Origin of the sequence: Pseudomonas bananamidigenes (assembly GCF_001679645.1) — a bacterium.
GTDB lineage: Bacteria > Pseudomonadota > Gammaproteobacteria > Pseudomonadales > Pseudomonadaceae > Aquipseudomonas > Aquipseudomonas bananamidigenes.
Genome location: NZ_LRUN01000048.1, coordinates 1 through 46370, shown reverse-complemented (window position 1 = coordinate 46370; position 46370 = coordinate 1). Strand labels below are relative to the sequence as shown.

Here is a 46370-nt window from a genome sequence, read left to right as displayed (position 1 = left end):
TGGCTGATCTGCCGCATTCGCGAGCAGGCTCGCTCCCACAGGGGAACGCGGTCGAATGTGGGAGCGAGCCTGCTCGCGAATAGCCGCCCGCCCACCATTCTCGAGCCGTCAGATGTTCTGGCGATCACCCTTCGGATCGAAGAACACCGAAGAAACGATTTCCGCCTCGATCACGCTGCCATCCGCCAGCGGCGCGAACACCCGCTCGCCCATGCGCTTGAGACCGCCCTTGACCACGCCCAGGGCAAACGAATAGCCGAGGGAGTTGTGCGCGTAGCTGGAGGTCACGTGGCCGACCATGGTCATCGGGATCGTCTGCTTGGTGTTGAACACCAGTTGCGCACCTTCCGGCAGCCATTTGGTCGGATCGATCGGCTTCAGGCCCACCAGTTGCTTGCGCTGGTCACGCACGCAGTCTTCACGGTTCATGCCGCGCTGGCCGATCCACGAGAACGGTTTGGTGCGGCCGACGCACCAGCCCATGTTCAGGTCGTCCGGGGTCATCGAGCCGTCGGTGTCCTGGCCGACGATGATGAAACCCTTCTCGGCCCGCAGCACGTGCATGGTTTCGGTGCCGTACGGGGTCAGGTTGTACTGCTTGCCGGCTTCGACGATTTTTTCCAGCACGCCCATCGCGTAGTCGGCCTGGACGTTGACTTCGTACGACAGCTCGCCGGTGAACGAGATACGGAACACCCGCGCCGGCACACCGCCGACCAGACCTTCTTTCCAGGTCATGAACGGGAACGCTTCGTTGCCCAGGTCGATGTCGGTCACGGCGCTGAGCAGCTTGCGGCTGTTCGGGCCGGACAGGGTCATGGTCGCCCAGTGGTCGGTGACGGAGGTGAAGTACACCTTCAGTTCCGGCCATTCGGTCTGGTGATACAGCTCCAGCCATTGCAGTACGCGAGCCGCGCCGCCGGTGGTGGTGGTCATGACGAAATGGTTGTCCGCCAGACACGCCGTCACACCGTCGTCGAAGACCATGCCGTCTTCCTTGCACATCAGGCCGTAACGGGCCTTGCCCACATCGAGCTTGGTCCAGGCGTTGGTGTACACGCGGTTGAGGAACTCGCGAGCGTCCGGGCCCTGGATGTCGATCTTGCCCAGGGTCGAAGCGTCCAGCAGACCGACGCTGTCGCGCACGGCCTTGCACTCGCGCTTGACCGCGGCATGCATGTCTTCACCGTTTTTCGGGAAGTACCACGGACGTTTCCACTGGCCGACGTCTTCGAACTCGGCGCCGTTTTTCAGGTGCCACTGATGCAGCGCGGTGTAACGCACAGGCTCGAAGATGTGCCCACAGTGACGGCCCGCTACCGCACCGAACGTTACCGGCGTGTAGTTCGGACGGAACATCGTGGTGCCCATCTGCGGGATGGTCACGTTCAGCGAACGGGCGGCAATCGCCAGGCCGTTGACGTTGCCGAGCTTGCCCTGATCGGTGCCGAAGCCCAGCGCGGTGTAGCGTTTGACGTGCTCGACCGATTCGAAACCTTCGCGGGTCGCCAGCTCGATGGCGGCGGCGGTCACGTCGTTCTGCAGGTCGACGAATTGCTTCGGCGCCCGGGAAGTACCCTTCTCATGCGGCACCTGGAACAGCGCCAGCGTCGGTTCTTCGTGGCGGCTCAGGGCTTTCGGCAGCACACCTTCCACGGTCTGGAAACCGGCTTCTGCTGCGGCGCGTACGCCACCTTCAAAACCGTCGGCCAGGGAGTCGCCGAGACCGTAGACACCGTTGACGCCACCGACGCACACGCGTTTCTGCGGTGCTTCACCCGGTACGAAACCGAGGATGTCTTCGCGCCAGATCGGCTTGCCGCCCAGGTGCGAAGCCAGGTGCACCACCGGGCTGTAGCCGCCGGAGCTGGCGATCACGTCGCAGTCCAGCCACTCGCCCGGACTGGTCACGGCATGGCCTTTCACATCGATGGCCGCCACCCGGGCAGCGGTCACGCGCTTGCTGCCACGGGCCTCGATCACGGCGCTGCCGGTGAGGATGCGAATGCCTTTGGCGCGGGCTTCTTCAACCAATGCGCCACGCGGATTGCTGCGGGCATCAGCGATGGCCACCACTTGCAGGCTGGCGTCGAGCCAGTCCAGCGCAACGCGGTAGGCGTGATCGTTATTGGTGGTCAGCACCAGTTTTTTACCCGGTGCCACGCCGTAACGGCGCACGTAGGTCGACACCGCACCGGCCAGCATGTTGCCCGGCACATCGTTGTTGCCGTAGACCAGCGGACGCTCGTGGGCACCGGTCGCCAGCACCACACGCTTGGCGCGGACGCGGTGGATGCGCTGACGTACCTGGCCGATCGGCGCGCGGTCGCCGAGGTGATCGGTGAGGCGCTCATGAATGGTCAGGAAGTTGTGGTCGTGGTAACCGTTGACCGTGGCACGCGGCAACAGCAGCACGTCCGGAGTGTTCTTCAGCTCGGCCACCACACTGGCGACCCACTCCACGGCAGGCTTGCCGTCGAGGCTTTCGCGGGAGTCGAGCAGGCTGCCGCCGAACTCTTCCTGTTCATCGGCAATGATCACCCGCGCGCCGCTGCGCGCAGCGGCGAGGGCAGCGGCCAGACCGGCCGGGCCGGCGCCGACGATCAGCACGTCGCAGTGCTGGTTCATGTAGTCGTAGGTGTCCGGATCGACTTCGGTCGGCGAACGGCCCAGACCGGCAGCCTTGCGAATGTACTTCTCGTACGTCATCCAGAACGATTGCGGGTACATGAAGGTTTTGTAGTAGAAACCCGGCGGCATCAGCTTGCCGCCGACCTTGCCGAGAATCCCCATCATGTCGTTGTTGACGCTCGGCCAGCCGTTGGTACTGGTGGCGACCAGGCCCTGATACAGCGCCTGTTGCGTGGCGCGCACGTTAGGGATCTGGGTGGCTTCGGTGGCACCGATCTGCAGCACCGCGTTCGGTTCTTCGGCACCGGCGGCGAAGATGCCGCGAGGGCGGGAATACTTGAAGCTGCGGCCAATGATGTCGACGCCGTTGGCGATCAGCGCCGAGGCCAGCGAGTCGCCCTCGAAGCCTTTGTAGCTTTGACCGTTGAAGGTGAAGCTCAGCACTTTGTTGCGGTCGATCCGTCCACCGTTGGACAGGCGATTGGTCTGGCTCATACCTTCTCTCCCAGCGCCGGCGCGGCTGTTTTCGCAGGGTCAGCCTTGTCGGTGAATTGCGGCTTGGTGCCGATCTTGTAGGTTTCGAGAATCTCGTAGGTCACGGTGTCGCGGGTGACGTTGAAGTACTGGCGGCAACCGGCGACGTGATCCCACAACTCGTGGTGCAGACCGCGAGGGTTGTCGCGGAAGAACATGTAGTCGCCCCACTCCTCGTCGGTGCAGCTGTTCGGATCCAGCGGACGCGGGATGTGCGCCTGGCCGGAGGCGTGGAATTCCTCTTCGGAGCGCAGTTCGCCGCAGTGAGGACAGAAGATATGCAACATGGGAAATTTCTCCTGTTAGTGGGCGACAGCCGCAGCGCCGTGTTCGTCGATCAACGCACCGCTGTGGAAGCGGTCGATGGAAAAAGGAGCGGCCAGCGGGTGCATTTCACCCTTGGCCAGGCTCGCGGCAAACACGTTGCCCGAGCCCGGTGTGGCCTTGAAGCCGCCGGTGCCCCAGCCGCAGTTGAAGAACATGTTCGGTACCGGAGTTTTCGAAATGATCGGGCAGGCGTCCGGCGTGGTGTCGACGATGCCGCCCCACTGACGGTTCATGCGCACCCGCGACAGCACCGGGAACATCTCGACGATGGCCTGGATGGTGTGCTCGATCACCGGGTACGAACCGCGCTGGCCGTAGCCGTTGTAGCCGTCGATACCGGCGCCGATCACCAGGTCGCCCTTGTCGGACTGACTGATGTATCCGTGCACGGCGTTGGACATGATCACGCTGTCGATGATCGGCTTGATCGGCTCGGATACCAGCGCTTGCAGCGGGTGGGATTCGATCGGCAGACGGAAACCGGCGAGCCTGGCCATGTGCCCGGAGTTGCCGGCGGTGACCACACCGACGCGCTTGGCGCCGATGAAGCCCTTGTTGGTTTCGACACCGATGCATACGCCGTTTTCCTTGCGGAAACCGATCACTTCGGTCTGCTGGATCAGGTCGACGCCGAGGGCGTCGGCGGCACGGGCAAAGCCCCACGCCACGGCATCGTGACGGGCCACGCCGCCGCGACGCTGGACGGTGGCGCCCATCACCGGGTAACGGGTGTTTTTCGAGCAGTCGAGGTACGGGATTTCGTCCGCGACCTGCTTGGCATTGAGCAGTTCGCCATCGACGCCGTTGAGGCGGTTGGCGCTGACCCGACGCTCGGAATCACGGATGTCCTGCAGGGTGTGGCACAGGTTGTAGACGCCGCGCTGAGAGAACATCACGTTGTAGTTCAGGTCCTGAGACAGGCCTTCCCACAGTTTCATCGCGTGTTCGTACAGGTGCGCCGACTCGTCCCACAGATAGTTGGAGCGAACGATGGTGGTGTTGCGCGCGGTGTTGCCACCGCCCAGCCAGCCCTTCTCGACCACGGCCACGTTGGTGATGCCGTGTTCCTTGGCCAGATAGTAGGCCGTCGCCAGACCGTGCCCGCCGCCGCCGACGATGACCACGTCGTAGACCTTTTTCGGGGTCGGCGTGCGCCACATGCGCTGCCAGTTTTCGTGGTGGCTGAGGGAGTGCTTGAAGAGGCCGAAGCCCGAATAGCGTTGCATAGTCATTTACTCCAGAACGCTCAGCGATAAACCGGGAAGTCTGCGCACAGGGCCGCAACCTGCTGGGCGACATTGGCCTCGACATCGGCATCGCCGAGGTTGTCGAGGATGTCGCAGATCCAGCCGGCCAGCGTCACGCACTGCGCCACCTTGAAGCCGCGCGTGGTCACCGCCGGGGTGCCGATGCGCAGGCCGGAAGTGACGAACGGCGACTGCGGGTCGTTCGGTACGGCGTTCTTGTTGACGGTGATGTGAGCGCGACCGAGAGCGGCGTCCGCGTCTTTACCGGTGAGGCCCTGACGGATCAGGCTGACCAGGAACAGGTGGTTGTCGGTGCCGCCGGACACTACATCGTAGCCACGTTTGATAAAGACGCTCGCCATCGCCTGGGCGTTGTCGATCACTTGTCGCTGATAGGCCTTGAAGCCTGGCTCCAGCGCTTCCTTGAAGCACACGGCCTTGGCGGCGATTACGTGCATCAGCGGGCCGCCCTGGGCGCCGGGGAATACCGCCGCGTTGAGCTTCTTCTCGATTTCTTCGTTGGCCTTGGCCAGGATCAGGCCGCCACGGGGACCGCGCAGGGTCTTGTGGGTAGTGGTGGTGACCACGTCGGCGTACGGCAGCGGGTTCGGGTACAGACCGGCGGCCACCAGACCGGCGACATGGGCCATGTCGACGAACAGCAGCGCACCGACCTTGTCGGCGATCTGACGGAAGCGCGGGAAGTCGAGGGTTTTCGAGTAGGCCGAGAAACCGGCGACGATCATCTTCGGTTTGTGCTCGACGGCCAGACGCTCGACTTCGTCGTAATCGATCAGACCGGTATTGGTGTCGATACCGTACTGCACGGCGTTGTACAGCTTGCCCGAGGACGACACCTTGGCGCCGTGGGTCAGGTGACCGCCGTGGGCCAGGCTCATGCCGAGAATGGTGTCGCCCGCCTGCAGCAGGGCCAGGTACACGGCACTGTTGGCCGAGGAGCCGGAGTGCGGCTGGACGTTGGCGTAATCGGCGCCGAACAGTTGCTTGGCGCGCTCGATGGCCAGCGCTTCAACCTTGTCGACGTGCTCGCAGCCACCGTAATAACGCTTGCCCGGATAACCTTCGGCGTACTTGTTGGTCAGGCCGCTGCCCTGCGCTTCCATCACGCGTTTGCTGGTGTAGTTTTCCGACGCGATCAGCTCGATGTGATCTTCCTGACGTTGCTCCTCGGCATTCATCGCCGCCAGCAGTGCATCGTCGTAACCCTGGATCCGGTCTTGCTTGCTGAACATCGCGTCTCTCCCAGCGGCATCTGTGCGCCATTCGTCTCGGTAAGGCACTGGCAATGATGGCAGTGCCCTTTGATGCCGATGGTATGGCCGGCGCAGGCAGCTCAAATGCCTACGGACGCCACGCAAAGGTGCGTTTACGACATGGCGTGAAATGCCCTCTTTCGAATCGGCGCAGATCCCTGCGGGAGCGAGCCTGCTCGCGAAGACGCAGGCACATCCGACATTGAAGTGGCCTGACAGACCGCTTTCGCGAGCAGGCTCGCTCCCACAGGGTTATGTGTATGCCGCGCGGAGAGCGAACAGCACAAGGAAATGCGCGGGATAGAGCGCATACGCCCAGCGACGTAGGGGGGGCGCGCGGAGGAAAGCGGCATGTCGCAACAGGAACATTCCGCACAGCGGCGCGATCAGGCAGGCCACAATGCCGAAGGCCGCCACACGGTTGCCGAACTGCGCGGATTCGAAGAGCACCTGCCACTGATTCGCCGCCAGACACACCAGCCCCGGCAGCAGGCCAAAGGCCCAGTGCCGACGAAACACCAGCAGCAGCGCCAGCGGCAACAGAACACCGAACAGACCGAACATCAGCCACTGCGGGAAGAAACCCGCCACCAGCAAGGCGCCGACGCCCAGCAGCCGTGAAAGCGGCGCCCGATCCTGCCAGCCCCGCGCTACCAGCAGGCCCAGCGCCAACGTGGGCATCACGTTCAAGGTGTCGGGATCGGGGACGTACAAACGGTAGGGAATCTCGCTGAGCAGACTGAACAGCAGCAAGCGGCACAGATAGCGCCATTCGGTCCTGACGGGGCCGACACGGGCCAGGTTCGCCGCCATCGCCAGGCAGAACCACGGAAACGCCAGCCGCCCCGGTACATACAGCCAATCGGCGCTGATCCCGACATATCGCAGGTGATCGAGCAGCATGCTCAGCAGTGCCAGCCACTTGAGCAGATCGAGTGCGCCGTCGCGCCGGCTCAGGTGCATAATCGGCTCGCATCCTTGTAAAGTTCTGACAGCGACATCCCGTGTGCTCCCCGGATGATCTTCGGTAAAGTGCGCACCATCATTGACCAACGAAGCGCCACAAGCGCCTCGATCACGGAAGCCGGCCATGACCGACAAGAGCCAACAATTCGCCAGCGACAACTACTCCGGTATCTGCCCTGAAGCCTGGGCTGCCATGGAACAGGCCAACCACGGCCACCAGCGCGCCTATGGCGACGATGAATGGACAGCACGCGCCTCCGATTATTTCCGCAAGCTGTTCGAGACCGACTGCGAAGTGTTCTTCGCCTTCAACGGCACCGCCGCCAACTCCCTGGCCCTGTCGTCGCTGTGCCAGAGTTACCACAGCGTGATCTGCTCGGAAACCGCCCACGTCGAAACCGACGAATGCGGCGCGCCGGAGTTCTTCTCCAACGGCTCGAAACTGCTGATCGCCGGTACCGAGAACGGCAAGATCACCCCGGCCTCGATCCGCGAAGTCGCCCTCAAGCGTCAGGACATCCACTACCCCAAACCCCGCGTCGTGACCCTGACCCAGGCCACCGAAGTCGGCAGCGTCTACACCCCGGAAGAAGTCCGCGCCATCAGCGACACCTGCAAGGAACTGGGCCTGAACCTGCACATGGACGGCGCGCGTTTCTCCAACGCCTGTGCATTTCTCGGCTGCTCGCCGGCGGACCTGACCTGGAAGGCCGGCGTCGATGTGCTGTGCTTTGGCGGCACGAAAAACGGCATGGCGGTGGGTGAGGCGATCCTGTTCTTCAACCACAAACTGGCGGAAGACTTCGACTACCGCTGCAAACAGGCCGGGCAACTGGCGTCGAAGATGCGCTTCCTGTCGGCCCCGTGGGTAGGCATCCTGGAAAACGACGCCTGGCTCAAATACGCCCGCCACGCCAACCACTGCGCGCAACTGCTGGCGGAACTGGTCAGCGACATTCCGGGCGTCGAGCTGATGTTCCCGGTCCAGGCCAACGGCGTGTTCCTGCAACTCTCGGAACCGGCCATCGCCGCCCTGACCGCACGCGGCTGGCGCTTCTACACCTTCATCGGCAAGGGCGGCGCACGCTTCATGTGCTCGTGGGACACCGAAGAAGAACGCGTACGCGAGCTGGCTCGCGACATTCGCGAAGTCATGTCGGCCTGATCGCCTCCCTTCTCCTGATCGTTCCCACGCTCCGCGTGGGAATGCCTCCCGGGACGCTCCGCGTTCCTGCCGCACCGCCGATGTAACGCCTGCCACCGTCATGACGCGGAGCGTCAAAGGCTGCATTCCCACGCGGAGCGTGGGAACGATCAGGTCAGGGACGGGCTGCTTGCGCTCCATCGTCTACATTGTTTATCGAGCCTTCGCTCACATAACAACAAGCAGGAGCTTGCGCATGTCGCTAAAAGGCAAAACCTTGTTCATCACTGGCGCCAGCCGTGGCATCGGGCGCGAGATTGCGCTGCGGGCTGCGCGGGACGGGGCCAACATCGTGATCGCCGCCAAGAGCGCCGAACCCCACGCCAAGCTGCCCGGCACCATTCATAGCGTCGCTGCGGAAGTTGAAGCGGCCGGTGGCAAGGCGCTTGCGCTGCAACTGGATGTTCGCGATGAAGAGGCGGTGCGCCAGGCACTGGCCCAGGCCAACGAGCATTTCGGCGGGATCGATGCACTGGTGAACAACGCCGGGGCGATCAAGCTGACCGGTGTGCAGCACATCGAACTCAAGCGTTTCGATCTGATGCACCAGATCAACACCCGCGCCGTGTTGCTGTGCAGCCAGGCGGCCCTGCCCTACCTGAAGAAATCTTCGGGGCACATTCTCAACCTGTCGCCGCCGTTGAACATGGCCAGCAAATGGTTCGCCCAGTACAGCCCCTACACCGTGACCAAGTACGGCATGAGCATGCTGACGGTCGGCATGAGCGAGGAGTTCGCCAACTACGGGATCAGTGTGAACTCGCTCTGGCCGCAAACCATGATCGCCACTGCTGCCATCGAATTTCAGCTGGGCAACCGGGAGTCGTTCAAGCATGCGCGTACCCCGCAGATCATGGCGGATGCGGCGCACGTGATTCTGGGCAGCAGCGGGCGACGGATTACCGGGCGGTTGTTGATTGATGAGGAGATCTTGCGGGAGAGCGGCGTGAGCGAATTCGACCATTACCGCTTCGAGCCTGGGAGTGATGCGAAGTTGATGACAGACCTGTTTATCGACTGAGCATTTTCAGAAACGACCTACGCCAGGTCCTACATCACTCAAACAAACCTCGCCATAGACTGCCGACTCCATTTTTCGAGGCGTACAGACTATGGCGAACCCAGCCTATATGACCATCACCGGCAAGATCCAGGGCCTTATTTCAGCCGGATGTTCGACGCCGGAATCGATCGGCAACAAATACCAGACGGCCCATACCGATGAAATCATGGTGTTCGCCCTGAGCCATGAAATGCGCCGCGACGCCAATCTCGGCAAGGCTGTCCACCGTCCAGTCATCATCACCAAAGCCGTCGACAAATCCTCCCCACTGCTGGCTCAGGCCCACTCGAACTGCGAAGAACTGGACTGTACGATCAGTCTCTACCGCACTTCGCCCCAGGGGCAGCAGGAAAAATTCTATTCGATCACCCTCGACGGGGCGGTTCTCGCTGAACTGTCGCAGGATGTGCCCCATGTCATTCTGCAAAACGATGCCCAGCCTCAAGAACAACTGGCCATTCGTTACCGCGGCATCAGTTGGGTACATCACATTGCAGGCACCACTGGCTATACCTCGTGGGGTGAAGCGGGTTGAGTTCACGACAGCATGATCTGTGCGATGTGCAGGACGTCGCCGGCAACCTGCTTGGACAGGCTCTGACCATCGGAAACCGTCATCTGGCGTATGGCATTGCACGTGTGCAATTCCATCAACAAGTCGCGTACTTCGCCAAGCGAATTACCGAGCAGGTAGCGGACGGACGCCTGACTGCGCAGCAAGGAATCGACGCGCTTGCGCAGGAACAACGAAACCTGTTGAACCAGTCTCGTGCCCTGCAGCAAAACAGACACGGCGCGCTCACCGACACGGCCAGGACACGACGCTTGTCGATGCTTCCACATGCCGCAGCGAATCCGGATCCGCAACGTTTACTGCGGGCCGTTCACCAGCAGAATCTGAAAGTGACGCGCCTGAACTCAGCCCCGCTCTCTTCTGCGCATCCAGTCAACGACTTGCGATTTTTCCCCCGCGAACACTGGCCCCAGGAATTGCCGGCACCGGAGGAGCCAGGGTTCTACATCGTGCCCAAAAGCATGCCCGCCGAGAAACTGCAGGCGCGACTGTTTCCGTCGCCCAACCCGAATGTCATCGCCAGATTCAAAAGCCTCAATCCGCTGGAAGCCATGGTGAAAGCCGGAACGCTGATTGTCCTGAGCGACCCGGACAATCAGCAATGCACCTATGAAGAATCACTGCTGATGGAAACGGCGCACATCGTCAGCATGGCGCTGGCGCCGTTGACGGTGGAAGAGGCGGACTTTTTTGCGCAGCACTATGAGGTCATCAGAAGGACGCTTTCAGATGGGTCGAAAGTTATCGGGGTTGGGACGGCCATGGCGGCTAATCATCTGGATGGCATAAAAGCCGCTTTGAAAGACATTGAGGCATTGCATATCAGCACTATCGAGACCAATGGAAGCCTGAACTCAAAGGCATTCAAAAAGCGGCGTGCCGAATTACTTAAACGGCTGGACGGACAACTCACCGGATTGACGAAGAAAGTCATTGGCCTCCCTGATTACCCAAATCTCAAGATTGCTCTAGGGATCGAGCATCCGCACCTGGTGCACCGCTGGAGGAAGGCTGGCGGCATCGGCCAGGCACCCGGATATGCCAGTCACATTCAAGGCGTGGTGAAAGCCTCGCAATACGTGAAATATGGAGGATGGATTGGTACAGCCGTGGGTGGCGGAGCTTCGGCAATGAAGGTTCGGGATGTCTGTACAAACGGGAGCGCCGAGGCGTGCGAAAAGATTAAATTCACCGAAACCGGAAGTTTTCTGGGAGGAACTGTCGGTTCTGCAGTAGGTGCAAGCACGGCCTCCACCATTTGCGTAGCACTCGGGGTATCGACCGCAGGAATCGCCGGGGTACTGTGTGGAGTACTGGTTGCGGGAGCCGGATCCTTTACGGTCGGCTATATGGGCGAAAAAGGCGGTGAAATCGCCGGTGAATTGATTTACGAGAAAACCCGATGAGTTATGAAACTGCAAGAGATGCTTTTATCATTCTAAACATCATAAACTTCGCCGCACTCATAATAATTAACTGCATCGTTTTATATATCGCAAAAACAAAAATAGAACTAATAATGAACAGCCTTCAAAACAGTTCGATCGCCGGAGGCCTTATGATGCTATGGCATGGAGGTGTGCGGGGGCGGATCTACATGATGGGGGAAATTTTTAGCTTCCTGAAACGCCCAGAAATCTACCTTTATCAAGGGAAACTGAGCGCAAAAGATATTAAAAATTTTCCGCCAGACTTCAAACGCACGCTACTTACACTATATAAATATCAGAGAATTTCCGGCTTGATTTTTTTGCTCTTTGGACTTCTCGCCGCATTAGAGTTTATTTAAAAACAGCAACTGATGACTTCATACGATCTCCCCTACGAGAGACCGCCCCCAAAGCCTGCATACTGAATTCAATATTCGATACGAACATCCCCCTTCGGCACACTGCAGCAAGAAAGAATGTACCCCTCAGCCTCGTCGTCCTCGGTGATCCCGCCGTTGTGATCCATCTCCACTTCGCCGCCGAGCTTGAGCACCTTGCACGTCCCGCAGATCCCCATGCCGCAGGCTTTCGGGATCATCAGGCCGACCTTGGCCGCCGCCGCATGCACGGTCTCGCCCGGGGCCACGCGGATGCTCTTGTCCGATGAGGTGAACTCCACCAGGTGCAGATCCGCCGCCGGGATTTCCGGTGCTTCGGCAGCCTGTTCGGCCTGTTCCACCGCGTCGGCGCGGGCTTCCGGTGGCGTGGCGCCGAAGGATTCCTCGTGGTAGCGCTTCATGTCGTAGCCGGCGTTTTCCAGCAAGCGTTTGACCGCGTTCATGTAAGGCGTCGGGCCGCAGCAGAACACTTCGCGTTCAAGGAAGTCCGGCACCATCAGTTCCAGCATTTTGTGATTCAGGTAGCCGCGATACCCGGCCCACGGTTCGCCCAGGCCATGCTTCTCGCAGATCAGGTGCAGGCTGAAGTTGTCGATCCGCGACGCCATGTGTTCCAGCTCGCGGTGGTAAATGATGTCTTTGGGCGAGCGGGCGCTGTGGATGAACGTCATGTCGACGTTGCCGTTGGTGTCGTAGAACCAGCGCGCCATGGACATCACCGGAGTGATGCCGACGCCACCGCTGAGGTACAGCACTTTCGGGCTCGGGAAATCGATGGCGTTGAACAGCCCGACCGGGCCGTGCACCGCCAGTTCCTGGCCTTCGTGCAACGTGTCGTGCAGCCAGTTGGACACCTTGCCTCCCGGCACCCGCTTGATGGTGACCGAAAAGCTGTAGGGCACCGACGGCGAACTGGAGATGGTGTACGAGCGCATGATCGGCTGGCCTTCGATTTCCAGCTCCAGGGTGACGAACTGCCCGGGCTTGAAAAAGAACAGGATCGGCTGGTCGGCCATGAAGCAGAAGGTGCGCACATCCCAGGTTTCCTGGATGACTTTGACGCAACGGACGATGTGTCGGCCATTGGCCCAGGTCTGGGTGGTGACCGGATTCAGGAAGCTGTTCGACATGCTGTTCTCCACGGCCGACTGTCGGCCTTCATGTGGCGATTCTGCGTATAGCTTGAACGCCCCGTTTACCTATCCGCGACATTCACATACTTATCGCGACCAGCCTTCAGGCACCGGGGGTTGCGCGTCGGGAACAGATTGCACCATGTCGCCCATGGATAAGGTTCTCGCCTGCGCCGGCCCCACACTCGCCCCAACACAAACGGTTTCTTTACACCTTGCGCTGCAACCCTGATCAGCCACTTTCGCGGCCACGCAGATGGCCTTGAGGAATTCATCGATGGACACCGCAAAAATCAGCCTGGGCGACCCGCTGGAACCCGCACGCAAGGCCACCGCACAAATGCTGCAGGAGCGCGAACGCACCTTCTCGCTGCCGCAACCGTTCTACAGTGACGAGCGCCTGTTCGATATCGACATGCAGGAGATCTTCCAGAAGGAATGGTTGATCGCCGGCATGACCTGCGAAATCCCGGCCAAGGGCAACTACCTGACCCTGCAGATCGGCAAGAACCCGATCATCGTCATTCGCGGCGCCGAAGGCGTGGTGCATGCATTCCACAACGTCTGCCGCCACCGTGGCTCGCGCCTGTGCACCAGCGACAAGGGCAAGGTCGCCAAACTGGTCTGCCACTACCACCAGTGGACCTACGAACTGGACGGTCGCCTGCTGTTCGCCGGTACCGAGATGGGCGCCGATTTCGACATGAATCAGTACGGCCTCAAACCGGTGAACGTGAAGACCGCCGGCGGCTACATCTTCGTCAGCCTGGCCGAAAACCCGCCAGCCATCGATGACTTCCTGTCGACCCTGAACCACTACATGGAACCCTACGACATGGAGAACACCAAGGTGGCGGTGCAAACCACCTTGATGGAAAAGGCCAACTGGAAACTGGTGCTGGAAAACAACCGCGAGTGCTACCACTGCAACGGTTCGCACCCGGAGTTGCTGAAAACCCTGCTGGAGTGGGACGACGTCACCGACCCGCGCGCCGACCAGGCGTTCAAGGATCATGTCGCCGCTTCTGCTGCCGCGTGGGAAGCCGAAAAGATCCCTTACGCCCACGCCAGCTTCGGTCTGCGCAACCGCATCGTGCGCATGCCGCTGCTCAAGGGCACCGTGTCGATGACCATGGACGGCAAGCAGGGCTGCGCCAAACTCATGGGCCGGATCAAGAACCCGGACCTGGGCTCGATGCGCATCCTGCACCTGCCTCACTCGTGGAACCACTGCATGGGCGACCACATCATCGTGTTCACCGTGTGGCCGATCAGTGCCCAGGAAACCATGGTCACCACCAAGTGGATCGTGCACAAGGATGCCGTGGAAGGCGTGGATTACGACGTCGAGCGCATGCGCAAGGTGTGGGACGCCACCAACGACCAGGACCGTCGCCTGGCCGAAGAGAACCAGCGCGGCATCAACTCCACCGCGTACCAGCCAGGGCCTTACTCCAAGACCTATGAGTTTGGCGTGGTCAACTTCGTCGACTGGTACAGCGAGCGGATGCTGAGCAACCTGGGGGCCGAGCCTGCGCCGTACCTCAAAGGCGTGCCGGTCCAAGGCTGATCGCACCTGACAGATCGTTCCCACGCTCTGCGTGGGAACGATCACACAATCACCGCATCATTGGGATGACCACCTCACCGATCCATCCTCCCCGATAAACTCCTCGAAAATCTCCTCCCCCACCAACCTGATCCTGGCGTACCCGTTCAACACCCGCAGCGGATAGTCCGGATCCTTCGCATCCTGCGTCTCGGAAAACAGTATCCGCGAATGCCCGTTCAGCTCGCTGGTGGTGCCATAGGGAATTGCGCCGTGTCCGGCGCAGCGCGCATGCAACCCGCCCTGGGTGGCATAGACGATGCCGTTGTGCAGATGCCCCCAGTACCAGTAATCCGGCTCGCGCCCCAGTGCATCGCACACCGGCTGATACAACGCGGTCTTGTTGTGCCCGGTAATGTCGAAGCCCTGATGGTGGCTGAGCACCATGAGTTTCTTGCGTTTGGGCAAGCCCTTCATCCAGGCGATCTGCGGCTCGTTCAGCGTGCCGTCCATGTACAGGTTCATCACGTCCGAGGCGTACGCCGTGTCCAGCCCGACGATCAGCCAGTCGTCGTTGATCAGGGCAAAGTAGCTGGTGCCCTGCTGCCCCGGGAAACGCGCGGCCAGTTCCTTGAAATAACCGTGGGCGCCGCTGTACATCTCGTGGTTGGAGTTGAGGGTGAACGAGCCGTGGGTGCCCATCGGCCAGCCGGACATGTCGGTGTCTTCCTGGGAATGGGTACCGGCGTAATAGACATCCCCCAGGTGAATGGTGAAGTCGGCGTTGGCCAGTTGCATCTGGTTGGCGACTGAAACCGCTGGCGCATGGCTGTTGAACGGCCCGGTGCCCCAGTCGCCGGCAATCGCCAGCGTCACTTCACGTCCCATGGTCACCATGGCCGGATCGGTGCCGAAGGTGGCGTGGTGCCGCAGGTTTTCGATCCATTTGAGCAGCGCTTCGCTCCACAACAGATCCAGCAACTCCCATTTGCGACAGCCCAGCAGCGTGCCGTCCTTGAGCACCCGGGTCTGCAGTTGATCGGGCGATTGCGGCAACGGCGTCGCATTGCCGATACGCAGAATCGACAAACCGTGGGACAACTCCCAGGGCACCGCTGGCTCGTCGGCCGGCAACTCGCCGTTTTTCAGCACGTACTGCGCCTGATCGTGACCGCGCTGCAGCAGCTTGATGATGGCCTGGAACTCTTCGGGTTCCAGTTCGCTGATGAGTTTCATCCAGGCCATTTCGATCCGCGTGAGCAAACCGTGCAGGCGAACCTTGACTTTGTCGTACTCGTGTTTCAGATGACCGACCGCTGACATGGCGTAATCCTCTATCCGTAGGGGTTCACAGGGTTTTCATGAATTCGATCAGCGCACGTTTGTCGTCGTCCGACAGCGTCGTGCCATACAGGTGACCGCTGTTGTGATTGCCCTCCAGGCGGGTGTCGTACTTGAAGTCCGCCGAGGCTTTCGCCTGGGCGCCGCTGGTGACGAAACCGACGTTGACCGGGTCGTAGATGTCGGAGCCGGTGATGAACACCTGCGGACGTTTTTCCGGTGGTTGCAGCAGGTCCCACAGGGTCGGCACCGAACCGTTGTGCAGATACGGCGCGCGCAGCCAGATGCCGTCGGTGGGCGTGTTGCTGTAGCTCTGGGTCTTGCGGTAGGCGCCGAAATCGAACGGCGGTTTCTTGAAGGTGTGGAACGCCGCCACCAGCCCGGTGGTGAACGAATCCAGACGATGCGGATCGGTGCCGAGCTGGTCGATGTTGGTGGTGACCTGCCCGGTGTCGGCACGCCCGAAGTCGTGGCAACCGGCGCAATTGGCTTCCCAGATCGGTTTGCCCCGGGCGACTTTGGCCTGATCCAGTGCCCACGGCCAGGCCGGAGCCTTGTGCCCGAGCAGCCAGTTGGTCACGCGGTTGAAGCTCGGCGGCAGCACCGATTCCGGCGTCGCTCCCACCGCCATGGCGGCGGCGTAGTTGCGCTCGTGAATCTTGTTGTTATTGCCGTCCCAGTGCAGGTACATCGATTCCCGGGGTTTCTGGTTCCACACTTGCGGCAGGTCGACGGTGCCGATGGTCGAGTCATCCGGGAAGCCGAACACCACCATTTTCGTCGGGTTGAACGTGTCGGTACGCCCCGGCCCCTGCGGCGGGCGCAGTTTCTGCCACGCATAGGCCTGCTTCTGTTTGAGCAGCGCAGTCTTGGCCATCGGGATGATCAGGTAGCGGTTGTAGAGCCGCTCGAAAAAACCGAGCTGGAACTTGCCGTTGATCGCCGCCATCACCGCGTCGGTGGTGAATTTCGGGTCGCTGGCGCAATCGTAGGCGAACCACTGGAAGGCTTGCAGTTGCAGGGTATTGGCCGGTGCGCTCGGCACATTGACCGCCACGTCGCCGGCATTGGCCCGATACGAGCCGGTGTGGCACAGCGCGCAGTTCGGCTCCACCGTCGGGTAACCGATCTGCCGCTTGGCCATGCCGATCGGCAGGTCCTTGCCGTTCTCGAACAGGAAGCCGAAGACTTCCCAGCCGCCAGGTTTCGGCAGTTTTTCCGGGCACATCTGCGGCAGCACGGAAAACAGGTAATACGGGATTCGTGCTTCGATGCCGAGGCCGATCGCGGCGTACTTGTAGTGATCTTCGTCAGAGGCATATTCCTGCTCCGGCACCACCCGCAGCATCTGATACCAGGTCTGGTAGCCGATGAATGCCAGCAGCGCGACCACCACCAGCGTGCCGACCCTGAATGCATGACTCTGCCAGTGCCGCGCCCACGCCGCCCGCCATTCACGCCAGCCGTCACAGAGCAGCGCCAGGGGTCGATTCTCAGGAGTGGTGCCGAGGTACAGCAGAATCCCGAGGATCAGGAAAAAGCTCAGGTCACCCATCAACATCGGCACGAACAGCGAGCCCTGGCTGCTGGTGTCGATCAAGTAGATCCAGAACGCCACGGCGATCAGCCGCGTCAGCACGCACAGCCAGGAATGCACCACGTAGCGCGGTGCATTGAAGCCCGACGGCATGTAGAACACGCTGATGCCTACCAGCAGCATCCCGGCGTTTTCCAGCCACGGATCGGAGAGTTGCGGCGGCAGGCCGACCACCGATGTCAGCAACCCCGGCGCGAACAGCGCCGGGATCGCGAACACCATGTTCATCGCTATGCCGAGCCAGATGAAACGTTGAAACCAGCGGATGTAGCTGTCCATGTCATCCATTTCCTTGTGCAGACCTCAAGAAAAATACCCGGTATCAATGAGCCTTTGTGGCGAGGGAGCTTGCTCCCGCTCGGCTACGCAGCAGTCGTGAAACCAGCAGATGCCGGTGTTTCAGGAACACCGCATGCTCAGGTTTTAGGGCCGCTTCGGAGCCCAGCGGGAGCAAGCTCCCTCGCCACAGGAACACTTCATCAACCGAGGGCGGTTTTCTCCAAGTGCTCCAGGATGATCGGATACACATCGACCACCGCGTTCTTGCCGAACATGCAGTCGATGTGACCGTAACCCGGCACCACATGCCGGCTGTAACGCTCCGGTCCGTGTTTCTCGCAGACACGCTGGTAGGTCTTGAGCGTGCTTTCCGGCAGGTAGCACTGATTCTCCGCACCGCTGATGAAGCAGATCGGCATGGTCAGCCGGTCGAAGTGCGGCATGTACACATCGTTGCCCTTGAAATCCACCAGGTGCCCTTTGCGCACGATCAGCGCCAGGTGTTCGAAGGTCTCGATGTTCGACTCGCCGAACAGTTCATGCAGGTTGTCGTGCAGCGTCTCGTTGAGGGTGTCGTGGCGGTACAGCGAGGCGTACATGAAGGTGATGCGGTGGCAAACCGGGTTGGTGCAGTAACCCTGGGCTTCGATCCGTGCGTAGCCGTTGAGGGCCTTGTCGTAGAGGCGGTTGAACCAGTTCTCCTTGCTGTCGGCATACGCCGTCATCGACTTGATGCCGATGGCGTCGAGCATCCCCGGCAAGTGCAGGCCGGCCTTGAGCCCTGTTGCTGTCGCGACCACCGTGTCGGCGGCGATCTGCGAGCAGACCACCGAACGCACGCCCTGCAACCCGGCCAGCAGCGACATGAAGAACGTGGTCGCGCCGTAGCAATGCACCACGCATTGCACATCCTTCGCACCGGTCCGCTGCTGGATCTGCCCGATGGCGGCCTTGAAGTCGTACCGGGCGATCTGGTCGCCGTTCCACTCCTTCTTGCTGGCCGGCAGCAGGATGCTCACCCGGAAGTCCAGCAGCCACACGTCGTAGTCGTGCTTGCAGAGAAATTCCAGCAGGTTGGTCTGGATCGTATCGGTCGAGAAGATATTCGAGCCCACACCCAACCCGTGAACCAGCATCACCGGGCCTTTGCTGCCGGCCTGATAGCGGCTCAGGCGCAGTTCCACCCCGTCCTCGGTGGGGAAGAAATGCACATCCGGCGTCGGCGCATCCAGCGGCCGTTTCAAGCGTGGCGGCGCGTCGGGGTTGAAGTATTTGTCGCCGGCAAACACGCCGCCGTAACTCTCCCAGAGAATCCCGGCGAAGAACCTGCCGAACCGTGCCAGCCCTTCGATGCGCTCACGCTCGTTGCGCGCATTGAGCACTTTCATGGTGGTCATCTGTTTGGCGAAATCCGCCGGCTCGATGTGCATCACACCCGAACCGATCACCTCGCCGGACTTGTCCGGCCCGCGATACAGGGTCACGTAAAGCGTGCTGGTGTCGTGCCAGATATTCAGCACGCCGTTGTCTTCCGGCACGGTTTTGAAGGCGCTGAAGAAATAATCGTTGCCGTCCTCGGCGGTCAGTTTCATGTCGTATTTCATGTGGCGCGTGTCGACCTGCTGCTCGAATTGCTCGAACAGGTTGAACACGCCGTTGTTGGCAGTCAGCGGCTGCGGCGACAGCGCCGGCGCGATCACCGTACCGACGATGGTTGCCGCGTGCTCCGGCTCCTTGATCATCCGGTTGAGGTCGTTGGCGGTGATGGTCAGGGTGAAGTCGATCGGCGAATTGTCCGCTTCGCCGCGTTTGGCCGCCGCCTCGTAGACCTTCAGATCCGTGCTCTGCGCAGCGGTGAAGGCCCGGGAGAAGTAGCCTTTCATGGTCTCGGTGAACTGTACGCCGAGCGTCGGTGGCACCGGTTGTTTGCGCGGTGCCGAGGGCAGCGTGTAATCGATTTTCCAGCCACGGTCGGCGGCCAGCAGACCCATGTTGCGTTCGCTGACGGCGGAGATGGTCAGCAGCGGGTTGACCGCCAATGAGGTAGGAATCACCGCACCGTCGGTCACGTACAGGTTGGCGTAGACATCGGTGCCGCTGGCGCCGCTGAACACCTGGCCCTTGTGGTTGACCACACCTTGCGTAGCGTCTTCGCCCATCACGCAACCGCCCAGCGGATGCACCGAGACGATGCTGTGCCTGAGCAGTTTGGTCCAGATCGGGTTCTCGACCCAGATCCCGCCCAGTGCCTTGGTGCTCTGGTGCAGCCGCTCGTTGCCGATCCTGAAGTTTTCCTGTTCGCCGACGCCCGGCCAGTCGATGCGCAGTTGATCCTTGCTGTCGAGGACCATGCGCCCCTGGCCGCTGTCGTGACTCATGATCAGATACGTCTGCATGTTGTGCAGCGCGCCATAATACGGGCCGCGCAGGAAGCTTTCGGCTTCGCGCTCCTTGTACTTCACCTTGCCGCTGAAGCTGTCGTCGGTGGCCACGCCGATCAGCTCGGCGAACCCGGCCATTGCCGGCACCATCGGCCGCCCGAGAGCGCCCGGGATCGAGCCTTCCTCAATGACCATCTGGCTGCTTCTGTCACCTTCGGTGCGCATGTCGATGATCGACGTGATGCACGGGCCGACCGGTTTCATCTCCTTGGCCGAATGGGTGCCGAAACCGATGCCGTTGATGGTCTGGGCGCAATTGTGGCCGAAGCCGAGAATATCGCCGTTGCCGCTCATGTTCTCGCCGAGCTGCCCGGACATCACCAGGCCCTTGTCCCGCGAACGCAGGAGAATTTCGGTGGAGCCCAGGGTACCGGCAGATACCACGACAATGTCGGCCTTCACGAACAGCGTCGGTGCGTCGAACTTCTCGCGGCCACTGTCCAGATACTGAAAGTGCACGATCCAGCCATCGCCATCGCGCTCCAGATGCCGCACTTGGGCCTGACAGAAAATCTCCGCACCGTGATTGGTAGCGTCCGGCAGATAGTTCATCAGCGTGGTGTTCTTGGCTTTGTTGTTGCAGCCCGAAACGCAGTCGCCGCAGTGGTTGCAGGGCAGTTGCTCGACACCGACGTGATTGAGGTTGTTCGGCAGTTTGTCGAAAGTCACGTTGATCGGCGGCTTGTAGAAATGCGCGCCTTGCTGGAGGAAGTCCGCGGATTTTTTGTTGGCATCGAGCTTGGGCAGATCCGGCGCGGTGTTCGGGTAAGGGTTGGGCTTGAGCATCTCCCGGGCTTTTTCGTAACCCGCCTTGAGCAAGCCATCGCGGTCCTCGCGTACCGCCAACGGCCAGCGTGGATCCTTGAATACATCGGCTGTCGGTTCCAGCGAAACGTTGGCATTGATCAGCGACGTGCCGCCGAGGCCACAGCCGACCACCACGTTTTGCTGCGCGTTGACGTGCAGATCGAACAGCCCGGTGCGCGAGCCGATATGGCCGTCAGGATCGTGCACCTGCAACTCCTCGGTGGCGGCGATCATGGTGTTGGGATATTCGCCGGGCTGGATTTCCCGGCCGCGCTCCAGCAGGCACACCCGTTTTCCGGCCCGGGACAGGCGCGACGCGGCAATGCCGCCGCCGTATCCGGAGCCGATGACGATCACGTCGTAGTGTTCCTTGATGTCGCTGATGGGCGTTGCGATCCGTGTCATGAGGGGATTCCTCTCTCAGGCAGATGGGGCAACTCTGCGGTTGCCTGCAATCGATGGACGAACGGGCACCTGGCCTCCGGCAAGCTCGGCGGCAGTACAACGGTGAAGGCAGTTTTCAGGCGCTACAGACGGGCGTGCTGATTGGCGGCACGGCGCAATGTGCGCGTGCGCGGCTTCTGGGCTGACAGCAAGCGGGGATTGAGGGGTGAGCGATGTGGCTGGGTATCCATCACGCGTTCTCCCTGAACCGGATGTGGATAAGTGACGGCGATCCTTGTGCAATTGCAGTGAAGACAGCGGCCGGTTTGAAGTCAAGGCAGGCCCTTAGAACTGTATGAAATCTGATCAATTGCCATTTGGACTATAGCTGGCGGGGCTTGCAGAGATTGGCAAACAAGTTATCCACACAGGCACCCACAGCAAATGGGGACAACTGTGGATGACACGGAAAAATAACGGGGCTTTTGTGAAGAAAAACCGTGACTTATCCAGAAGCAGGGTTTCCGGTGGCGATTGTCTGTTTTTTGATCAACATCCTGAAAAGCACGTAATACATGGCCTGCAGAGGATGGCAAACACCTTATCCACAGAAGCGCCAACAGAGTTCGGGGGTAACTTGGCGGTTGCTGTGGAAAAGCGTTGGGGGCTTTGATAAATCGGGGCTTGTGTAGGGATTGGTGGGTTAAACGGCTGAATTGAACGTTTTTTGACCAACCCTGCGCAAACCACGGTTTATAGGGTTCTCAGCGGAAAGCAAACATCTTATCCACAGAAGGGCCAACAGAGATTGGGGGCAACTTGAGAAGTTATCTTTGGGAAAAAGCCCGAAAAAACCGCAAGTTAGGCTGATCGTTTTTTGACCTTAGGGCTGGAAGGCTTGATTGGCGTGGGGTTCAGGGAGGGGCGAACACGTTATCCACAGATCCGCCAACAGGGATTGTGGGTAAACAGCCCTCCCTCACCCCAGCCCTCCCGAAACGTCGGACCGCCCGGAGGGAGAGGGAGCCTACGGTGGTGATCTCGCGAAATACATCGACCTGAGTGTTTATCGCGATCTCAGGTTTTCTCAAATCAAGGCAAGAGAGTGATCGATGCTTGGCGAACCAAAGTCACCGCTGAAGTCGCAGGTCGATGTAGATAGCCAGTTCAACTCGGTCAGTTCCCTCTCCCCTTGGGAGAGGGCTAGGGTGAGGGGCCTTTGCTCTTCAGCGGACAACACCTTCTTCGATCAGCAGCTTGAGAATGGCTTCAGCACCAGCCTGTGCCGTCACGCCCTTGAGCACCTGCCCTCCCCCCCCACTGGCCTTGGCCGTGGCCGCCTTCATCCGGTCCGCCCCGCTCTTGGCCTTGATCACCTTCAAGCGTTTCGGCCGGGGTCTGGCCGGTTGCAGGGTCGCGAGCGCAAGCAGTTCGTCATCCACCACTTCCACGTCTTTTGCCTGGAGAACGCCGCGCCGCGCCGGGCCGTAAGCACTCTGCCGAGGCTTGGGCGCGGCATTATCCACAGTCGCCAGAAACGGCAGGCGCACCTTCAGCCGGCGCCGTTGCCCTCGCGGCAAAGCCTGCAGCACCAGCGCCGAGCCGTCGTTGATCGATTCGACCTGCGCCAATCCCACCACCAGCGGCCAGCCCAGCCCTTCGGCCAGCAGGAACGGCAGCATGCCCGAACCTTCACCGGTTTCCGCCTGACTGCCGGTCAATACGACCTGAGCGCCGGCATCCCGCAAATAGTCGGTCAACGCCGGTAACGCATCCGCACCGGCCGGTTGTTCCAGCACATGCATCTGTTCCAGGCCCATGCCCAGATAAGCACGCAGTGCAGGCTCCTCAACGTCGCCGGCATGCAGCACTTGCAGGCTGTCCCCCGCCAGTTGCAGGCCCAGCTCCACCGCGCGGGCGTCCTGCTCGGCACGTCGTGGGCGACCGGAAGTCGGGTGGGCGCCGATTGAAACCAGACTGATGATCTTTGTGCTCATAACCGTTCCTTAAGCCGCATCGCGCTTGGCTTCGTTGCGGTAAGCCTCTACCGCCGCGATCAAGGCCTGAAGAATTTCCGCGCTTTCGCCGATCACCGACAGGTCGGCACGCTTGATCATGTCGCAGCCCGGATCGAGGTTGATCGCCACCACCTTGTCGCAGGCACCGATGCCCTGCAGGTGCTGGATCGCCCCGGAAATCCCCACCGCCACGTAAACCCGTGCGGTGACCCAGGTGCCGGACGCGCCGACCTGACGGTCGCGGGTCATGAAGCCGTCATCCACGGCCACCCGCGAGGCGCCTTCGGTGGCGCCCAGTGCAGCAGCGGTCCTGTGGAAAAGCTCCCAGTCCTTGACCCCGTTGCCGCCGGAGAAAATGAACTCGGCTTCGGCCATCGGAATCGCTGCCGGGTCTACCGCCACGGCACCCAGATCCTCGATTCGCGACAGGCTGCGCGCAACAGGTGTGGATAACTCCACCGGCAGCGCTTCGTGACGGGTTTCGCTGACCGGCTCGGCGCATTCGGCGGACGCCAGAATCAGCCGCGCAATCGGACGGGCAAGATCCTGCAAGCCCGCACCGGCGCGGCCAATGCACGCCTGGTCCTTGACCTGCCACACCCGTGTGGCCGGGCGTTCGCCCAGCGCGGCGGCAAAGCGCCGACCGAGTTCGCCACCACCACTGCGGCTGTCCGGCAACAGCCAGTGACGCGGGTTGAACTGGTTATCCACAGCCCGCAGGCCCTGGATCCGCTGCTCCGGTGCATAACCGTTGAATTGCTCACCCTCCAGCACCAGCAAGCGATCAACACCGGCGGTGGCAAACGCATTTTCCTTGTGCTCGCCGAACACCACCGCCAGCACGGCGCCGTCGCTGCCCGCCAGCTGATGAGCGAGGCCGAGCAGGTCGCGGTCGTGGCTGCTCAAGCGTCCGCCGACCATGTCCGGCACCACGCTGATGTAGAACGCCGGGGACGGTACCTGGTGCAGCGGCAATTGCACTTCCACCGCTGCCGAGCGTTTGACCGCCCCGCCCTGCTGGGCGCCGCTGCGGTCGATGCGCTTGATGCCGTTCGGCCCGATGAAGCCGACACCGTGCAGGTTCTTGCGGATGATCCCGTTGGGACCCATCCAGCTGTGTTGCGCCGGCTGCATGGCCGCGTGCAGCGGGTGCAGGCGGTTGCGTGCGATCCATTCGGCGCGGGGATCGCGGCGGATAATGTCGCTCATCAGTGGGCCTCCGCAGGTTCACGTCTGGCCGGGGTGGCCGACTTGTTCGGCGCGGCGTCTTCGAGCAGCGCGTCGGCCACCAGTTCGGCAATGTCCTTGATCAGCGGACGCGGTTCGACCACGCCTTCGAGCATCGCCGTGCACTGTGGACAACCCACGGCCACCAGTTCGGCGCCGGTTTCGCGGATGTCTTCCATGCGCATGTCGGGGATCCGCTGCTTACCCGGAATGTCGGTGATCGGCGCCCCGCCACCGCCGCCGCAGCAGCGCGAACGGAAGCCGGAACGTTGCATCTCTTTCACTTCGATACCGAGGGCGCGCAGCACTTCCCGGGGGGCCTCGTATTCGCCGTTGTAGCGGCCGAGGTAGCACGGATCGTGATAGGTCACGCTGTTGCCCTTGTGCTGACCGAGGTTCAACGCACCGGCCTGAATGATTTCCGCCATGTAGGTGCTGTGGTGCTGCACCAGGTAGTTGCCGTCGAAGGCACCGTACTCGTTTTTCAACACATGGAAGCTGTGCGGGTCGCAGGTGACGATACGGTTGAAGCGGTATTTGGCCAGGGTCTGGATGTTGCGCCTGGCGAGCAACTGGAACGTTGCTTCGTCGCCCAGACGGCGAGCCACGTCGCCGCTGTCACGCTCTTCCAGGCCGAGCACCGCGAAATCGACCCTGGCCGCTTTCAGCACTTTGACGAAAGCGCGCAAGGTGCGCTGATTGCGCATGTCGAAGGCGCCGTCGCCGACCCAGAACAGCACGTCGGTGGACTTCTTTTCGCTGAGCAGGTCGAGGTTCAGGTCCGCCGCCCAGTTCATCCGCCCGCCCGGGGCGAAGCCGCCAGGGTTGTCGGTGGCGATCAGGTTTTCCAGGACTTCGGCGCCCTTGTTCGGGGTCGCGCCTTTTTCCAGGGTCAGGTGACGGCGCATGTCGACGATGGCATCGACGTGCTCGATCATCATCGGGCATTCCTCGACGCAGGCACGGCAGGTGGTGCACGACCAAAGGGTTTCGGCGTCCACCAGACCGTTGACGATCGGCTGATGCGGATTACCGCTGTGTTCGCCCACCGGCTTGCCCGGATAAGGGCTGCCGGCGAATTGGGCATCGGTGCCGCCGGCGAGGCCGACGACCATGTCCTGAATCAGTTTTTTCGGGTTCAGCGGCTGGCCGGCGGCGAACGCCGGGCACGCCGCTTCGCACTTGCCGCACTGCACGCAGGCGTCGAAACCGAGCAACTGGTTCCAGGTGAAATCCTTGGGTTTTTCCACACCCAGCGGCGCGGTTGGATCATTCAGATCCAGCGGTTTCAAACCGGTGGAACGACCGCCGCCAAAACGCTCGGCGCGACGGTGCCAGGCCAGGTGCAAGGCACCGGCGAAGGCGTGCTTCATCGGGCCGCCCCAGGTCATGCCGAAAAACAGTTCCGACACGCCCCACAACACACCAAGTCCGAGGATCGCTGCCAGCAGCCAGCCGCCGAAGTTTTCCGGCAGGATCCCGGCCACCGGCAAGGTCACCAGGAAGAACGAGGCCGAGAATGCCAGCAAGCTTTTCGGCAGGCGCATCCATGGGCCTTTCGACAGCCGCGACGGCGGGTTGAGCCGACGCCGATAAACGAAGATCGCCCCGACGAACATCACCGCCGTCATCAGCAGCAACGCATAGCCGAGGATGCGGTTATGCAGGCCGAAACCGTGCACCAGAATCGCCAGCACGATCGACGCCACCGCACCACCCGCCGTGGCGACGTGGGTGTTGGCGATGTATTTGTCCCGCGCCACCACGTGGTGCAGATCGACCATGTAACGCTTGGGCATGGCGAACAGGCCGCCGATCAGATCGACCTTCGAGGCCCGGCCCCGACGCCACATGGCCACCCGCCGCAACGCACCGAGGACCCCAAGGCCCAGGGCAGCGAACAACAGGATTGGAAGAAGGATGTTCAACATGGTGAAGCTCCCACCAGTACAGCCTGGAGAAACACGTTCGGCGTGTTCCTGTGGGAGCGAGCTTGCTCGCGAAAGCGCCGGGTCAGTCGATGCAGCAGTGACTGACAGAATGCATTCGCGGGCAAGCCCGCTCCCACAGGGTCATGTGCAAACCTTTAGAAGTCTTTGCACAACCGCAGGGCGTCATAGATCGCGGCGTGGGTATTACGCTGCGCCACGCAGTCACCGATGCGGAACAGCAGGTAACCGTCGCCATTGCTGCTCAACGAAGGTTGCGGCTGGATCGCGAACAGCGCCTCGACATCGATCTGGCCCTTGTTGCGCGAGCCATCCTTGAGGGCGTAGTAGATGGCTTCATCCGGGCGCACGCCATTTTCGACGACCACCTGATCCACCACCCGCTCCTCTTTGGCGCCGGTGTATTCGTTCTCCAGCACGGCGACGAGTTTGTCGCCTTCGCGGTAGACCTTCTCCAGCATCATGTCACCGGTCATGATCACTTCTTTCGGGTACATGCTGCGGTAGTAGGTCGGGAACGACGTACCGCCGATGGCCACGCCCGGTTTGATATCGTCGGTGACGATCTCGACCTGGCTGCCCTTGTCGGCGAGGAAGTCGGCAACCGACATCCCGGTGAACTCGCAGATGGTGTCGTAGACCAGTACGTTCTTGCCCGGCGCGACCTTGCCGTCGAGCACGTCCCAACTGCTGACCACCAGCCCTTCGGCCGCTCCCCAGTGTTCATTCTGTTCCAGATATGGATGCCCGCCGACGGCCAGCACCACGATGTCCGGACGCAGGTCCAGGATGGTGTCGGCATCCGCCGCCGTGCCCAGGCGCAGGTCGACTTTCAGCCGCGCCAGCTCCAGCTGGAACCAGCGAGTGATGCCGGCGATCTGGTCACGCTGCGGCGCCTTGGCTGCCGTGGTGATCTGGCCGCCAATGAATTCTTTCTTCTCGAACAGCGTCACGTCGTGACCACGTTCGGCTGCCACCCGGGCCGCCTCCATCCCTGCCGGGCCGGCACCGACGATCACCACCTTGCGTTTCGGCCCGGTGGATTTCTCGATGATGTGCGGTACGCCCATGTATTCACGGGAGGTCGCGGCGTTCTGGATGCACAATACGTCCAGACCCTGATACTGACGGTCGATGCAGTAGTTGGCGCCGACGCATTGTTTGATCTGGTCGACCTGGCCCATCTTGATCTTGGCGATCAAGTGCGGGTCGGCAATGTGGGCGCGGGTCATGCCGACCATGTCGACGTAACCGCCCTCCAGTATCCGCGTGGCCTGGTTCGGGTCCTTGATGTTCTGCGCATGCAGCACCGGAACCTTGACCACTTCCTTGATCCCGGCCGCCAGGTGCAGGAACGGCTCCGGCGGATAACTCATGTTCGGAATCACGTTGGCCAGGGTGTTGTGGGTATCGCAACCCGAGCCGACGACGCCGATGAAATCGAGCATGCCGGTGTCGTCGTAATACTTGGCGATCTGCTTCATGTCTTCGTGAGACAGACCGTCCGGGTGGAACTCGTCACCGCAGATGCGCATGCCGACGCAGAAATCGTCACCGACTTCGGCACGTACCGCTTTCAACACTTCCAGACCGAACTTCATCCGGCCTTCGAAGGTGCCGCCCCATTCGTCGGTACGCTTGTTGACCCGCGGGCTCCAGAACTGGTCGATCATGTGCTGGTGCACCGCCGACAGTTCGACGCCGTCCAGGCCACCGGCCTTGGCGCGGCGCGCCGCTTGCGCGTAGTTGCCGATCACTCGCCAGATCTCTTCCGGCTCGATGGTCTTGCAGGTGGCGCGGTGCACCGGTTCGCGGATGCCCGACGGCGACATCAGGGTCGGCCAGTTGTAGCCGTCCCAACGGGAGCGACGGCCCATGTGCGTAATCTGGATCATGATCTTGGCGCCGTGCTTGTGCATGGCGTCAGCGAGATTCTGGAAGTGCGGAATGATCCGGTCGGTGGACAGGTTCACCGAACTCCACCATTGCTGCGGGCTGTCGATCGCCACCACGGACGAACCGCCACAGATCGCCAGGCCGATGCCGCCCTTGGCTTTCTCTTCGTAATATTTGACGTACCGTTCGGTGGTCATGCCGCCGTCGGTCGCGTAGACCTCGGCGTGCGCGGTGCTGAGCACGCGGTTGCGGATGGTCAGTTTGCCAATTTGAATTGGCTGGAACATAGCTTCGAAAGCCATGGCGGTCTCCTCAAATCGTTAAAAAACTACTGCGCTCGACCATGCTGCGTTGAAGTCAGACTCGAAATGCTCATTGACTAAAGTCAACTCCGCTTTCTCGCCTGACTTCGCCTTGCCTGGCCTTCGCTCGCTACGTTTTTTCAACGATTTGCTTATTGTTTAGGTTTGACGGTGAACAGGCCGTCGTCGTGGCCTTCTTCGGAGCCACCGTAGACCTGCTCGGCCACGGTGCGGATCTTGCTGCCGCGTGCGGCGAGGATCTGATCCATGGCACCGGCAAACCAGCCGGTGAACATGTAGTCGACCTTGCGCCCGACCTTGCCGTAGACGTAGACGAACGCCGAGTGTTCGAGCTTGACGCTGGCGGTGCCTTTGTCGAGGTCGATGTCCTGGATCTTGAACAGGCCCCAGCCGCGCTGCGACAGGCGCTTCATGTAGTGCTCGAACACCGCGACACCTTCCAGGCCGTGGCACTCGGCTTCTTTTTCACACCAGTGCCAGGCGGATTTGTAGCCGGCCTTGTAGAGGATTTCGGCATAGGCTTCGGCGCCCAGCACTTCCTCGATGCCCATGTGGTTGTTGACGAAGAAATGCCGCGGCACGTACAGCATCGGCAGGGCGTCGGAGGTCCAGACACCGGTCTCGCTGTCGACTTCGATTGGCAATTGCGGGGCGATCTTGGCCATGGAAACTTAACTCCAGAAAAATTTTGGTGTTGCCCCCGGCGCGAACGGCCGGGGGAAAGTATTCGGGAAGCGGCGGCTTATTCGCCCCAGACGTCCTTCAGGACGTTCACCCAGTTCTCGCCCATGATCTTGCGCACCACTCGCTCGGAGTGGCCGCGCTTGAGCAGGGTTTCGGTCAGGTTCGGGAACTCGCCGACGGTGCGGATGCCCAGCGGGTTGATGATCTTGCCGAAATTGGTCAGACGGCGGGCGTAGCCCTTGTCGTGGGTCAGGTATTCGAAGAAGTCCTGACCGTGACCCTGGGTGAAGTCGGTGCCGATGCCGATGGCGTCTTCGCCGACGATGTTCATGGTGTATTCGATGGCTTCGGCGTAGTCGTCGATGGTCGAATCGATACCCTTGGCGAGGAACGGCGCGAACATGGTCACGCCGACGAAACCGCCGTGGTCGGCAATGAACTTCAGTTCCTCATCGGACTTGTTGCGCGGGTGCTCTTTCAACCCCGACGGCAGGCAGTGGGAATAGCAGACCGGTTTTTTCGATTCGAGGATGACTTCTTCGGAAGTCTTGGAGCCGACGTGGGACAGGTCGCACATCACGCCGACACGGTTCATCTCGGCGACGATCTCGCGACCGAAGCCCGACAGGCCGCCGTCGCGTTCGTAGCAACCGGTGCCCACCAGGTTCTGGGTGTTGTAGCACATCTGCACGATGCCGACGCCGAGCTGCTTGAACACTTCGACGTAGCCGATCTGATCTTCGAACGCGTGGGCATTCTGGAAGCCGAAGAGGATGCCGGTCTTGCCCAGCTCCTTGGCCTTGCGGATGTCGGTGGTGGTGCGAACCGGCATCACCAGGTCGCTGTTTTCGCGAATCAGTTTCTGGCTGGCAGCGATGTTGTTGACCGTGGCCTGAAAGCCTTCCCACACCGACACGGTGCAGTTGGCCGCCGTCAGACCGCCCTTGCGCATGTCTTCGAACAGCTCGCGGTTCCATTTGGCAATGATCAGACCGTCGATAACGATGCTGTCGGCGTGTAATTCGGCTGGGCTCATCAGGCGTCCCCTTATTGGCGATTCATGCGCCGAATCGTCTGCCGGCGCTTTGGGGCCAGCATATGCCTCGGTGCGCGACCAGCCGGGTGCAAAAACGACAGGGGAATTGCCGAAAGCGTCAATCCGCGACAAAGCGTCGCCAGGCGGTCCGACCAGCCACCTGTTCAAGCCTGCGAGCTTGAGCCAGAATCTGCCGCATCCCGGAAACACCACTGGATTAGAGCGGCGACATCAATGAAATCGATCTTCCTGGCCTTGGCCCTGATTGCGACCGGCGTACACGCCGCCGAAGAGTCCGACAACAACCCGTGCGACGCGGTGGAAAACGACGTCCAGACCCTGGAATGCTCGACCTACAGCCGCACCACCGCCGAAGACCTGCTCAAGGACAACTACAAAAGCCTGAACGAGCGCATGCAGGCGACCTACGGCAAGAACCCGGCGCAGCTGGCCGACATCAGCGCAAAACTCAAGAACGCCCAGCAACAATGGCTGAAAACCCGCGACGCCGACTGCGCCGTCGAAGCCTTCCCGGCGACGGACGGCAGCAAGGCGTTCAAGATTGCGCAGAATGACTGCGTGGCGCGGATGAGTGACGAGCGGTCGGAGTTTCTGGAGTCGATCGGGCAGGAGTAATCGCTTATTCACCGGAGAAAGCTGGAAGTATTTTCAGCTTTCTGATGCAAAAGAACCTTTTCCCACAAAGCGTTCAGATCTGCCCCACAAATCCTGTCTGAAGCCCTATTCTCGGGGCTTTTCATGAAACATAGCGTCAGGTTTTGTTTATTGGCCACCTAAAAAATATAAGCAAAGATTCGCAAATCGACTGGGACGGCGCGATCAAAGTGGTCAGTATTCAAGAGGTAAAAAAACGCGATGAACGCACTTACTGACATCCAAATCATCAATGACTCCGAGGGCAAGCCCGCTTTCGTGGTCATTCCCTACGCACAGTATGTCGCGCAGAAAATGGAGCCTGACCTGATCCCCCACGAGGTGGTCAGTCGCATTGTCGACGGGGCAACTCCGATCAGGGCCTGGCGCGAACATCTCAACCTGACTCAGGAAGAAGTGGCGAAACGCATGGGCATTTCGCAACCGGCCTTCGCCCAGCAGGAAACCGTTGCAAATCCGCGCAAGGCCACTCGCGAGAAGATTGCAGCGGCGTTTGGTATCACTGCCAACCAGCTTGAGCTGTAAGCTGCACCTCTTCAGCCAATCAAGGGATTCACATGAATATCTGCGGTATCGAAATCAAAGGCAGTGAAGCGATCATCGCCGTGGCGTCCCTCGACGGCTCGGTATTGAGCCATGTCGCTCTGAGCACGAAAAAAATCGCCCTGGACGATGACGACGAAGCGGCGAACGTGAAGCTGTTCGCCGCGCAAGTGGCATCGTTCGTTCGCGAGAATTCGATTGATCGCATCGCAATCAAGAAGCGCAGCAAGAAAGGCGAGTTTGCCGGCGGGCCGACCACGTTCAAGATCGAGGGCGTATTTCAGTTGCTGGACGGTTGCGAGGTGACGCTGCTGTCGCCGCAGACGATCAACGCACAGGCCAAGAAGCACAATTTCCAGCTGCCGGGCACGCTGAACAAGTATCAGCATGAAGCCTACAAGGCAGCGTGCTCGGCATTGCTGAAAAAGTGATTAGCCCGCTTTGCGCGCAGTAAGCCAGTCGCCAAAGGACTTGTCCTCCAGCGCATAGCCTCCACGGCTCGACTTCCACACCAGCTCCTTGTCGCGCAGGGCATCGATGCAGGCCTGAATGGTCTGGGTGCCCGGCACCACGTCGCTGCCCATGTTTTCCAGTGCCTTGCTGACGGCCATGAGCGTGCTGTCGGTGAACGGCGCAAAAGGCTCGTTGTTTCGCGAGCGCTCAACCATCACCTCCAGCACGGCGCGCTGAGGGATTGTCAGAGCGTTCCAGGCGCTTTCGAACTCGGTCCAGACACCGGCGCGCAACAATTCGGCCCGGCTTTGCAGCAGCCGCCCCAGATTGCTGGCTTCGCCCAGTTCCAGCGCAACCTCGCCAATGATGGTGCGCAACATTTCCGGGCGCCGCCCCACCAACTCAAAGGCGTCGTCGATATCGGCCGCATTGAACTGGTTGGTCTCGGCCAGATGGGCATTGAGGTGCAAGGTGTACGCCTGGGTGAACTCTTTCCCCAACAATGGAAAGGGCGTAATGCTCGAGCCGAAGAACGGTTGGCTTTTGCCCAGCACCAGATGGGCGAGCTTGTCGCGATTGGAACCGGTGAATACCAGATGCAACCCGCTGCCCTCGCCTTCACGTCCCTGGTTGAGCTGATCCCGTGCGGCCTTCAGGGCAAACATCGCGTTGATGCCAGCAGCGGTGGTGAGCGCATGCTGGGCTTCATCGATCACCAGCACGATGGATTTTTCGGCGACGTTGTGCAGCAGTTCCAGCGCTTGAGTCAGAGTCGCACCGACCGGCAGTTGCGGCTTGGTGAAATCCCAGGACAAGGTGCGCAGAAAGCTGAGTTTTTCGATGCCGATACTCTTCGCCAGTTTGCGAATGCCCTTTTCAAAGGGTACCAACGCACCTGCAATCGCACTGGCGATGAGGTCGGCAGGGTCTTTCTCCTTGTCGGCCCACAGGTCGACGTAAACCGTCAGCCAGCCACGCGCCTGGCATTCCGGGATCAGATCCTCCCGCAGGAAGGTACTTTTGCCTGTGCGACGGGGCGCGGCCAGAAAAAGGCCGGAGGAGAAATCCTGCAGGCCCGCACCCACAAGGCCATCGGCAACGCTGCGTGCCAGAGCGGGGCGGCGAAAGACGAAGCCGTTGTTGCTGGACATGACTTTATACTCAATTATTGCGACAGCTATAATTTATACCAAAAACCATAATTTACTGTAATTGTCCGTCAAACGGTCTCCCGCCGGCGATCCTCACGCGGACACCGGGCAAACTTCGCCCGGTAGCTGCGGGTGAAATACGACGGTGATTCAAACCCGCAGGCGATGCTGACTTCCAGCACGCTCATGTCGGTCTGGCGCAACAGTTGCCGGGCTTTCTCAAGGCGCAGGCGCAGATAGAAATTGCTCGGCGTGTCGTTCAGGTGCAATCGGAACAGGCGCTCCAGTTGCCGCCGCGTCACCTTGATCGATTCCGCCAGCTCCAGGGTAGTCAGCGGCGGTTCGCTGTGCTGCTCCATTTCGCCGATCACATGCACCAGTTTCTTGTTGCTGATGCCGTAGCGCGTGGCGACTTCCATGCGTTGGTGGTCCTTGCGCGGACGAATCCGCCCCAATACGAATTGCTCGCTGACCTGGATTGCCAGTTGCGGGCCGTGGGCCTGGGCGATCAGGTCGAGCATCAGGTCGATGGACGCGGTACCGCCGGCGGACGTGATGCGCCGGCGATCGATCTCGAACAGTTCCTGCGTGACGCTCAGCTGTGGATAAGATTCCTTGAAGGCATCGATGGCTTCCCAGTGCAGGGTCAGGCGATGACCGTCGAGCAGGCCGGCCTCGGCGAGGACGAAACTGCCGGTGTCGATGGCGCCGAGGGTCACACCTTCGTTGTCCAGCCGTCGCAGCCAGTGCTCCAGCGCGGGAGTGGCAAACTTCAGCGGTTCAAAACCGGCAACCACCAGCAACGTCGCCCCTTTTTTCAGTGGCTCCAGCGCCGCATCGGCGTTGACCGACATACCGTTGCTCGCCAGCACCGCCCCGCCATCGGCACTCAGCACATGCCAGCGATAGAGCTCGCCGCGAAAGCGGTTGGCCACCCGCAGCGGTTCGATCGCGGAGATGAAACCGATGGCGGAAAAACCCGGCATCAACAGAAAGTAGAAATCCTGGGACATGGCGCGCACTCGGTCAGCGGGTAGCGTGCAACGTTGATACGCCAGTTGTCGGCGGCATTCAAGAGGACAGGTCGCTGCAGTGCAAGAGCTGGTCGCCGCAGTGCGTTTTTACGGGGGCATTGCTGCGTAATTTGAGCATCACCGGCGCATCAGACGCCGGAACCCACAATAACGACCTGCCGAGGAACCCGACATGAAACGACTGATCAGCAGCTGTGTTCTCGCACTCAGCGGTACCGCGTTTTTAAGCGCCAGCGCCATGGCGGCCGATTCCGCATCCTGTCAGAACGTGCGCATGGGCGTGGTGAACTGGACCGACGTGATCGCCACCAGTGCCATGGCCCAGGTCCTGCTCGACGGCCTCGGCTACAGCACCAAACAGACCAGCGCGTCCCAACAGATCGTTTTCGCCGGGATCCGTGATCAGCGTCTGGATCTGTTCCTCGGCTACTGGAACCCGCTGATGACCCAGACCATCACCCCGTTTGTCGATGCCAACCAGGTCAAGGTACTTGAAGCACCGAGCCTCAAGGACGCCCGCGCCACCCTCGCCGTGCCGACCTATCTGGCGGACAAGGGCCTGAAAACCTTCGCCGACATCGCCAAGTTCGAGAAAGAACTGGGCGGCAAGATCTACGGCATCGAGCCAGGCTCGGGCGCCAACACCCAGATCAAGGCGATGATCGCCAAGAACCAGTTCGGCCTCGGCAAGTTCCAGCTCGTGGAGTCCAGCGAAGCAGGCATGCTCGCCGCCGTCGACCGCGCCGTGCGCCGCAAGGAAGCCGTGGTGTTCTTCGGCTGGGCGCCGCATCCGATGAACGTCAACGTGCAGATGACTTACCTGACCGGCAGCGACGACGCCCTCGGCCCGAACGAGGGCATGGCCACCGTGTGGACCGTCACCGCACCGAAATACGCCGAACAATGCCCGAACGTCAGCCGCCTGCTGAGCAACCTGACGTTCACCGCCGAAGACGAGAGCCGGATGATGCAGCCGCTGCTCGATCACAAGGACGCCTTCGAATCCGCCAAACAGTGGCTCAAGGATCACCCGCAGGACAAACAGCGCTGGCTCGAAGGCGTCACCACCTTCGATGGCAAGCCGGCAGCGGAAAACCTCCAGCTCACCAGCAAATAAACCCCGATTGAAAAGCCCCTCTCCCCGAAGGGAGAGGGAACCGACCGACGTTTCGCAACCCGCCACGGGCTGCGGACAGCCCCATCACGCCTGAAGGAAAACGCACCATGAACCACGACGTCATCATCACCTGCGCACTCACCGGTGCTGGCGACACGACCGCCAAGAGCCCTCACGTGCCGGTCACCCCCAAGCAGATCGCCGCAGCCGCCGTCGAAGCGGCCAAGGCCGGCGCCACGGTCGTGCACTGCCACGTCCGCGACCCGCAGACCGGCAAGTTCAGCCGCGACGTTGCGCTGTACCGCGAAGTCATGGAGCGCATCCGCGAAGCCGACGTCGACATCATCGTCAACCTCACCGCCGGCATGGGTGGCGACCTGGAGATCGGCCCGGGCGAGAGCCCGATGGAGTTCGGCCCGAACACCGACCTGGTCGGCCCGCTGACCCGGCTGGCTCACGTCGAAGAACTGTTGCCGGAAATCTGCACCCTGGATTGCGGCACCCTGAATTTCGGCGACGGCGACACCATTTATGTCTCCACCCCTGCGCAACTGCGTGCCGGTGCCAAACGCATCACCGAGCTGGGCGTGAAGGCGGAACTGGAGATTTTCGACACCGGCCACCTGTGGTTCGCCAAGCAGATGATCAAGGAAGGCCTGCTCGACAACCCGCTGTTCCAGCTGTGCCTGGGCATCCCGTGGGGCGCACCGGCCGACACCACCACCATGAAAGCCATGGTTGACAACCTGCCGGCCGACGCCGTGTGGGCCGGCTTCGGCATCGGCCGGATGCAAATGCCGATGGCCGCGCAAGCGGTGCTGCTCGGCGGCAACGTGCGGGTCGGTCTTGAGGACAACCTGTGGCTGGACAAGGGCGTACTGGCGACCAACGGCCAACTGGTCGAACGCGCCACCGAGATCCTCAGCCGCCTCGGCGCCCGGGTACTGACCCCGTCGGAAGGTCGCAAGAAGATGGGCCTGACCCAGCGCGGCTAAACAAACACCTATTTACCCCTGTGGGAGCGAGCCTGCTCGCGATTGCGGTATAGCGGACGGAAGACTTCTTTCGGATGTACTGGCCTCTTCGCGAGCAAGCTCGCTCCCACAGGGAATCACCGAATTTTCCTAGGAAATCACCATGAGCTTTATCACCGAAATCAAAACCTTCGCAGCACTGGGCAGCGGCGTCATCGGCAGCGGCTGGGTCGCCCGCGCCCTTGCCCATGGCCTCGACGTGGTGGCCTGGGACCCGGCGCCGGGCGCCGAAGCGGCGCTGCGCAAACGCGTGGCCAATGCCTGGGGCGCGCTGGAGAAAAACGGACTGGCGCCGGGTGCTTCACAGGATCGTCTGCGCTTTGTGGCGACCATCGAAGAGTGTGTCCGCGATGCGGATTTCATCCAGGAAAGTGCCCCGGAACGCCTCGAACTGAAACTGGAGTTGCACAGCAAGATCAGCGCAGCGGCCAAGCCGAATGCGCTGATCGGTTCCAGCACCTCGGGCCTGTTGCCCAGCGAGTTCTACGAGAGTTCGACCCACCCGGAACGCTGCGTGGTCGGCCACCCGTTCAACCCGGTTTACCTGCTGCCGCTGGTGGAAGTGGTCGGTGGCAAGAACACCGCGCCGCAAGCGGTTCAAGCGGCTATCAAAGTCTACGAATCCCTCGGCATGCGCCCGCTGCATGTGCGCAAGGAGGTGCCGGGCTTCATCGCCGACCGCCTGCTCGAAGCGCTGTGGCGCGAGGCGCTGCACCTGGTCAACGACGGTGTGGCGACCACCGGTGAAATCGATGATGCGATCCGCTTTGGCGCCGGGCTGCGCTGGTCGTTCATGGGCACGTTTTTGACTTATACCCTGGCCGGTGGCGATGCCGGCATGCGCCACTTCATGTCGCAGTTCGGCCCGGCATTGCAGTTGCCATGGACGTACTTGCCGGCACCGGAACTGACCGACAAGTTGATCGACGATGTGGTGGAGGGCACCAGCGATCAACTCGGCCGGCACAGTATCTCGGCGCTGGAACGCTATCGTGATGATTGTCTGCTGGCAGTGCTTGAGGCGGTGAAGACCACCAAAGAGAAACACGGGATGAGCTTCAGCGAATAATCCTTGCGCCAGCAATACCGGCCTCTTCGCGAGCAGGCTCGCTCCCACAGTTGAAACGCAATCCCCTGTGAGAGCGAGCCTGCTCACGAAGACTGCAGCCCAGACACTCTCAATGGCGGAACAGAGACCATGCCCACCCTCACCACCTACCAAACCAGAATCATCCCCGACTGGGTCGACTACAACGGCCACCTGCGCGACGCCTTCTACCTGCTGATCTTCAGCTACGCCACCGACGCCCTGATGGATCGCCTCGGCATGGACAGCAACAATCGCGAGGCCAGCGGCCACTCGCTGTTCACCCTCGAACTGCACCTCAACTATCTGCACGAAGTGAAGCTCGACGCCGAAGTCGAAGTGCGCACGCAGATCATCGGCCACGACCAGAAACGCCTGCACCTCTATCACAGCCTGCACCTGGCCGGCGGTGACAAGGAACTGGCCGGCAACGAACAGATGCTGCTGCACGTCGACCTTGCCGGGCCGCGTTCCGCACCCTTTACCCCGGACACCCTGAGCCGTCTGCAAGCCATTGTCGCCGAGCAGGCCGACCTGCCCGACCCGGCGTACATCGGCCGGGTCATTGCCCTGCCCCCGACCCGGTAAATCCATCCAACGCAAGGAGCCGTCATGCAAACCGCCGCCGCTGTTGCCGATTACCGTTCCTATCCGTTGATCAGCGCGCTGGACGGCGCGCAGAACCTGACGGATCGCGTCCTCATCGATTGGGCCGACGGGCGCACCAGCCCGTTCCACCATGTGTGGCTGCGGGACAACTGCCCGTGTCCGCAATGCGTCTACAGCGTGACCCGCGAGCAGGTGTTCGAGATTGTCGATGCGGCGCAAGACCTGTCGCCCTCCACCGTGCAGATCGACACCGACGGCTGCCTGCGCGTCGACTGGCAGGACGGCCACCTCAGCCGCTTCGATGCCGGCTGGCTGCGGGCCCATGCTTATGACGACGCGTCCCGCGCCGAACGCCTGGCCGCCAGGCCGAAAGCCTTTTTGTGGCACAGCGATTTACAGGTGCCGGTGTTCGACCACACGGCTCTGATGAACGACAACGCCGCGCTGTTGCAATGGTTGCTGGCGGTACGCGACATCGGCCTGACGCAGGTGCGCGGTGTGCCCACCGAGCCCGGCTCGCTGAAGCTGATCGCCCAGCGCATTTCATTCATCCGCGAGAGTAATTTTGGTGTGCTGTTCAACGTGCAATCCAGGGCCGATGCCGACAGCAATGCCTACACCGCTTTCAACCTGCCATTGCATACCGACCTGCCGACCCGCGAGCTGCAACCGGGGCTGCAATTTCTGCATTGTCTGGTAAATGACGCCGAGGGTGGCGAGAGCATTTTCGTCGATGGGTTTGCGATTGCCGAAGCGTTGCGTCAAGAAGATCCATCATCGTTTCAGGCGCTGTGCGAGATCCCGGTGGAGTTTCGCAACAAGGATCGCCACAGCGACTATCGCTGCCTGGCGCCGATCATCGCTCTGGATGCGTCGGGTCGGGTCGCGGAAATCCGCATGGCCAACTTCCTGCGCGGCGCGTTCGACACGTCCGTGGAGCAAATGCCGCTGCTGTACCGGGCTTACCGGCGCTTTATCGCCATGACCCGCGAGCCACGCTTCCGGGTGATGCAGCGGCTCAATCCGGGCGAACTGTGGTGCTTCGACAACCGCCGCACCTTGCATGCGCGCAATGCCTTCGACCCGTCCACCGGAGCCCGGCATTTTCAGGGCTGCTACATCGACCGGGACGAGTTGCTGTCGCGGATTCTGGTGTTGCAACGCTGAAGGCATCGACAAAAAAAGCCCCGATACAAGCCGTGACAGGATCGGGGCAAGGGTACTGTTGAGGAGCTGCCGCGGCGAGGGTGACCAAACCTTCGTGAAGCGAGCTGAGGCCAGTGTGCCCACTCCCCTGACCGGCAAGTTAGCCGAAAACGACATGCTCATAGCCAATGCGGCCACTGCGACAAATCGCCCTTGCCGTGCCTGTCCGGGCCTACCAGAATCGAGTCACGACCTCCGTTGCCGAAGAAGGATTCGCCTCATGATGTATGCCGATTTGATCGATCAGGAAGACCTGTTGGGCCAACTCAAGTCGTTGGGATTCGAAGTACCGTCCGGCTCGACGGCCCTGCAGGCCTGTGAGTGCGCGGTAAGGGGGCTGGACGATGTGCGGGCCAACACGCTGCGCACCATGGTCAAACAGATGTACACCAGCAGCGCAAGCATCCAGCCGATCGTGCGCGAAGCCATCGACAAGCAGTTGCTGCCGGCCCTGGCGCAGTATCAGCAGACCCGCGCCTGATAGCTGACCGAAGAAAAAGATCGCAGCCTGCGACAGTGCCTTTCCTGAGGGCGCTGTCGCAGGCTGCGATCTTTCGTTTTAGAGACGCACGCTGGCGAAGGTCGACTCGTTGCGCGCCTGGCTCAGCGCCGACATCGGCCCGGACAGCGGCGACATCACGATGGCCTGAGGCAGCGGCAGCATCGCCACCTGCTGGGTGGTGTTGGAACCGACCCGCTCGTCACGCGGCGGAATGCCGAAGTATTCGCGGTAGCACTTGGAGAAGTGCGGCGTCGACACGAAACCACACACCGACGCCACTTCGATGATCGACATCGGCGTCTGCTTGAGCAGTTGCCGGGCGCGGATCAGGCGCAGCTTGAGGTAGTAGCGCGACGGCGAGCAGTGCAGGTATTTCTGGAACAGGCGCTCGAGCTGGCGACGGGAGACGGCGACGTACACCGCCAGTTCGTCGAGGTCGATCGGCTCTTCCAGGTTGGCTTCCATCAGCGCAACGATTTCCTGCAGTTTCGGCTGATTGGTGCCGAGCATATGCTTGAGCGGCACGCGCTGGTGATCCTGCTCGTTGCGGATACGCTCGTAGACGAACATCTCGGAGATCGCGGCGGACAGTTCACGGCCGTGATCGCGGCTGATCAGGTGCAGCATCATGTCCAGCGGTGCGGTGCCGCCGGAGCTGGTGAAACGGTTACGGTCGAGCGTGAACAGACGGGTACTCATCGCCACGCGCGGAAAGGCTTCCTGCATCGCCGCCAGACATTCCCAGTGCACGCTGCAATCGAAGCCATCGAGCAGACCGGCGCAGGCCAGGGCCCAACTGCCGGTGCACACGGCGCCGAGGCGACGGGACTGGCGCGCCTGGCTTTGCAGCCACGAGACGTGTTCACGGGTAACGGTGCGTTGAATGCCGATCCCGCCGCACACGATGATGGTGTCGAGGGCCGGGGCTTTGTGCATGGAGGCGTCGGGTGTGATTTGCAGGCCGTCACTGGCCCAGACCTGGCCGCCATCGACGGTGAGGGTGGTCCAGCGATACAGCTCGCGACCGGACAACTGGTTGGCCATGCGCAGCGGTTCGACTGCGGAAGCCAGGGAAATCAGCGTGAAATTGTCCAGCAGCAGAAAGCCGATGGATTGAGGCGCACGGTTCTGGGGTTGAGCCCCGGAGTTGAACGACGTCATCGCGGTATCTCCTCACACAAAGCGGGTGATGGCCTCAGGCGGAGGCTCTTGTTATTGCCATCGTTCTCTTGCGTGAGACGGGGCTTTGTTATGACAGAGCAATTGCCATGCCTGAAATTGAATGGCTGTTCAATAACTCCTGAAAACGACGTCGCGACGCGTCTATACAAGCGGTCCGACGAGAGGTCATTCGAAGTGCCGTCAGTGATGGAGAGTGCCCTGCCCCGGCGTGCGTGAGCAGATCGGTAGCACTTGTGGGAACAGGGCTGCGGGGGATTGTCCTGCAGTGTCACCGATGGCACGGATGACGAACGGCAGGCTGAGCGGAGCCCGCCATGGAAGTGGGAAACGCTCTTATCTGATTGCGACGCGCCAAAAGGTGGCGCGTTTTATTGCCGATGCTCACTTGGTGCGCAGTTTTGACTGGTCTGGCGCTGTCGGCGTATCAGCACTCGACCGCACTGACCGCCAACCCGCCCCGCGAAGTTTCTTTGTATTTGTCATGCATGTCGGCGCCGGTATCGCGCATGGTGCGAATCACCCGGTCCAGCGATATGAAGTGCTGACCATCACCACGCAAGGCCATCTGCGCCGCGTTGATCGCCTTCACCGCCGCAATCGCGTTGCGCTCGATACACGGCACCTGCACCAGGCCGCCCACCGGATCGCAAGTCAGGCCGAGGTTATGTTCCAGGCCGATTTCCGCCGCGTTGCACAATTGCTCCGGCGTGGCACCAAGCACTTCCGCCAGCCCCGCCGCCGCCATGGCGCAGGCCGAGCCGACTTCGCCCTGGCAACCGACCTCGGCCCCGGAGATCGAAGCGTTTTTCTTGCACAGGATGCCCACCGCCGCCGCGCCAAGGAAAAAGTCGACCACGTTGGCGTCGGTCACCGCTTCGCTGAACCTCATGAAGTAGTGCAATACCGCCGGAATGATCCCCGCCGCACCGTTGGTCGGGGCCGTCACCATGCGCCCGCCGGCCGCGTTCTCTTCATTGACCGCCAGGGCGAACAGGTTGACCCACTCCATGGCGCTGAGGGTCGAGCCGATCACATTGGGCTTGTTCAACTCCTGAAGACTGCGGTGCAGTTTTGCCGCCCGCCGACGCACGTTAAGGCCGCCGGGCAGGATCCCTTCGTGCTTGAGGCCCTGCTCGACGCAATCCTGCATCGCCTGCCAGAGCTTCATGAGCCCGGCGCGGATTTCCTCTTCGCTGCGCCAGACCTTCTCGTTGGCCATCATCAGTTCGGCCACGCGCAGGTTGTTCTTCTTGCACAGGTCCAGCAATTCGACGGCGCTGGAAAAGTCATACGGCAATTCGGTGCGATCCAGATCCACTACACCGCTGGACGCCTGCGCCTCATCGACGACAAAACCGCCGCCGACCGAATAGTAGGTATCGCGATGAATCTCGCCGTGATCGCCTTCGGCAACCAGGGTCATGGCGTTGGGGTGAAAGGGCAGGTTTTCGTCGATCAGACGCATGTCCCGGGCCCATATGAAAGGCACCGACAAACGACCGTCCAGCAAAAGGGTGTGGGTTTCACGCAGAGCCTGGATGCGCGGGCCGATCTGCGACGGATCGATTGCGTCCGGCCACTCGCCCATCAGGCCCATGATCACCGCATTGTCGCTGCCGTGACCGACGCCGGTGGCCGACAGCGAACCGTACAACTGCACTTCGATCCGCCGCACCAGCTCCAGCAGGTGCTTGTCGCGCAATGACTCGACGAACAGCGCCGCGGCGCGCATCGGCCCGACGGTGTGAGAACTGGAGGGACCAATGCCGATTTTGAACAGGTCGAAAACGCTGATAGCCATTGATGCAGAGCTCCTGAGAGTGCCGGTCCGGGGCGTGAAGCGCCCGCTGGCGGAGCTGCTACGCTCAAGCTGCGATCCGCCGGAATGCCCGCATCATCGGACTTTTCCCGGGTCGTGCGGCGTCTGACACCGACGCACTCATGCCCACGAACGCCGTGCCGGTTTCGCCCCGTGTTTTCGCCGTTTTTATGCGGTTCAGATGGCCAAAAAGGGCTGAAAAAAGCTGTAAGCGACGTCACCGACACTGGATGCGACCATCCCTGTACTGGATACGACGCACCCTGTAGGCGTCAGTTTTTCACTGGTACATGATCGTATCGACTCGATTGCAAGGCGCCGTGACAGAGCTGTCTCCAGAACGCCACCCAACCGCAACCTATAAGTGCGGTGGTCCAGTCGGAACACTGCCAAAAAAAACACCAAGGAGTCCATCCATGAAAGGTTCCCCGTCGTTGTTGTTGGCCGCCATGCTGAGTCTGCCGTTGCTGGCTCAAGCCGCAGAACCGGCGCAGTGCAGTACCGTTAACTTCTCCGATGTCGGCTGGACCGACATCACCGCAACAACCGCCACCACCAGCGTGGTGCTCGAAGCCCTCGGCTACAAGACCAAGACCACCATGATCTCCGTGCCCGTGACCTACAAGTCGCTGGCCGACGGCAAGAACATGGACGTGTTCCTCGGCAACTGGATGCCGACCATGGAAAACGACATCAAGGCCTATCGTGATGCCGGCACCGTGGAAGTGGTGCGCACCAACCTCAAGGGCGCCAAATACACCCTGGCCGTTCCGCAGGCGCTGTACGACAAGGGCCTGCATGACTTCGCCGACATCGCCAAGTTCAAGAAGGAACTCGACGGCAAGATCTACGGCATCGAGCCTGGCAACGACGGCAACCGCCTGATCCAGAGCATGATCGACAAGAATGCCTTCGGCCTGAAGGACGCCGGCTTCAAGGTCGTCGAGTCGTCCGAAGCCGGCATGCTTTCGCAGGTCGATCGCGCGCAGAAACGCGACACCGCCGTGGTGTTCCTCGGCTGGGCGCCGCACCCGATGAACAAGCGCTTCAAGATTCAATACCTGACCGGCGGCGATGAGTTCTTCGGCCCGGACTTCGGCGCGGCAACCGTCGCGACCAACACCCGCAAGGGCTACGTCGAGGAATGCAGCAACGTCGGTCAGTTGCTGAAGAATCTGGAGTTCACCGTCGACATGGAAAGCACCCTGATGGGCAACATCCTCGACGACAAGATGAAGCCTGAAGCGGCCGCCAAGGCCTGGCTGCAAAAGAATCCACAGGTGCTCGATACCTGGCTCGCTGGCGTGACCACCATTGACGGTAAACCTGGCCTGGAGGCCGTGAAAGCCAAACTGCAGTAATCGTTTATGCCGGACGGCTCCGGCCGTCCGGGCTGTTTATTTCCTTGCATGCGGACGTTCACTACCATGCTGATTGATCAGAAAATCCCTTTAGGCCAGTACATCGCGGGCTTCGTCGAATGGTTGACGCAACACGGCGCCAGCACCTTCGACGCAATCGCCGTGACCCTGGAAACGATGATCCACGGCGTGACGTTTGCGCTGACCTGGTTCAACCCGCTGGTGTTGATCGGTCTCATCGCCCTGCTCGCGCACTTCATTCAACGCAAATGGGGCCTGACCGCGTTCGTGGTCGCCTCCTTTCTGCTGATCCTCAATCTGGGGTACTGGCAGGAAACCATGGAAACCCTCGCCCAGGTCATGTTCGCGACCCTGGTCTGCGTGGTCATCGGCGTGCCGCTGGGCATCGTCGCCGCGCACAAACCGATGTTCTACACGCTGATGAGGCCGGTGCTCGATCTGATGCAGACCGTACCGACCTTCGTTTACCTCATTCCTACCCTGACCCTCTTCGGGCTGGGCGTGGTCCCGGGCCTGATCTCCACGGTGGTGTTCGCCATCGCCGCGCCGATCCGCCTGACCTACCTGGGCATCCGCGATGTCCCGGAAGAACTGATGGACGCCGGCAAGGCCTTCGGCTGCTCGCGTCGTCAACTGCTTTCACGGATCGAACTGCCTCACGCCATGCCGAGCATCGCGGCCGGCATCACCCAGTGCATCATGCTGTCGCTGTCGATGGTGGTGATCGCGGCACTGGTGGGCGCCGACGGACTCGGCAAACCGGTGGTCAACGCACTGAACACTGCTGATATCGCCCTGGGCTTCGAAGCAGGCCTGGCGATCGTACTGCTGGCGATCATGCTCGACCGTATCTGCAAACAACCCGATGCCAAAGCAGGGGGTGACGCATGAGCATTATTCGCTTCGATAACGTCGACGTTATCTTCGCCAAGGATCCACGTGAAGCGCTCAAGCTGCTGGATCAAGGCATGACCCGCAATGAAATCCTGAAAAAGACCGGACAGATCGTCGGTGTCGAAAAGGCCAGCCTGGATATCAAGAAAGGCGAAATCTGCGTACTGATGGGGCTGTCCGGTTCGGGTAAATCCAGCCTGTTGCGCTGCATCAACGGCCTCAACACCGTGAGTCGCGGCAAGCTGTTCGTCGAGCACGAAGGCAAGCAGATCGACATCGCCTCCTGCAGCCCTGCCGAATTGAAAATGATGCGCACCAAGCGCATTGCCATGGTGTTCCAGAAGTTCGCCCTGATGCCCTGGCTGACCGTGCGCGAGAACATCAGCTTCGGTCTGGAAATGCAGGGCCGTCCCGAAAAGGAACGGCGCAAACTGGTGGACGACAAGCTGGAGCTGGTGGGCCTGACCCAGTGGCGCAACAAGAAGCCCAACGAGCTGTCCGGCGGCATGCAGCAGCGTGTGGGCCTGGCCCGCGCACTGGCGATGGACGCCGACATTCTGCTGATGGACGAACCGTTCTCGGCGCTCGACCCGCTGATCCGTCAGGGCCTGCAGGATGAACTGCTGGAACTGCAACGCAAGCTGAGCAAGACCATCGTATTCGTCAGCCACGACCTCGACGAGGCGCTGAAACTCGGCAGCCGCATCGCGATCATGAAAGACGGCCGGATCATCCAGTACAGCAAGCCTGAAGAAATCGTGCTTAACCCTGCGGACGATTACGTGCGGACCTTCGTCGCCCACACCAATCCGCTGAACGTGCTGTGCGGTCGCAGCCTGATGCGCACCCTGGACAACTGCAAACGCATCAATGGTTCGGTGTGCCTGGATCCGGGCGCCGACTCCTGGCTGGATCTGGCCGAAGGCAACACCATCAAGGGCGCCCGCAAGAACGGCTCGGTACTCGACCTGCAGAATTGGGTGCCGGGGCAAGCGGTGGAAGGCCTCGATCGTCGTCCGACGCTGGTGGACTCGAACATCGGCATGCGTGACGCGTTGCAGATCCGTTATCAGACCGGCAACAAGCTGGTGCTGCACGACAACAACCATGTGGTGGGGATTCTCGGCGACAGCGAGCTGTATCACGCGCTGCTCGGCAAGAACCTGGGGTAAAGAGAGCAGACACAAAAACGCGCGAGAGGATCGCGGCGTTTTTGTTTGCGTGATGATCGTTCCCACGCTCTGCGTGGGAATGCCTCAAGGGACGCTCCGCGTTCCAGCCGCGCTGCCGGTTTCAAGCTTGGCATCGATAGGACGCAAAGCGTCCTGGGCTGCATTCCCACGCGGAGCGTGGGAACGATTCTGGATCAC

The 46370-nt window shown here is 61.2% G+C and carries 37 protein-coding genes and 1 pseudogene; 19 read left to right on the top strand and 19 right to left on the bottom strand.

What is annotated here, in order from left to right; all coding sequences use genetic code 11:
• Positions 1–108: 108 nt before the first annotated feature.
• The 5 genes from BBF94_RS17395 to BBF94_RS17375 all read right to left on the bottom strand — a co-directional run bounded on the left by BBF94_RS17395 (position 109) and on the right by BBF94_RS17375 (position 6976).
• Positions 109–3126 (bottom strand): sarcosine oxidase subunit alpha, encoded by a 3018-nt coding sequence (locus tag BBF94_RS17395; protein WP_065260221.1) that lies wholly within the window; start codon positions 3124–3126, stop codon positions 109–111.
• Positions 3123–3452 (bottom strand): sarcosine oxidase subunit delta, encoded by a 330-nt coding sequence (locus BBF94_RS17390; RefSeq protein WP_065260220.1) that lies wholly within the window; start codon positions 3450–3452, stop codon positions 3123–3125. Before BBF94_RS17390 ends, BBF94_RS17395 begins: the two co-directional genes overlap by 4 nt.
• A gap of 15 nt (positions 3453–3467) precedes the next feature.
• Positions 3468–4718 (bottom strand): sarcosine oxidase subunit beta, encoded by a 1251-nt coding sequence (locus BBF94_RS17385; protein WP_065260219.1) that lies wholly within the window; start codon positions 4716–4718, stop codon positions 3468–3470.
• A 20-nt stretch (positions 4719–4738) separates the two neighbouring features.
• A complete protein-coding gene (gene glyA, locus BBF94_RS17380; RefSeq protein WP_065260218.1) occupies positions 4739–5992 on the bottom strand; it encodes a serine hydroxymethyltransferase in 1254 nt (417 codons plus the stop codon).
• Between the two features lie 273 nt (positions 5993–6265).
• Positions 6266–6976 (bottom strand): TraX family protein, encoded by a 711-nt coding sequence (locus BBF94_RS17375; protein WP_065260217.1) that lies wholly within the window; start codon positions 6974–6976, stop codon positions 6266–6268.
• Between the two features lie 127 nt (positions 6977–7103).
• Here BBF94_RS17375 and BBF94_RS17370 point away from each other — a divergent pair, with 127 nt between their 5' ends.
• The 5 genes from BBF94_RS17370 (at position 7104) to BBF94_RS17350 (ending at position 11609) form a co-directional block, all read left to right on the top strand.
• Positions 7104–8144: a threonine aldolase family protein gene (locus BBF94_RS17370; protein WP_007959802.1), complete on the top strand. Its 1041-nt coding sequence runs from the start codon at positions 7104–7106 to the stop codon at positions 8142–8144.
• Positions 8145–8379: 235 nt separating this feature from the next.
• Positions 8380–9204, top strand: a complete 825-nt coding sequence (locus tag BBF94_RS17365; RefSeq protein ID WP_065260216.1) for an SDR family oxidoreductase — start codon at positions 8380–8382, stop codon at positions 9202–9204.
• A gap of 91 nt (positions 9205–9295) precedes the next feature.
• Complete coding sequence (locus BBF94_RS17360) at positions 9296–9781, top strand: Hcp family type VI secretion system effector (RefSeq protein ID WP_065260215.1); 486 nt, start codon at positions 9296–9298, stop codon at positions 9779–9781.
• Positions 9778–11226, top strand: a complete 1449-nt coding sequence (locus BBF94_RS17355) for a hypothetical protein (protein WP_065260214.1) — start codon at positions 9778–9780, stop codon at positions 11224–11226. The genes BBF94_RS17360 and BBF94_RS17355 overlap by 4 nt, the downstream gene beginning before the upstream one ends.
• Positions 11223–11609, top strand: a complete 387-nt coding sequence (locus BBF94_RS17350; protein WP_065260213.1) for a hypothetical protein — start codon at positions 11223–11225, stop codon at positions 11607–11609. Before BBF94_RS17355 ends, BBF94_RS17350 begins: the two co-directional genes overlap by 4 nt.
• A gap of 68 nt (positions 11610–11677) precedes the next feature.
• On the opposite strand, the gene gbcB is transcribed toward BBF94_RS17350, so the two are convergent.
• Positions 11678–12778: a glycine-betaine demethylase subunit GbcB gene (gbcB, locus tag BBF94_RS17345; protein WP_065260212.1), complete on the bottom strand. Its 1101-nt coding sequence runs from the start codon at positions 12776–12778 to the stop codon at positions 11678–11680.
• A gap of 280 nt (positions 12779–13058) precedes the next feature.
• Here gbcB and gbcA point away from each other — a divergent pair, with 280 nt between their 5' ends.
• On the top strand, positions 13059–14351 hold the full coding sequence (gene gbcA / locus BBF94_RS17340) for a glycine-betaine demethylase subunit GbcA (protein ID WP_065260211.1): 1293 nt from the start codon (positions 13059–13061) through the stop codon (positions 14349–14351).
• Between the two features lie 57 nt (positions 14352–14408).
• Here gbcA and BBF94_RS17335 read toward each other — a convergent pair whose 3' ends face one another.
• From BBF94_RS17335 to BBF94_RS17295, 9 genes are all read right to left on the bottom strand, one after another.
• A complete protein-coding gene (locus BBF94_RS17335) occupies positions 14409–15653 on the bottom strand; it encodes a metallophosphoesterase family protein (RefSeq protein WP_065260210.1) in 1245 nt (414 codons plus the stop codon).
• A gap of 25 nt (positions 15654–15678) precedes the next feature.
• On the bottom strand, positions 15679–17547 hold the full coding sequence (locus BBF94_RS17330; RefSeq protein ID WP_065260209.1) for a c-type cytochrome: 1869 nt from the start codon (positions 17545–17547) through the stop codon (positions 15679–15681).
• Between the two features lie 200 nt (positions 17548–17747).
• Entirely contained in the window at positions 17748–21200 is a 3453-nt protein-coding gene (locus BBF94_RS17325; RefSeq protein WP_065260208.1) for a GMC family oxidoreductase N-terminal domain-containing protein, read from the bottom strand.
• A 1205-nt stretch (positions 21201–22405) separates the two neighbouring features.
• On the bottom strand, positions 22406–23176 hold the full coding sequence (gene etfB, locus BBF94_RS17320; protein ID WP_065260207.1) for an electron transfer flavoprotein subunit beta: 771 nt from the start codon (positions 23174–23176) through the stop codon (positions 22406–22408).
• Positions 23177–23185: 9 nt separating this feature from the next.
• Positions 23186–24406, bottom strand: a complete 1221-nt coding sequence (etfA, locus tag BBF94_RS17315; protein WP_065260206.1) for an electron transfer flavoprotein subunit alpha — start codon at positions 24404–24406, stop codon at positions 23186–23188.
• Positions 24406–26355, bottom strand: coding sequence for a dimethylglycine demethylation protein DgcB (dgcB, locus tag BBF94_RS17310; protein ID WP_065260205.1), 1950 nt, complete (start codon positions 26353–26355; stop codon positions 24406–24408). Before dgcB ends, etfA begins: the two co-directional genes overlap by 1 nt.
• Positions 26356–26510: 155 nt before the next feature.
• Positions 26511–28571 carry a dimethylglycine demethylation protein DgcA gene (dgcA, locus tag BBF94_RS17305; protein ID WP_065260204.1) on the bottom strand — a complete coding sequence of 687 codons (2061 nt, stop codon included), beginning with the start codon at positions 28569–28571 and terminating at the stop codon, positions 26511–26513.
• A gap of 152 nt (positions 28572–28723) precedes the next feature.
• On the bottom strand, positions 28724–29257 hold the full coding sequence (locus BBF94_RS17300) for a DUF5943 domain-containing protein (RefSeq protein ID WP_065260203.1): 534 nt from the start codon (positions 29255–29257) through the stop codon (positions 28724–28726).
• A 77-nt stretch (positions 29258–29334) separates the two neighbouring features.
• Positions 29335–30312 (bottom strand): dipeptidase, encoded by a 978-nt coding sequence (locus tag BBF94_RS17295; RefSeq protein WP_065260202.1) that lies wholly within the window; start codon positions 30310–30312, stop codon positions 29335–29337.
• Between the two features lie 234 nt (positions 30313–30546).
• Here BBF94_RS17295 and BBF94_RS17290 point away from each other — a divergent pair, with 234 nt between their 5' ends.
• The 4 genes and pseudogenes from BBF94_RS17290 to BBF94_RS17280 all read left to right on the top strand — a co-directional run bounded on the left by BBF94_RS17290 (position 30547) and on the right by BBF94_RS17280 (position 31961).
• Positions 30547–30948: a lysozyme inhibitor LprI family protein gene (locus tag BBF94_RS17290; protein WP_065260201.1), complete on the top strand. Its 402-nt coding sequence runs from the start codon at positions 30547–30549 to the stop codon at positions 30946–30948.
• Positions 30949–31136: 188 nt separating this feature from the next.
• Positions 31137–31205, top strand: a pseudogene (locus BBF94_RS27675) (type II toxin-antitoxin system RelE/ParE family toxin); the annotation flags it as partial.
• Positions 31189–31512 carry a helix-turn-helix domain-containing protein gene (locus BBF94_RS17285; protein WP_065260200.1) on the top strand — a complete coding sequence of 108 codons (324 nt, stop codon included), beginning with the start codon at positions 31189–31191 and terminating at the stop codon, positions 31510–31512. The pseudogene BBF94_RS27675 and the gene BBF94_RS17285, both read left to right, overlap by 17 nt.
• Positions 31513–31544: 32 nt before the next feature.
• Positions 31545–31961: a DUF3010 family protein gene (locus BBF94_RS17280; protein WP_065260199.1), complete on the top strand. Its 417-nt coding sequence runs from the start codon at positions 31545–31547 to the stop codon at positions 31959–31961.
• Here BBF94_RS17280 and BBF94_RS17275 read toward each other — a convergent pair whose 3' ends face one another.
• Both BBF94_RS17275 and BBF94_RS17270 read right to left on the bottom strand, forming a co-directional pair.
• Positions 31962–33134, bottom strand: a complete 1173-nt coding sequence (locus tag BBF94_RS17275; RefSeq protein WP_065260198.1) for an ATP-binding protein — start codon at positions 33132–33134, stop codon at positions 31962–31964.
• 68 nt (positions 33135–33202) lie between these two features.
• Positions 33203–34147 carry a GlxA family transcriptional regulator gene (locus BBF94_RS17270; RefSeq protein ID WP_065260197.1) on the bottom strand — a complete coding sequence of 315 codons (945 nt, stop codon included), beginning with the start codon at positions 34145–34147 and terminating at the stop codon, positions 33203–33205.
• A gap of 193 nt (positions 34148–34340) precedes the next feature.
• On the opposite strand from BBF94_RS17270, the gene choX reads away from it, so the two are divergent.
• From choX to BBF94_RS17240, 6 genes are all read left to right on the top strand, one after another.
• On the top strand, positions 34341–35285 hold the full coding sequence (gene choX / locus BBF94_RS17265) for a choline ABC transporter substrate-binding protein (RefSeq protein ID WP_065260196.1): 945 nt from the start codon (positions 34341–34343) through the stop codon (positions 35283–35285).
• 107 nt (positions 35286–35392) lie between these two features.
• Positions 35393–36280 (top strand): BKACE family enzyme, encoded by an 888-nt coding sequence (locus tag BBF94_RS17260; protein ID WP_065260195.1) that lies wholly within the window; start codon positions 35393–35395, stop codon positions 36278–36280.
• A 142-nt stretch (positions 36281–36422) separates the two neighbouring features.
• Positions 36423–37388, top strand: a complete 966-nt coding sequence (locus BBF94_RS17255) for an L-carnitine dehydrogenase (RefSeq protein WP_065260194.1) — start codon at positions 36423–36425, stop codon at positions 37386–37388.
• A 129-nt stretch (positions 37389–37517) separates the two neighbouring features.
• Positions 37518–37994 (top strand): thioesterase family protein, encoded by a 477-nt coding sequence (locus tag BBF94_RS17250; RefSeq protein ID WP_065260193.1) that lies wholly within the window; start codon positions 37518–37520, stop codon positions 37992–37994.
• Positions 37995–38018: 24 nt separating this feature from the next.
• Complete coding sequence (locus BBF94_RS17245; protein ID WP_065260192.1) at positions 38019–39182, top strand: gamma-butyrobetaine dioxygenase; 1164 nt, start codon at positions 38019–38021, stop codon at positions 39180–39182.
• A gap of 259 nt (positions 39183–39441) precedes the next feature.
• Complete coding sequence (locus BBF94_RS17240; RefSeq protein WP_065260191.1) at positions 39442–39702, top strand: hypothetical protein; 261 nt, start codon at positions 39442–39444, stop codon at positions 39700–39702.
• 78 nt (positions 39703–39780) lie between these two features.
• Here BBF94_RS17240 and gbdR read toward each other — a convergent pair whose 3' ends face one another.
• Both gbdR and BBF94_RS17230 read right to left on the bottom strand, forming a co-directional pair.
• Positions 39781–40884 (bottom strand): choline metabolism transcriptional regulator GbdR, encoded by a 1104-nt coding sequence (gbdR, locus tag BBF94_RS17235; protein WP_065260190.1) that lies wholly within the window; start codon positions 40882–40884, stop codon positions 39781–39783.
• Between the two features lie 445 nt (positions 40885–41329).
• Positions 41330–42706 carry an L-serine ammonia-lyase gene (locus BBF94_RS17230; RefSeq protein ID WP_065260189.1) on the bottom strand — a complete coding sequence of 459 codons (1377 nt, stop codon included), beginning with the start codon at positions 42704–42706 and terminating at the stop codon, positions 41330–41332.
• Between the two features lie 434 nt (positions 42707–43140).
• On the opposite strand from BBF94_RS17230, the gene BBF94_RS17225 reads away from it, so the two are divergent.
• From BBF94_RS17225 to choV, 3 genes are all read left to right on the top strand, one after another.
• Positions 43141–44085 (top strand): choline ABC transporter substrate-binding protein, encoded by a 945-nt coding sequence (locus BBF94_RS17225; RefSeq protein ID WP_065260188.1) that lies wholly within the window; start codon positions 43141–43143, stop codon positions 44083–44085.
• 66 nt (positions 44086–44151) lie between these two features.
• Positions 44152–44997: a choline ABC transporter permease subunit gene (gene choW, locus BBF94_RS17220; protein ID WP_065260187.1), complete on the top strand. Its 846-nt coding sequence runs from the start codon at positions 44152–44154 to the stop codon at positions 44995–44997.
• Entirely contained in the window at positions 44994–46172 is a 1179-nt protein-coding gene (gene choV, locus BBF94_RS17215) for a choline ABC transporter ATP-binding protein (protein ID WP_065260186.1), read from the top strand. Before choW ends, choV begins: the two co-directional genes overlap by 4 nt.
• The last annotated feature ends 198 nt before the right edge of the window (positions 46173–46370 follow it).

Bases quoted from the DNA above. Each gene is read 5' to 3' on its own strand.
- BBF94_RS17395 (WP_065260221.1), bottom strand. From the start codon at position 3,126: ATGAGCCAGACCAATCGCCTGTCCAACGGTGGACGGATCGACCGCAAC.
- BBF94_RS17390 (WP_065260220.1), bottom strand. From the start codon at position 3,452: ATGTTGCATATCTTCTGTCCTCACTGCGGCGAACTGCGCTCCGAAGAG.
- BBF94_RS17385 (WP_065260219.1), bottom strand. From the start codon at position 4,718: ATGCAACGCTATTCGGGCTTCGGCCTCTTCAAGCACTCCCTCAGCCAC.
- glyA (WP_065260218.1), bottom strand. From the start codon at position 5,992: ATGTTCAGCAAGCAAGACCGGATCCAGGGTTACGACGATGCACTGCTG.
- BBF94_RS17375 (WP_065260217.1), bottom strand. From the start codon at position 6,976: ATGCACCTGAGCCGGCGCGACGGCGCACTCGATCTGCTCAAGTGGCTG.
- BBF94_RS17370 (WP_007959802.1), top strand. From the start codon at position 7,104: ATGACCGACAAGAGCCAACAATTCGCCAGCGACAACTACTCCGGTATC.
- BBF94_RS17365 (WP_065260216.1), top strand. From the start codon at position 8,380: ATGTCGCTAAAAGGCAAAACCTTGTTCATCACTGGCGCCAGCCGTGGC.
- BBF94_RS17360 (WP_065260215.1), top strand. From the start codon at position 9,296: ATGGCGAACCCAGCCTATATGACCATCACCGGCAAGATCCAGGGCCTT.
- BBF94_RS17350 (WP_065260213.1), top strand. From the start codon at position 11,223: ATGAGTTATGAAACTGCAAGAGATGCTTTTATCATTCTAAACATCATA.
- gbcB (WP_065260212.1), bottom strand. From the start codon at position 12,778: ATGTCGAACAGCTTCCTGAATCCGGTCACCACCCAGACCTGGGCCAAT.
- gbcA (WP_065260211.1), top strand. From the start codon at position 13,059: ATGGACACCGCAAAAATCAGCCTGGGCGACCCGCTGGAACCCGCACGC.
- BBF94_RS17335 (WP_065260210.1), bottom strand. From the start codon at position 15,653: ATGTCAGCGGTCGGTCATCTGAAACACGAGTACGACAAAGTCAAGGTT.
- BBF94_RS17330 (WP_065260209.1), bottom strand. From the start codon at position 17,547: ATGGACAGCTACATCCGCTGGTTTCAACGTTTCATCTGGCTCGGCATA.
- BBF94_RS17325 (WP_065260208.1), bottom strand. From the start codon at position 21,200: ATGACACGGATCGCAACGCCCATCAGCGACATCAAGGAACACTACGAC.
- etfB (WP_065260207.1), bottom strand. From the start codon at position 23,176: ATGAGCACAAAGATCATCAGTCTGGTTTCAATCGGCGCCCACCCGACT.
- etfA (WP_065260206.1), bottom strand. From the start codon at position 24,406: ATGAGCGACATTATCCGCCGCGATCCCCGCGCCGAATGGATCGCACGC.
- dgcB (WP_065260205.1), bottom strand. From the start codon at position 26,355: ATGTTGAACATCCTTCTTCCAATCCTGTTGTTCGCTGCCCTGGGCCTT.
- dgcA (WP_065260204.1), bottom strand. From the start codon at position 28,571: ATGGCTTTCGAAGCTATGTTCCAGCCAATTCAAATTGGCAAACTGACC.
- BBF94_RS17300 (WP_065260203.1), bottom strand. From the start codon at position 29,257: ATGGCCAAGATCGCCCCGCAATTGCCAATCGAAGTCGACAGCGAGACC.
- BBF94_RS17295 (WP_065260202.1), bottom strand. From the start codon at position 30,312: ATGAGCCCAGCCGAATTACACGCCGACAGCATCGTTATCGACGGTCTG.
- BBF94_RS17290 (WP_065260201.1), top strand. From the start codon at position 30,547: ATGAAATCGATCTTCCTGGCCTTGGCCCTGATTGCGACCGGCGTACAC.
- BBF94_RS17285 (WP_065260200.1), top strand. From the start codon at position 31,189: ATGAACGCACTTACTGACATCCAAATCATCAATGACTCCGAGGGCAAG.
- BBF94_RS17280 (WP_065260199.1), top strand. From the start codon at position 31,545: ATGAATATCTGCGGTATCGAAATCAAAGGCAGTGAAGCGATCATCGCC.
- BBF94_RS17275 (WP_065260198.1), bottom strand. From the start codon at position 33,134: ATGTCCAGCAACAACGGCTTCGTCTTTCGCCGCCCCGCTCTGGCACGC.
- BBF94_RS17270 (WP_065260197.1), bottom strand. From the start codon at position 34,147: ATGTCCCAGGATTTCTACTTTCTGTTGATGCCGGGTTTTTCCGCCATC.
- choX (WP_065260196.1), top strand. From the start codon at position 34,341: ATGAAACGACTGATCAGCAGCTGTGTTCTCGCACTCAGCGGTACCGCG.
- BBF94_RS17260 (WP_065260195.1), top strand. From the start codon at position 35,393: ATGAACCACGACGTCATCATCACCTGCGCACTCACCGGTGCTGGCGAC.
- BBF94_RS17255 (WP_065260194.1), top strand. From the start codon at position 36,423: ATGAGCTTTATCACCGAAATCAAAACCTTCGCAGCACTGGGCAGCGGC.
- BBF94_RS17250 (WP_065260193.1), top strand. From the start codon at position 37,518: ATGCCCACCCTCACCACCTACCAAACCAGAATCATCCCCGACTGGGTC.
- BBF94_RS17245 (WP_065260192.1), top strand. From the start codon at position 38,019: ATGCAAACCGCCGCCGCTGTTGCCGATTACCGTTCCTATCCGTTGATC.
- BBF94_RS17240 (WP_065260191.1), top strand. From the start codon at position 39,442: ATGATGTATGCCGATTTGATCGATCAGGAAGACCTGTTGGGCCAACTC.
- gbdR (WP_065260190.1), bottom strand. From the start codon at position 40,884: ATGACGTCGTTCAACTCCGGGGCTCAACCCCAGAACCGTGCGCCTCAA.
- BBF94_RS17230 (WP_065260189.1), bottom strand. From the start codon at position 42,706: ATGGCTATCAGCGTTTTCGACCTGTTCAAAATCGGCATTGGTCCCTCC.
- BBF94_RS17225 (WP_065260188.1), top strand. From the start codon at position 43,141: ATGAAAGGTTCCCCGTCGTTGTTGTTGGCCGCCATGCTGAGTCTGCCG.
- choW (WP_065260187.1), top strand. From the start codon at position 44,152: ATGCTGATTGATCAGAAAATCCCTTTAGGCCAGTACATCGCGGGCTTC.
- choV (WP_065260186.1), top strand. From the start codon at position 44,994: ATGAGCATTATTCGCTTCGATAACGTCGACGTTATCTTCGCCAAGGAT.